We start from the raw sequence: 48,665 nt of genomic DNA on the forward strand, positions 1-48,665 counted from the left end.
TAATTATGATATCCATGCTGCTACAGCAGCCAAGATTTATAAAACTGATCTGAAAGAGGTAGGATCGGATATGCGCCGCAAAGCTAAAACTGCTAATTTCGGTATCATTTACGGTATATCCGTATTCGGTCTTGCCGAACGGATGAATGTAGACCGTAAAGAAGCCAAAGAACTAATTGACGGCTATTTTGAGACGTATCCGGGAGTGAAGGCTTATATGGATAAAAGCATACAAATAGCTCGCGAAAAAGGTTATGTGGAGACAATCTTCCATCGAAAACGCTTCTTGCCGGACATCAACTCGCGTAATGCAGTCGTTCGCGGATATGCAGAACGTAATGCCATTAATGCACCTATTCAGGGAAGTGCCGCCGATATTATAAAAGTAGCCATGGCACGTATTTACAAAAGATTCCGGGCAGAAGGAATTCAAGCCAAGATGATTCTTCAAGTGCATGACGAATTGAACTTCAGTGTTCCTATCAATGAAAAGGAACGGGTCGAAGAGATTGTTATCGAGGAAATGGAAAACGCTTATCGTATGCATGTTCCTTTAAAAGCTGATTGCGGGTGGGGTAAAAATTGGCTTGAAGCTCATTAAAACTCCTTACTGAAGGCATATTCGAGAGATAAAACAAAGCTTCAAAGGGGCAATAACATTATTTAACTCAGTATTCAGAAAGCAAGAGAAATGAATATTTATACAACTTTATGCTATATTCTATATCCGGCAACTTACTGCCGGATATTTTTTTACTACCAATTTTATCAAAAAGCAAGTTGCTTTAACCAAGCATTGATAACACTTTGATAACATTTCTCGCCGCAACCATTCCTATATCAAATTTATATATACCTTTGCAACAGAAAAACAGATACATTAGTAGACAAAAGAAAGAATTCAAGAAAGTATGCAACACTAATTATCTAAAATGGGACTACAATATATACTTTGTATGGTTCTATGTCTGAACAATAGTAAGATAAAGCAAAACAAATCTATATATAACAAAACTCTCTCATTCTAATATTCTAACAAATAGAGGACGCCGTTTCTGATGAAGAAATGGCGTTTTCATATTTCAGAGGAGTTAAGTACAAAGTAACTGGAAATGAAACGACTGATCTAATTGATTTATTTTATTCTGAATATCAACGATATTAATCATTTTTTTAATACCTTTGTACCCATATCATATTAAAAATGAGTAACTGACCTAATGAGTCCATTGAATTTTACCCACATTTTGACACAGGCAGTCGATGAGCTATCGGAAAGCGAATCTTACAAAGGACTGTTTCATCAACATAAAGATGGCGAACCACTGCCTTCTGCTAAAGTCTTGTATGAGATTATCGAGCTTTCACGCTCCATTCTTTTTCCCGGATATTACGGCAATTCTACAATCAACAGTCATACAATCAATTACCACATCGGTGTAAATATCGAAAAGCTATATGATTTGCTATCTGAGCAAATCCTGGCAGGGCTATGTTTTGGAACGGCAGAAGGTAAATGTAATACTTGTTCCGATTCAAAAAGAGAGGAAGCTTCCCGACTTGCCGCTAAGTTTATCAGTAAGTTGCCCTGTATGAGAAAAATATTGGCAACTGACGTAGAAGCCGCATACAATGGTGATCCTGCTGCCGAAAGTTATGGTGAAGTAATTTGTTGCTATCCTGCTATTAAAGCGATCAGTAATTACCGCATCGCACATGAATTATTAGAGTTAGGTGTTCCATTGATTCCCCGCATCATTACGGAAATGGCACATAGCGAAACAGGTATTGATATCCATCCGGGAGCTAAGATAGGTAGTTATTTCACGATTGACCATGGAACGGGTGTGGTAATTGGTGCTACAAGCATTATCGGAAATAACGTCAAGCTATATCAAGGTGTTACATTAGGAGCTAAAAGTTTCCCTTTGGATGCAGACGGAAAACCCATCAAAGGCATTCCCCGCCATCCGATATTGGAAGACAATGTTATTGTGTATTCCAACGCCACTATCTTAGGCAGAATCACCATAGGAAAAGACGCCACTGTAGGAGGTAATATCTGGGTAACAGAAAATGTACCTGCAGGTGCAAAAATAGTACAAACTAAAGCTAAGAAATAAATTCAAATTACAATATATGAGCGAACAATTCGAAATTATTGCCAAGACTTTCCAAGGATTGGAAGAGATACTTGCAGAAGAACTGACAACATTAGGAGCCAACGACATTCAGATAGGACGCCGCATGGTTTCATTTACAGGAGATAAGCGTATGATGTACAAAGCAAATTTCTGCCTTCGTACTGCCATTCGCATCCTGAAACCAATTAAACATTTTACCGCCAAAGATGCCGATGAGGTTTACAGTCAGATTCAAGAAATTCCTTGGGAAGAGTATCTGGACACTGACAAAACATTTGCTATAGATGCGGTAGTATTTAGTGAAGAGTTCCGCCATTCGAAGTTCGTTTCATACAAAGTAAAAGATGCCATCGTAGATTATTTTCGTGATAAAACCGGGAAACGTCCGTCAGTACGCATAAATAATCCGGATATTTTATTGAATATACATATTGCACAGACTACTTGTACGTTGTCATTAGACTCTTCAGGTGAGTCTCTTCATCGTCGTGGATATCGCCAGGAAGCGGTAGAAGCTCCATTGAATGAAGTATTGGCAGCAGGCATGATCCTGATGACCGGATGGCGTGGAGAATGTGACTTGATCGATCCGATGTGTGGTTCGGGTACAATTCCTATCGAAGCAGCGCTCATTGCTCGAAACATTGCCCCAGGAGTCTTCCGCAAAGGATTTGCATTCGAGAAGTGGGTGGATTTTGATGCGGATATGTTCGACGAGATCTATAATGATGATAGTCAAGAACGTGAATTTGAACATAAGATTTATGGTTATGACAATAACCCGAAAGCTAATGAGATTGCAACTCACAATATAAAAGCTGCCGGTGTATTCAAAGACGTAGTATTGAAACTGCAACCATTCCAGCAATTCGAGCAACCGAAAGAGAAATCAATTATCATAACGAACCCTCCTTATGGTGAACGTATCTCTACGAATGACTTGCTCGGATTGTATCAGATGATTGGTGAACGTCTGAAACATGCTTTCGTTGGAAATGAGGCGTGGGTACTCTCCTACCGCGAAGAATGCTTCGACCAGATAGGTTTGAAAGCAAGTGAAAAGGTTCCATTGTTCAATGGTCCACTGGAGTGTGAGTTCCGGAAATATGAAATCTTTGATGGAAAATACAAAGAATTCAAGAGTCAGGAAACAGAAGAAGGTGGAGAAGATAAAAACGAGGGAGAAGAAGGTTTTACTCCAAAAATCAAAGAGAGAAAAGATTTCAGACCTCGCAGAGAAGGGGAATTTAAGCCACGTAGAGACGAAGAATCCAGACCGAGACGAGAAGGTGAGTTCAAGCCACGTAAAGATGGAGAATATAAACCAAGACGGGATGGTGAGTTCAAGCCACGCAGAAATGGTGAATCCAGACCAAGACGAGAAGGAGAGTTTAAACCGCGCAGAGATGGCGAATCCAGAGAGGAAGGAAGAGATAGAAAGCCACGCGGAGAATTCCATGAAAGAAGAGATTCGAAAGCACCGAGAGAGTTCAGAGGTAACCGGGAGCCTAGAATTCCTAAAAAGGATGAAGAATAGTTAGAATAAATAATTAATGACAGGTTCAATCATTAATCCTCATTAACTAATTGATATACAGCTTAGGTCACAAATTGTAACCGAAAGCTTAAATAACAAAAATATCAACATCATGCGTGCCTTCGTCTAATCGAATATTTAGAAGAAGATGTATCGTCTGACAGAGAGAGCTACGAAAAGCAATTTGATGAATTATTCTCGGCTTTCGCTAAATTAAGTGCGGCCGTTCAGATAAAAACGACCACTCTTGGAGGAGTAACGATAGATAGATTTAAAATAAATAATAAAGAAGAAAACAATGAATAAAATTGGAAAAAGAACCATCTTATTATTGATGGCACTGCCAATGGTAATCAATGTTATGGCACAAGAAATGAAAAAGCTGACACTGGAAGACTTAATTCCGGGTGGCGAAACATACCGATATGCAGAAAACCTCTACGCGCTACAATGGTGGGGGGATGAATGCATTAAACCGGGTATTGATACAATTTATACAATTCAACCCCAAACGGGTAAAGAAACAATGCTTGTTACTCGGGAGCAGATCAACAAAGTGCTAGAAGCTAACAATTTAGGAAAGCTATCTCATTTATATTCTGTTAGCTTCCCCTGGGCGGACAAGTCACAATTACTGCTGACTCTACCGGGTAAATATGTTGTATATGACTTTAAAACAGATCAACTAGTCAATTCACTCAAACTGAAAGAGAAAGCAAATAATCAAGATTATTGTGCAGCTAGTGGAAAAGTGGCATACACCATAGGAAACAACCTGTATGTAAACGATCAGGCAGTGACCGATGAACCTGAAGGAATCGTTTGCGGACAATCGGTGCACCGCAATGAATTCGGTATCGAGAAAGGTACATTCTGGAGTCCGAAAGGAAACCTACTTGCTTTCTACCACATGGATGAAAGCATGGTCACACAATATCCGCTTGTAGACATTACGGCACGTGTGGGAGAAGTAAACAATATCCGTTATCCAATGGCGGGAATGACTAGTCATAAGGTAAAAGTAGGTATTTACAACCCGGAAACAGGAAAAAGTATCTATCTGAATGCAGGTGATCCTACCGATCGCTATTTCACTAATATTAGTTGGGCACCGGATGAAAAAAGCCTCTATCTTATTGAATTGAATCGTGACCAGAACCATGCCAAACTTTGCCAATACAATGTAGAAACGGGAGACTTGGTAAAGATTCTGTTCGAAGAAAGTCACCCCAAATATGTAGAGCCACAACATCCGATTACTTTCCTGCCTTGGGACGATAGTAAATTCATTTATCAAAGTCAGAAAGATGGTTTCAATCACCTCTATTTGTATAATACGGAAGGTAAGCTACTGAAACAACTAACAAAGGGAAACTGGCTAGTAAGTGAGTTGCTGGGCTTTAATACAAAAAAGAAAGAAGTTATCTTCACAGCCATAGAAGGTCTGAAAAGCGGACATTTTGCTGTTAATGTCAGCAACGGAAAGATGAATCAGCCATTCGATACTTGCAAAGAAAGTCTGCATAACGGGATACTCAATGCTTCGGGCACCTATCTCATAGACTTTTCTTCTGCTAAAAATGAAGCCCGTACTATCGATTTGATAGATACTAAAAACTTCAAAGGTATCAATCTACTTCAATCTAAAAACCCGTATGAAGGTTATCAAATGCCTACTCTCGAAACCGGAACGATCAAAGCAGCTGACGGTACCACTGATCTATACTATCGATTGATGAAACCGGCAGACTTCGATCCGAACAAGAAATATCCTGTCATTGTCTATGTCTATGGTGGTCCTCACGCACAATGTGTCACAGGCGGATGGCTGAACGGTGCACGTGGATGGGATATTTATATGGCAAACAAAGGCTACATCATGTTTACTATCGACAACCGGGGTAGTTCTAACCGAGGTTTAGAGTTTGAGAATGCTACTTTCCGCCATTTGGGTATCGAAGAAGGTAAGGATCAGGTAAAAGGAATCGAATATCTGAAGTCTCTCCCTTATGTAGATGGTAACCGTATCGGTGTACATGGATGGAGCTTCGGAGGACACATGACCACTGCTCTCCTACTCCGTTACCCGGAGATATTCAAAGTAGGTGTAGCCGGAGGTCCCGTTATTGATTGGGGATATTACGAAATAATGTACGGCGAACGCTATATGGACACACCTCAAAGTAATCCGGAAGGATATAAGGAATGCGACCTTAAAAACCTTGCAGGACAACTGAAAGGACGTCTTCTAATCATTCATGACGACCATGACGATACCTGTGTGCCACAGCATACGCTTTCGTTTATGAAAGCCTGTGTAGATGCCCGCACTTATCCCGACCTGTTCATTTACCCCTGCCATAAGCACAATGTCTCAGGTCGTGACCGCGTACACTTGCACGAGAAAATTACCCGATATTTTGAAGAACATTTATAATACCTACTGATTATGAAGATATTATTATTAGGCTCGGGCGGCCGCGAACATGCACTTGCATGGAAAATTGCCCAAAGTCCGAAAGTAGAAAAATTGTATATTGCACCGGGAAATGCAGGAACCACTGCCGTAGGCGAAAACGTAAACATCAAAGCTACTGATTTTGATGCAATCGGCGCTTTTGCTGTAAAAGAGAATATCAATATGGTTGTTGTAGGTCCGGAAGATCCGTTGGTACAAGGTATCTATGACTATTTTCAGAATCATCCCGAATTGAAACATATTGCCGTTATCGGTCCTTCTGCCAAAGGAGCACAGTTGGAAGGAAGCAAAGAATTTGCCAAAGGTTTCATGATGCGTCATCATATCCCGACAGCACGCTACAAAAGCATTACAGCCGATAACCTTGAGGAAGGACTGTCCTTCCTCGAAACGCTGGAAGCTCCTTACGTACTGAAAGCAGACGGTCTTTGTGCCGGAAAAGGTGTTTTGATCCTACCTACGTTGGATGAAGCCAAGAAAGAATTGAAAGAAATGCTTGGTGGAATGTTTGGTTCTGCATCAGCAACTGTCGTTATCGAAGAGTTCCTGAGTGGTATCGAATGTTCCGTATTCGTACTTACAGACGGAGAGAACTACAAAGTACTTCCCGTTGCCAAAGACTACAAACGTATCGGAGAAGGTGACAAAGGCCTCAATACCGGTGGTATGGGTAGCGTAACTCCTGTCCCGTTTGCAGACGAAGAGTTTATGGAGAAAGTACGTACACGCATCATCGAACCTACCATCAACGGGTTGAAAGAAGAAAATATCACGTACAAAGGTTTCATCTTCCTCGGACTGATCAGAGTGAAAGATGAACCGATGGTCATCGAATATAACGTTCGTATGGGCGATCCGGAAACAGAGAGTGTAATGCTTCGTATCCAGAGCGACTTCGTTGAATTGCTGGAAAGTACAGCCACAGGCAATCTTAACGAGAAGGAATTGGTAATGGACCCACGTTCCGCAGGTTGTGTAATCCTTGTTAGTGGCGGTTATCCCGAAGCTTACGAGAAAGGATTCCCTATCAGCGGGCTGGAACAAGCTGCCGCAACAGACAGTATCATTTTCCATGCCGGAACAACCGTGAAAGAGGGTCAGGTGGTAACAAATGGAGGACGTGTTATTGCAGTTTGCTCTTACGGTGCAACTAAAGAAGAAGCATTGGCTCAGAGCTATAAAGTGGCAGATATGATAGATTTCGACAAGAAATACTTCCGCCGCGACATTGGATTTGACCTGTAAAACAGGGGATAGTAAAACCGTTTGGTAAACATATATACTCACCATGGTGGGTATATATGTACGGTACGGTGGATCTATATACCCACTACGGTATACATATAGGGATAGTAAACGACTCAAAGACAGAGATGAAATACACAATAAATGTCTTGCTAAACTTTAATTAATGAGGAACAAAAGATTACAAAGCCAGATAACAGCAGGACGTTGGACATTACCAGCCGTCATCTTTATTTGCACTCTCTTCTGGGTGCTGACTTTCTTCTTATTGCCCGACCTCACTCCCGCATTAGGCAAAGAAGGAGGTTCTACTATCTGGCAGTCTACCCGTTCCCTATTACTCCCCTCATGGGCGGACCGTATTGTCAGCTATCTGGTATATGCAATTATCGGCTATTTCCTGATCGAAATAAACAACCGTTTCACCATCATACGTATGCGAGCTTCCGTACAGACAGCAATTTACTTTCTGCTAGTCACTGTCTGCCCGGAAATGCACCTGTTATATGCCGGAGACATTGCTGCCCTTGCTTTCTTGATTTCCCTCTATTTTTTATTCAACAGCTATCAACAATCGCAAGCATCAGGCAATCTGTTTTATTCCTTCTTCTTTATCGGAGCAGGAAGTATCTTTTTTCCTCAGCTCACTTTCTTGTCAGTGCTTTGGTTACTCGAAGCTTACCGTTTTCAATCGCTCAACCCACGTAGTTTCTGTGCAGCGATATTGGGATGGATGTTTCCCTACTGGATGTTATTCGGACACGCCTTCTTCTACGGTCAAATGGACTTGTTCTACCGGCCTTTCTACGATCTGATTACATTTGGGAATGTCTTCGATTTACAAGCTTTACAGCCTTGGGAATTCGCGACACTCGGCTTTCTGCTTGTGTTGTATATCGTCAGCACAGCTCACTGTATTGTTGCCGGTTTTGAAGACAAGATACGCACTCGCGCCTATTTGCAGTTTCTCATTGAGCTGACTGCTTTCCTCTTTTTGCTGATAGCTTTACAACCGATACAGTGCAGCGACCTGTTACCACTTCTAATGATAAGCAGCAGTATCCTGATCGGACACCTTTTTGCGCTGACCAACAGTAAAACATCCAATGTGTTTTTCATCATAACGATGGTCAGCCTCATCCTTTTATTCGGTTATAATATATGGACGCTTTTATAGATTCAACCATACAGCTTCTCATTGATTGGGGATTGCCGGGATTGTTCATTTCGGCTTTGTTAGCAGGTAGTATTATACCTTTCAGCTCCGAGCTTGTGCTAGTTACATTAGTAAAACTCGGACTAAATCCTACCGCGTGCATACTTGCCGCTACACTTGGTAATACAGTGGGTGGAATGACTTGTTATTACATGGGCCGTCTGGGTAAAATAAGCTGGATTGAGAAATACTTTAAAGTAAAGAAAGAGAAAATAGATAAGATGGTTACCTTCCTGCAAGGGAAAGGAGCATTGATGGCATTCTTTGCTTTCTTGCCAGCCATTGGCGAAGTAGTGGCCATTGCACTGGGATTTATGCGAAGCAATACATGGCTTACTCTCATCTCCATGTTTGTAGGCAAATTATTGCGCTACATTCTTCTGCTATATGTATTGGAAAATGCTTGGAATATAGTTGCAGGATAAAAGAAAAGAGACATAAAGATTAGAAATTAAAATAGGATGAAAAGAGTAATTGAAAAGACCGACGACGGAAGTGCAACTCTGTTTGTACCCGAATTGAATGAACATTATCATTCAATCAAAGGGGCACGTACAGAATCGCAACACATTTTCATCCACATGGGACTGGACGCATCTGATATGCTCTCACCCCGAATTCTGGAAATTGGCTTCGGCACAGGACTAAATGCCTGGCTTACACTTGAGGAAGCGGAAAGAAGCCACCGGAATATACACTATACAGGATTAGAACTCTATCCTCTGGAATGGCCGATAATAGAACAACTAGGCTATGTCAGGGATAGCGAGCAACTAACCATAAATAACCAACCGGTAACAGTCATCGAACTGTTTAAACAGCTTCACATTTCACCTTGGGAAGAAGAAGTCTGTCTCAGTCCACACTTCACCCTGCGGAAAGTACAGGCAGACTTTAACGAATGGATCTTCCGTTCTCTGCCAGACAGCCCTGATATCATCTATTTCGATGCATTTGCCCCCGAAAAACAGCCGGAAATGTGGTCGCAAGAACTATTCAACCGCCTGTATGTTTTATTAAGCAATGATGGGATTCTGACCACTTATTGTGCCAAAGGAGTGATCCGGAGGATGTTACAAACCGCAGGATTTGTAGTCGAACGTTTACCGGGTCCTCCGGGAGGTAAACGGGAAATATTACGAGCCCGCAAACAAGTATAACAATCAAAGATATTAATAAAACCAGTCATGAAAAAACAACTAAAAAATAAATGTACTTTCTTGTTGCTCAGCACCTGCCTTTTACTGGCAGCTTGCACAAGAAGTTCATCCAAGTCAAACGATAAAGAAGGCGAAAAACCCGTTATTACGGTTACCCTGGAACCGCAACGTTACTTCACCGAAGCAATTGCCGGCGACAAGTTTAAGGTAGTCAGCATGGTTCCCAAAGGTTCCAGCCCGGAGACTTATGATCCTGTTCCGCAGCAGCTTGTATCTCTGGGAGATAGTAAGGCATATTTCCGAATCGGCTATATCGGATTTGAGCAAACATGGATGGATCGTTTAATGAATAATACTCCGCATATACAGATGTTCGATACTTCAAAAGGGGTAGATCTTATCCTAAGTAATGAAGATCCGGGACATGGACATACGTCTCATGATGGTCATATTCACTCTATAGAGCCTCATATATGGAATTCTGCAACCAATGCTTTGATCATTGCCGGAAACACCTATAAAGCGCTCTGTACACTCGACAAAGCCAATCAAGCCTATTACTTCGCACGTTACGACTCTCTCTGCCAACGTATACAATATACTGATAGTATCATTTGTGAGCAGTTGTCAAAGCCTGAAGCGGCTAAAGCATTTATGATTTATCACCCGGCTCTCTCCTACTTTGCCCGCGACTACGGATTACATCAGATTTCTATCGAAGAAGGAGGAAAAGAACCCTCTCCTGCTCATTTGAAAGAGTTGATAGACTTATGCAAAGAAGAAAACGTACAAGTTATCTTCGTACAACCGGAGTTTGACAAGAGAAATGCGGAGACAATAGCGCAGCAAACGGGAACACGCGTAGTCCCCATCAATCCGCTAAGCTATGATTGGGAAGCGGAAATGCTAAATGTAGCAAATGCGCTTATGCCTGTTGAGAAACCCTGATAAACGGACAATCTGCACCCAAAAATTCTTTGAAGATTTCATTGGCTTGGGTGCGTAGCTGTCTGACTAACATCATGTTGATTTTATCATTTAATTGTTTACCTTTGCTCCAATAATATCAAGCTACAAGTAGGAAGTAACTATGGCTACAACTCCAATCATCGAAATAAAGAATCTTTCTGCCGGATACGACGGCCGTACCGTTCTTCATGATGTAAACCTCAATGTCTACGAACGGGATTTCTTAGGTATTATCGGTCCCAACGGAGGAGGTAAAACGACATTGATCAAATGTATTCTAGGTCTGTTGAAACCTACCGGAGGGGAAATAATTTTTCATATCGGACAAAGTGCTAACCATTCTCAACTTCCAACTTCCAGCTCACAAATTTCTCTCGGCTATCTTCCACAGTACAACACTATCGACCGGAAGTTTCCTATTTCAGTGGAAGAAGTAATTTTGTCAGGTTTAAGCATCCAGAAATCGCTAACCTCACGCTTCACCCCGGAACAAAAAGAGAAAGGAAAACAAATCATTGCCCGTATGGGACTGGAAGGTCTCGAACATCGCGCTATCGGGCAATTAAGCGGTGGACAACTACAACGTGCCTTATTGGGGCGTGCCATTATCTCCGATCCTTCCGCCTTGATCCTTGACGAGCCAAGCACCTATATCGACAAACGTTTCGAAGCACGTCTGTACGAATTATTGGCTGAAATCAATAAAGAGTGTGCCATTATTCTCGTCAGCCATGATATCGGTACGGTACTTCAACAAGTGAAATCCATTGCTTGTGTCAATGAGACTCTGGACTATCATCCGGATACAGAAGTCACCACAGAATGGTTGGAAAAGAATTTTGATTGTCCGATTGAATTACTTGGACATGGAACGCTTCCACACCGCATTCTTGGAGAACATTGCCACCATCATCATTAAGGATACTCCTTGATAAAAAGTACAAAATCATAATTCTCATTTTATCAACCTCTAACCACAATATTTCAGCCATTAATCTGCAACTTATCAGGTATTAATACCCAATTTCCCACCTATTAATACTTGTCACTTCAGCCATTAATACCTGTCACGTAGACTATTAATAGCCCACAAACTAGGAAATCATCCCTCTGATACTTAATAAATCTTACTTTCTTCTACTTTATGCCCGTAAATCATTATCTTTGCGGCCGTCTAATCTGTTTTTAACGAATAAACTACGATAAGTGCTAATGAAACAGTACAGAACCGTAAACAACCTGATGGGTTGGCTTACATTCATCATTGCAGCAACGGTCTATTGCCTTACAATAGAGCCGACTGCTAGTTTCTGGGATTGTCCCGAGTTTATAACCACCGGCTACAAACTGGAAGTCGGTCACCCACCCGGCGCACCTTTCTTTATGCTGATGGCAAATTTGTTTACTCAATTTGCTTCCGACGTAACAACTGTTGCTAAAATGGTAAACTATATGAGTGCCCTGATGAGCGGTGCCTGTATTCTGTTCCTCTTCTGGAGTATTACCCATTTAGTTCGCAAGTTAGTCATCACCGACGAAAATAACATTACCAAAGGGCAACTCATAACAATTATGGGTAGTGGACTGGTAGGCGCTCTGGTCTATACATTCAGCGATACCTTCTGGTTTTCAGCAGTAGAAGGCGAAGTATATGCTTTCTCTTCCCTGTTCACTGCCGTCGTATTCTGGCTGATTTTGAAGTGGGAAGACGTAGCCGACCAGCCTCACAGTGACCGTTGGCTTATCCTGATTGCTTATTTGACGGGATTGAGTATCGGCGTTCACTTGTTGAACTTACTTTGTCTACCGGCTATCGTATTGGTATATTACTACAAGAAAACACCAAATGCCACTGCAAAAGGTTCGCTGCTTGCCCTCATCGGATCGGGCGTACTGGTAGCAGCCGTACTATATGGTATCGTTCCGGGTATCGTGAAAGTAGGTGGTTGGTTTGAACTCATGTTTGTCAATGGAATAGGAATGCCGTTCAACACAGGCGTAGTGGTTTATATTATCATTCTGGCAGCTTCCCTTATCTGGGGCATATACGAAAGCTATACGGAAAAAAGTAGACTACGTATGGCTATCTCCTTTATCCTCACTATTGCCCTATTGGGTATTCCGTTCTACGGACATGGAGCCAGCAGTATCCTGATTGGTATTTTAGTGATCGCCGTATTGGCTATCTACCTTGCTCCACAAGTGCAGGAAAAGATAAAAGAGAAATGGCGTATTTCCGCACGCACCATGAATACAACTTTGTTGTGTACCATGATGATCGTGATCGGATATTCGTCTTATGCACTGATCGTAATCCGCTCTACAGCCAATACTCCGATGGATCAGAACTCCCCGGAAGACATCTTCACATTAGGTGAATACCTGGGTCGTGAGCAATACGGAACACGTCCGCTCTTCTACGGTCCTGCTTACTCATCAAAAGTAGCACTCGACACAAAAGATGGCTATTGCATACCTCGCCAATCAAAAACCGGAGTAAAATATATCCGTAAGGAAAAGACTTCTCCGGACGAAAAAGACTCTTATATCCAACTTCCCGGACGCATCGAATACGAATATGCACAGAACATGCTATTCCCCCGTATGTACAGTGCCTCACATGCCGGACTCTACAAACAATGGGTAGATGTGAAAGGTTATGATGTTCCTTACGACCAATGCGGTGAAATGGTGATGGTAAACATGCCGACGCAATGGGAAAACATCAAATATTTCTTCTCTTACCAATTGAACTTCATGTACTGGCGTTACTTCATGTGGAACTTCGCCGGACGTCAAAACGATATTCAAGGTAGTGGAGAAATCGAACATGGCAATTGGATCACAGGTATCCCATTCATAGATAACCTATTAGTAGGCAACCAGGAATTACTACCACAAGATCTAAAAGACAATAAGGGACGCAATGTCTTTTACTGTCTACCATTGATACTTGGTCTGATCGGCCTGTTCTGGCAAGCTTATCACAGCCAACGCGGTATTCAACAATTCTGGGTTGTTTTCTTCCTATTCTTTATGACAGGTATTGCCATTGTGCTCTATCTCAACCAAACACCTGCACAGCCTCGTGAACGTGACTACGCATATGCAGGTTCCTTCTATGCCTTTGCCATCTGGATAGGTATGGGAGTAGCGGGTATCATCCACTTGTTACGGGAATACTGCAAGATGAAAGAACTTCCGGCGGCTGCATTAGCTTCCGTACTTTGCTTACTGGTTCCTATTCAAATGGCAGGACAAACCTGGGATGACCACGACCGTAGCGGACGCTTCGTTGCGCGTGATTTTGGTCAGAATTACCTGATGACCCTTCAGGAAGAAGGCAATCCGATCATCTATACGAATGGTGATAACGATACCTTCCCTCTGTGGTACAATCAGGAAACAGAAGGATTCCGCACCGATGCGCGTACCTGTAATTTGAGCTATTTGCAGACCGATTGGTACATCGACCAAATGAAACGTCCGGCCTACGATTCACCTTCACTCCCTATCACATGGGATCGTGTGGAATACGTAGAAGGTCAGAATGAATATATCCCTATCCACCCGGAGGTAAGATCGCTTATCGACAACTATTTCAAACAAGCAAATGAATTAGCTGCCCAAGGAGATACTACCGTACTGTCACTTGTTCGTTCCATCTTTGGTGAAAATCCTTATGAACTGAAGGAAATCATTAACCGTTGGATACTCGGCAAGAATGATCAGCTTAAAGAACTGCTCAAAAAGACAGGACAGGACATCAAATTACCGCTTATTCCTACAGACAGTATTGTCATGAAGATCGATGAAGAGGCTGTCCGCCGCTCCGGAATGAAGATACCGGAAGCTTTGGGTGACTCTATTCCTGAATACATGACTATCTTACTGAAAGATGCAAACGGTAGTCCAAAACGTGCACTCTACAAGAGTGAACTGATGATGCTCGAAATGCTTGCCAACGCTAACTGGGAACGTCCTATCTATATGGCAATCACCGTAGGTAGCGAAAACAACCTGGGTATGACCAATCATTTCATACAAGAAGGTCTTGCCTACCGTTTCACTCCGTTTGATACTGATAAGCTGGATAGCAAAATCGACAGTGAAAAGATGTACGACAACCTGATGAACAAATTCAAATTCGGAGGTATCGACAAACCGGGTATTTATATTGATGAAAATGTGATGCGTATGTGTGATACTCACCGTCGTATCTTCACTCAGCTTGTCGGCCAACTCATCAAGGAAGGTAAGAAAGACAAAGCTCTTGCCGCACTTGACTACGCTGAAAAGATGATACCTGCTTACAACGTACCTTACGACTGGAGAAACGGTGCTTTCCAAATGGCAGAATCATACTATCAACTGGGGCAGACTGAAAAAGCAGATAAGATAATCGATGCACTTGCCAACAAGTCGCTCGAATATATGATTTGGTATCTCAGTCTCAATGACAACCAGCTCGCTATCTCAGGCGAAAACTTCATGTACAATGCAAGCTTGCTTGACGCTGAAGTCCGCCTGATGGAAAAATACAAATCAGAAAAACTCGCAAAACATTATTCCGCACAACTCGAACAATTATACAACGAGTACGTGACGATAATGAAAGGAAAACAATAATAAATTAAGTATGAGAATAAAGAATGAAGAATTGGTTGCGCCCCTTATGTCGCACTGAATTCTTCATTCTTCATTCCGCATTCTTTATTCAATTAGTTTATGTTTATAGAACAACCGCCTTGGCTTTTCCGAGCGTTGTACCCACAAGCCATCTTCCGTATGGACCCGAACGAACGGGCAGTTTATCTGACTTTCGATGACGGACCTATCCCGGAAGTAACTCCATGGGTGTTAGAGTTGCTGGAAAAGCATGATATTAAAGCCACTTTCTTCATGGTAGGTGATAATATCCGCAAACACCCGGATGTATACCGGATGGTGGTAGAACACGGACATCGCATTGGTAACCACACTTTCAACCACATCCGAGGATTCGAATATTCCAATCCGGAATATCTGGCAAACACCAAAAAGGTAGACGAAATGATTCATTCCGAACTGTTCCGCCCACCACATGGACACATGGGATTCCGGCAGTACTACACATTGCGACATTATTACCGGATTATTATGTGGGACCTTGTAACACGCGATTACAGTAAGCGGATGCGTCCCGAACAAGTCCTGAATAATGTGAAACGCTATGTAAGAAATGGCTCTATCATTACCTTCCACGACTCTCTGAAGTCCTGGAATAACGGAAATCTTCAATATGCACTTCCCCGGGCCATCGAGTTTCTGAAAGCAGAAGGATACGAGTTTAAAGTATTATAACCTGCAAGATACTAAACCCGTGGTTACCACAAGAAATTTATAACGAGACAAGTATTTTTATATGAATAAACTTCTCTCTTCCGAACAAATAAAAGCCGAAGCCACCCGCCTCGGCTTTTCCGCTTGTGGACTGGCACCTGCCGAAGCTGTCAATGAAACTGTTGCAACTTCTTTCCGCCAATGGTTGGCTGACGGCTGCCAGGCAGAAATGGCTTATATGCAAAATTATGAAGATAAACGCCTCGATCCTCGTTTACTCGTCGAAGGAGCACGCACAGTCATCAGCGTCGCATTAAACTACTATCCGGATACTAAACTTCCGATAGAGGAGTATCAGATTGCTTGGTATGCCTACGGAAAGGATTATCACGATGTGATGAAGAAAAAACTCAATGCTCTACTGGAATTTATCATACTTCCATCAACTAGTGCAGAAACAATCGCCCCAGCTACTTCTCCCCTAACGGTTAGCGGTCGCGTCTTTTGCGACACAGCACCTATACTCGAACGGTATTGGGCATGGCGTGCCGGACTCGGATGGATAGGAAAAAACACACAACTGATCATTCCTCATGCTGGTTCCTGTTTCTTTTTAGGGGAAGTGATTATCAATATAGCAGCCGATAATTATGATATTCCACAAAAAAGTCGGTGTGGTTCATGTACGCGTTGCATTGACACTTGTCCAACAAAAGCTTTAGAAGCCCCTTTCCGGCTTAATTCCAAGAGATGTCTTTCTTATCTTACCATTGAATATCGTGGGGACCTTTCGCCCAATATGGGGCAAAAAATGAATAAAAAGATATATGGATGTGATGAATGCCAGCACGCTTGTCCATGGAACCGCTATTCCACTCCTTGCAAGACAGAAGAATTTCACCCCTCTCCTTCTCTGCTGCAAATGAAAAAAAGTGATTGGCAAAGTCTAACAGAAGAACAATATAAAACCCTCTTCAAAGGGAGTGCCGTGAAAAGGGTTAAATATTCGGGATTAATGCGAAATATCCGTATCGTAAAAGAATCGCCGGAATCTAAATAATCAATTCATTAATAGGATACAATAAGTGGAGCATGCAGTTTCTGCACATATTGAGCCATATACTCATTCCAAGCATCAACTGTCTTAATAGCTGCCTTATCCCATGCAGAACCCCAATAATAAGTATATTCAGCACCTGGCTGGTAGTCACTGACCGCCAATAAATGACCATCTGCTCCGGCACGCTCTTCTTTCTTCTCCTTCTCTGAGAAAAGTACGGCCTTGGCTTCATTAATTTGAGCAGGAAAAGCAGCGCCGATAAATATCTTACCATTACCGGCCTTCGGGTTTCCAGTCGGATCTACATAAGTCATATATCCGTTAGCAACATCGGTCTTTATGGTCCCATCCGGCTCATGAAGAACAATTCCGGTAACTACGGGTACTGATTCTTTCAGATTCGTATAAGAAACCACTGTTCTATTCAAATAAGAATGGGCATCCAACGTAATCACACGAGTCTCCACAACATTAGAATCACCACGTACCACTAACGGATTATATTCCAATTTCACAGTAAAACGTAACGGACCATTATCCAGTATCTCCTGTGTACGATAGCAATAAGGATATATAATGGTATCCCCCACCATCAAAGCAGATGTACCGCCTCCCAGTGTAGGACCTACATTATAACAATCCATTCCATTGCCATGATCGATATGATAGGAAATAGCACGCTCCAGTTCTCCGGCAGCTTTAGGATCGGTCTTCTTCAATTCTGCTATTTTTGCCCGTTTTTCCTTGCTTACTTCATTGGCATAACGAGCTTCTACAACAGGCTCTGTTGTATTATACTTAGTAAACACATCATAACCGAACCCACGTTCGCCACGCTTCTGCAAGGCCGGACCATATGCACGAAAAGCAACCAAATCATTCTCCCAAGCTACATCATCCAAACGCTCCGGATAGTATCTGCCACATGCTATCACATTATAAGGCTCCGGCATACCTTCCTGAACAGTGTAAGTTACTGTACCATTGGCTTTCACCGTTGCCGGGAAAATAACTTTCTGATCATAGGTTATCTGGTAAGGAACTTGCCGACCATCCATGTCCAGAATCACAATCTGTGCTGTATCTGCCAATTTCAGTTTAGCAACTACATCACTCATTGCCACCTCAACCATCTCACCCGTACGCTCTAGTCCCAAAGGATTAGACACTGTCACCGTCATTGTTTGTTTGCTATCTGCACAAGAAGAAACACAACTCATTATGATAACAGCTGTTAGAATTAATATCTTGCTCACTTCCATTGAATGATAAATAATGAAGTTTGGACTAAAAATTAAGAAATTGATAATGGATATTCATGACCACACAGCCACTATTACCCATTATCAATGATCCATTAAAAAACTATTTTGGTTGTTTACCGATGTATGCAAGGATACCTCCGTCTACGTAGAGTATATGTCCATTGACCGCATTAGAAGCTTCTGAGGCCAGGAAAACAGCAGGACCTGTAAGTTCCTGAGGATCTAACCAGCGACCGGCAGGAGTCTTGGCACAAATAAATGAATCGAATGGGTGACGACTTCCATCCGGTTGTTTTTCACGCAAAGGAGCAGTCTGCGGCGTAGCAATATAACCCGGACCGATACCATTACACTGGATGTTGTATTCACCATACTCAGAACAGATATTACGAGTCAGCATTTTCAAACCACCTTTGGCAGCAGCATAAGCTGATACAGTTTCACGACCTAGCTCTGACATCATAGAACAGATGTTGATAATCTTGCCATGCCCCTTTTTCATCATTGCCGGCAAAACAGCCTTAGACATGATAAAAGGAGCGTTCAAATCAATATCGATTACACGACGAAAATCAGCAGCTTCCATTTCATGCATAGGGACACGCCGGATGATACCTGCATTATTTACAAGAATATCAATGCTACCTACTTCTTTTTCGATGGAAGCAACCATCGCCTGAACAGCCGGTTCGTCTGTTACATCGCATACATAGCCATGAGCTTTAATTCCCTTTTCGGCATAAGCAGCCATTCCTTTATCTACTAATTCCTGGTTGATATCATTGAAACAGACAGTAGCGCCTTGTTCTGCGTAAGCAGAAGCAATAGCAAAACCAATACCATAAGAAGCGCCTGTTACGAGAGCTACTTTACCTTCCAGAGAAAAATTCAAAAACTGATTCATAATCTTTTGTTATTAAATTAAGAGAATTATTTTAATTGTTATTTCAAGTCTGTAATCAATGAGAAGTCCTGATCGCCATAATCAAGATTCTCTCCACCCATTCCCCAAATAAAGGTATAATTGTGGGTAGCAGCAGCCGAGTGAATAGACCATTCAGGAGAAAGAACTGCCTGATCACCCTTCATCCATACGTGACGCGTCTCGTCTACTTCACCCATAAAATGACAGATGGCATGGTCTTCGGGAATCTCAAAGTAGAAATAAACTTCCATCCGACGACTATGCACATGAGCCGGCATCGTATTCCAAACACTTCCCGGAGCCAGTTCTGTCATCCCCATCTGCAACTGGCAGGTAGGAAGTACCTGATTCACCAACATTTTATTGATATTACGGTGATTGGAGCCTTCCAATGAACCCATTTCGGCTACTACTGCATCCACCTTTGTCACTTTACGATCCGGATAATTCCGGTGTGCTGTCAAAGAGTTGAAATAGAACTTAGCAGGACGGGAAGCATCCTTACTCTCAAAAGTCACCACGCGGTCTCCTGAGCCCAGATAAAGGGCTTCTTTATAATCAAGTTCAAAAACTGCATCACCAGCCTTTACCACACCCGGTCCGCCAACATTGTAAATACCCATTTCACGACGAGTCAGGAAGAATGGGGCTTTTAGTGGATCAATCGCTTCAAGAGTCAGTACCTCTCCTACCGGCAACGCACCTCCCACTACCATACGGTCATACATGGAATACACCATATTCACTTCATTGGGGGCAAATATCTTTTCGATTAAGAAATCGCGGCGGATTCTTTGAGTATCATAACTTTTTGCATCCTCCGGATGCGCAGCATAGCGAATTTCATAGTTCGTTTTCATATCCTATTATTTTAATTATTGAATAACTTCTCTATTCTAGACGCACTCCGTTTGCGTACACGATGCAAAAATAGCAAAAGAAAATGGCTTTGCATTACAATTTTGTTTTAATTATCCATCAAAATGTTCAGAACTGATGTGATATATATCTTTTTAACGAACTATAATATGATTGGGAAACACAACTAACGGGATTCCAATCTTTTATTAAGCTCATCCAAATCATAATAAAAAACATCATCCGTCTTTGGCCCAATAATATAAATTCTATTCCTGACAGTATCTACACACATCTTATCGACATCATGATCGGTAGTGATCTTGCTCACTAACTTCCCTTTCCAATCAAAGATATAAATAGTATTAATATACGGAATTTCTCTCGCGCCCCAAGGCAACTTTCCCCAATATAAGGCATATATAAATTTATCATCTGCAGCTAAACGCACAAAATGGTTCTTAATTTCTTTTTTTCCTTTGAAAACAGAAAAATCTTCCCCATTCTCTAAACGATATCCTGTTATCTTGCCGGTCTCCACATCGACAATATTAAGTTGAGGAAGATGAACCATGGCTTGTGCTATTTTCGTTCCATCAGGTTTAAAAGCATCACTAGAATTAAAAAAGGCTTCTGGTATAATAGATGATTCACCATTTTTAATCGACTGTTTATAAATTGAATAAGTTCTTAAACACTGATTGGTATCAATAGACCTTTTCTGATAAAATGGTAATGTTGCGTCATTCTTATTTATAGGAAAGGCAGCAACCTTTGCCAATAATTCATTTCTACTTTTAAGAAACAAACCATTGTAACATGCATTATTATTTTCCGTTTTCCAAGTATAAGGAATAGTTTCAATAATTGTTTTACCTTCTCTTATCGATTGACTTACATTCCAAATTAAAATCTTTTCCTTATGCGCCTCAAACAAAAGGGCTTTCAATTCATTCTTTTCTTTAAATAATTGATAAATCAAACTTAAAGAATAAAATTCATCGGGACCTCCTCCTTTATTGCAAAAAGCACCTATTTCCTGCCCTGTATTTATATTAATACTTCGTTAAATTTATAACTAATCCGTTGATAACAAATAAGTTAATTGATAAAGTTTAGCAAAATAAATAGGTCAAGTGGCTGATTTTCATTACCTTTAATGGTATCCTACCACACATTAAGGCAATGAACAAAACAGCACTTAACCAATATGAGGAAATCGTAACCGATGCTTTGAAAAGTTGTTCAGCGAAGTTACGCAAAAGTTTTAAAACAGCATTCATCCAACTCATAATTTTGTATATGGTACTACCAAGAAAGATAAATTTCACACAAATGGGGCGTTACTCAGATAGCTCGGAACAACGCTTCCGGCAGTTGTTTGAACGTGGGTTTGACTGGATGCAGTTCAATCTCTTCCTTATGCGGGAGCGGTTTGGTGAAAGTACTAGAAAAGCCATTGACATAGACGCAAGCTACATTTCAAAGTCGGGAAAGAAGACTCCTTATATCGGCAAGTTCTGGTCGGGATGCGCTTCTGCAATGAAACGAGGATTGGAAATTCTCGGCATCGGCATTATCGACATTGATAGTCGGGACTGTATGATGCTACGTGCGGAACAGACACCGAACAAGGCGTATCTGGAAAAGCAAGGCGAAGATTATAACCTTGTGGACTGGTATCTTGACGTGCTCCGCAAATACAAGGACAAGTTGCTTGGCATAACACGTTATATCGTTGCGGATGCTTGGTTCTCAAAGGCAAAGTTCGTCAATGAAGCCTGTCTGATGGGATTTCATGTCATCAGCCGCCTGCGTGATGATGCCGCCTTGTGGTATTCACATAACGGTGTCCGCACAGGCAAACGGGGACGACCGCGTATCAAAGGCGAGAAGATTGATTTTGAGAAACTCGACCTTCAGCATTGCGAGATTCTCGACATTGAAGGAGGAAGGGCTTACTCAGTCAAGACCTATTCAAAGGCTATGAAACGCAACATCAAAGTCGTGGTTCATTATCCGGAATCAGGAGGACATAAAATCTATTTCTCCACCGATCTTGACATGTCGGCCAAAGACATCATCGAATACTACCGTACACGATTCCAGATTGAGTTTTGCTTTCGGGATTCCAAGCAGTTTACCGGACTCAATGATTGTCAGACAAGAGACTTGAAGAAACTCGACTTCGCTTTCAATGCTTCACCGGCCTCGGTAAACATCGCAAAGGTAATGCGGCAACGATACTATCCGGCGCTTTCCAGCGGATTGCTAAAGGAATATCTGAGTAATATTTATATGCTCAAAAGATTTTTTAGCAAGTCCGGTCTGAAACCGAACAGAACTTTTAATACTAAACTTATCAAAGAACTCTTTGGCATAGTGGCAGAAGCAGCTTAGACGATATGTTGATTTTTTAACGGACTATTATAGAATGAAGATAGTCAAAATTAACCGTATCTTTGCCTTGAACTGTAAAAGCTAAATGGGATGGAAATTGTATTGCCTTCCCGTTCCATTCTTTTACTAAATTGGAGAGCTGATTCTTCTTTGAGTCATGACAAGATATTGCCAAGCATAAAAATAGAATTAAAGTAAACGCACTTTTCATTTTTGTTGTTTTATCATTGTATTAGATTCATTGGTCACCTTCTTATTACATAATCTAAACTAATAAAGGAGATTTTATTGATTTGTCTTTCAAAGTAATTATCAAATTAGTAATACTCCTTTTTCATAAGAATAAATAAAGTGTTTTTCAGTATGACAAACTCAATTGAACAGAACAAAAATAACAAATACATTGTATTTTAGCAAGAGAGAGGGCTGACCATTTCGGACCAACTCCTCTTTTTGTACTAAAGTCTTGATGAAAAACGGTCTTTTTGGGAGAATATTTCTTTTAATAAATTACATAAACGACCTTTTTTATCACGCTAATGCACGAAAACAGTATAACCGAAGTAACTACAGACAGGATGGGGTAACACATTTCCTGCTAAAATTATGGACGCAAAATGGAAAATATATCGATTAAATTATTACCTGTTTCAATTTGTGGTTGGTTTTAAAGTTATATAGTCCGCAAGCTATCAAAACAAACATATCCGGGTTATTCACCCCATTTTAAGTTATATCGTATCGAAGAAGCTAATCCCAAATCCATCGTCATCTTGAAGAGAATAACCCTTTGACAGTTTCGCCAAATGTTGTACAAGAACAATCTGGAACATGTACTAGTATTAAACAACTGAAGTACTACAATTGACCAACTCAAATACTAGAATTAGCCGAAAGATGTATTAGAGTCAGGTAACTCAAGTACTAGTTTATTCTTCTATAATCTATAAGAAGATTGTTTTCAATCTATTCGATCTTTTTTTCAAACATTACGGTGTTTGATAACAATCTATTCAATGTTTTTTGGGAAGAACGGCTTATTTTGAATAAATGAAAAGACTTTGCTTCATTGTCATATTTTTATATATTCCGCTAATATACAATTGATTGCATTGCGCCATCTTTTTTTACATGAAATGTCACAATCATTCACGACTCTTTTAAGACATTTTCCGAATAACCGTATCCTGTATTTTGATCTGTCTATTTACTTTCTATATTATTGTGTCTAGAAATCATAATAAAAAGATGACGCAATGCAATCATTTGTATATTAGCGATATATACAAAAATATGACGATGAACATAAATGCTTTCACATTGATAATGCGCGTTGTTTTTGACTTATTTCGACCTAACAATTTGTTTATCATACATTTTCCTTACAACAAGACACTCCTCCTCTATATCAATTTACATATAGTTTATCTTCTTATCTGCTTCCCATTGGATATGAACCAAAGATACCATTTATATGCAAATTGGCGAAAACGGCACATATATGCACTGCTGGCCAATAATCATTTTCAAAGATTTACTGAACAGTTTTTTTGAAAAGATGTATACCTCTCAATTCACAGGTTCTTATTCCAAACAATCATTTTCTTCGAATCTTAAAGGTAGCAAGATTCCCTTTATGATCTGTTGGCCAAGTACAAGAAGGTGTTAAAAATTTATCTTTAGAATCGTTTTCTGTTATTTTTCCACGAATAACAGTTTCCGAAGGACCTACCAACAAGCAGTCTTTCATCGAAAGCTTTGAGTTCATCGGATAATAATAGATAAAGTCAATACGATCTCGCTCGTCAGCGTCGGGAGCCCAAGCCAGTATTTCTAATTTAGCCTCTTCAGCCACTTTATTTCCGGCAGGAAAAGTAAATCCGGGATATTGAACAGGATTCGGATATTTCTCTCGATAGGTATCTTTGAAGCCTGCCTCATGAAGCATCATAGAACAGTCCCAATGGATAATTGCCCCGTTATGATCCCACAAATCCTTCGTATCTGCTTGCCAATCCAAATGAGAAGGTTCATTAAAATCTCCACCCATGATTACCGGACGCCCTTGCTTAATATCAGACTGAACCTCTTGAACAAAAGAGCGGATTGTCTCGTCTCTATAAGCCATTCGATTTGCTTTTAGAACTTCATTCTCGTCTGTAATCGGTTTATCCATCTTCTTCCAAGTATTGCCATCATAACCACGCGGCATATAACATTCATAATGCAAATAATCTAAATGACAAGAGTAGAAAGAGACCGGTTGTCCGTCTATCGTAGTTACCATTTTCAGCATAGCACGAACTTCATCACCGGGCACAATACAACATCTTATCAGACTATCCGGTTTGAACTTACTCAGTACACCGACTACCATACCTAAGGTCTCTCCGTAGTAATGCTTCCCTCGGGCTTCCAGATCCTTTAATACACGAGGCATAAACTTATTCCCATTAAAGTCTCTGATTTCGCACAAGAAAACAACATCTGCATCCACCTGATACAATACATCAACAATTCCCTGATAGCCGTTAGGTACCTTAGAACCCTCATGCCACAGGTTCAACTGCAAAACAGTAAATGTCTTTGTTGTCTTCGCAATGCAAGCACCAGCCAAACCCAACAAACAAAACAATAATAACAAACTCTTTTTCATATTGTGCCTTTTTTATATTCTTTCTCCAATTCCCGAAAATGAAAAAGCCCCGAAAGTATTACCTTCCAGGGCTTTTCTTTAATTAGCAGTTGTCCTACCAAGATTCGAACTTAGACAAACAGAACCAAAAACTGTTGTGCTACCATTACACCATAGGACAAACTCGAGTGCTTTCTGTTAAAAAGCGGTGCAAAGATAGGGTTATCCAACTAAATCTCCAAATATTTCGATATTTTTTTTATCAGAAACCCTCTTTTTCTTATTTTGCGATCAGCAAGTAATAGTTCTTTTTGCCACGTTGAACAAGCAAATATTTCTCATCCAGCAGGTCAGCAACTGTAATTGTCTGATCAAAAGCCGTCAGCTTCTCTTTGTTCAACGAAACACCTCCACCTTGAACCAACTTACGCATTTCTCCTTTTGAAGCAAATACAGCCGCATTATCCACAAACAGATCGACAGCCTTCACTCCCTCTGCCAACGCATCACGAGAAATTTCGAACTGAGGGACTCCTTCGAACACTGCCAGCAAAGTATCTTCATCCAGTTTGCGTAAAGCTTCAGAGGTAGCATTACCAAACAAGATATTAGATGCATCGACTGCTGCATTATAATCATCTTCAGAATGAACCATGATCGTTACTTCTTTTGCCAAACGTTTCTGAAGTACACGTAGATGCGGATTCTCACGATGTTCAGCAATCAACGCATCAATCTCCTCCTTACCGATAGAAGTAAAGATCTTAATATAACGTTCTGCATCAGAATCGCTTACGTTCAACCAGAACTGATAGAACTTATAAGGTGAAGTATAACGGGCATCCAACCAGATATTACCGGATTCCGTTTTACCGAACTTACCGCCATCCGCCTTTGTAATTAACGGACAAGTCAAGGCAAATACCTCTCCTCCATTAGTACGACGAATCAATTCAGCCCCGGTAGTAATATTACCCCATTGGTCAGATCCACCCATCTGAAGCTTACAACCTTTTGTTTCATACAAATGAAGAAAGTCATAACCTTGTAACAGCTGATAAGTAAATTCTGTAAATGACAAACCATCGCGTGCCTCACCATTCAGACGTCTTTTCACTGAATCTTTCGCCATCATGTAGTTCACAGTGATATGTTTACCTACCTCGCGGGCAAAGTCTAAGAAAGTAAAGTTCTTCATCCACTCATAGTTGTTCACCAACTCGGCACGATTCGGAGCATCCGATTCAAAATCAAGAAATTTAGCCAGTTGCTGTTTGATGCATTCCTGGTTATGATACAGCGTTGCCTCATCTAGCAAGTTACGCTCCGCCGATTTACCGGAAGGGTCACCAATCATACCTGTAGCACCGCCCACGAGCGCCAATGGCTTGTGACCGCAACGTTGAAGATGACGAAGCATCATCACACCGCAAAGGTGTCCGATATGCAACGAATCAGCAGTCGGGTCGATTCCCAAATAAGCCGTAACTTGCTCTTTGTTCAACAACTCTTCTGTTCCCGGCATCATGTCATTCAACATACCGCGCCATCTTAATTCTTCTACAAAATTCATCGTATTACTCTTTTTATTAGGTTTTATTGTTTTTCTTTTCCACTTTCGGCAAAAGTACGACTCTTTCTCCGAAGATACAACTCTTACGCCTTAAAAAAGACGTTTTGTACATTTTCCTGAATCGTTTCCCGTAGCATCTCTACTTCCACTCCACGTACTTTGGCTGCCCGTTGAAGAAGCTCTTCAATATCAAGCTGACTATTATCTGTTTCCAGAAACAAACGTTCAGGCGGTACTGCCAACATTGCCTCATCCGGATAATACTCTCCGAAGGACAGATAAAAACCTAGCTTCAATAACTGCTTTGCCTGCTCCGGCTTTCCTCGGAAACCATGCCAGATCCAAGGCTGTTTGGCACGAAATTCCTTTTTTACAGCCAGCAGTTCTTCCATTGCTTTCACACAATGAATAATTATTGGCAACTTGAACGTTTCGGAAGCGTCTACATGTGCCTTGAATATAGGAAGCTGTAAATCCATCGGGGCCTGAGCCAGTTTGTCCAGTCCCGTCTCACCGATAGCAATCATTTGCTTGGAAGATTGCAATTCGCTCATACGCTCCCACTGTTTTTCCAGATTATTCTGACTTAATTCCCATGGATGAATTCCCATTGAATAAAAGCATTCTTTTTTCAACGCTTCTTTGTTAATGAAAACCGGTCCATCCAACAAACCTCCTTCCGAAGGCTTTGCCGAGATCAATTGCTGTAAAGCAAGCTTTCTATTTATATCAGCTTCCTGATTAGGTGCCAGCGGCATATGTATTGGAGAAATCCACAACAGAGGATAGTTATAAATAGAACGTTCATCGCTCTTCAAATTATGTGTGTGAATGTCCAGAATCTTTTTTGTATTTTCTTTTGCAACCTTTCTCATATTCTAAATCTTTATCGAATCATTCAAGGTACCGGATCATAGCCGGATCCACCCCAGGGATGACATCTCAGGATCCGACGGATAGCCAGAAAGAGTCCTTTAACAGGGCCATGTTTCTTTATTGCTTCGACAGCATAAGCCGAACAGGTAGGAGTAAACCGGCAGGAAGGAGGAGTCAGAGGTGAAATACAAACCCGGTAAAAGTAGATGGGAAGTAACAATAAAAATGAAAATACTTTTTTAAGAACCATTCTTATATTTCTCCAGATGACTGATATCCAGCGAACATAAGCTTTCATAATGATAGCTTTTCAGAAATGCGCAAAAGCGCAATTCTTATTTTTTCTTCCAATTCGGAAGTAGCAACAAATTCGTCCGAAAGATAAATAAAAGCAATGGCAAGATGTTGATTACAGCATTGTAGCTGATCTAGCAACAGATGTTTGTTTTTGCGGTAAGCTTCACGAATCTGACGTTTCACCCGATTGCGTTTTACCGCCCGTTTGAATCGCCGTTTCGAGACGCTGATAAGAATAGCAACCGAAGCTTCTCCTTTTTCGACAGGCATATATACAATGCGTAACGGAAAGATGGAAAAGGATTTGGAAACACCTCCTTCAAACATCTTTCCGACCAGAATTTTACTATTCAGCCTTTCGGCTTTACGCAAAGTATATAAACTCACTATGAATTATTTATTGTTTTCCTTGATAAACATATCAAGTGCAGCAGTCATCGACGGAGCTTTCACTGTAGGAGCTTCAAGATCCAGACGAAGTCCGGCATCGCGTACTGCTTGTGCCGTAGTCGAACCAAAAGTACCGATTTTGATCTCTTTTTGGTCAAAATCCGGAAAGTTCTTCTTCAAAGAAGTTACTCCGGCAGGACTAAAGAACACTAACATATCATAATCAAAATCCTCCTCGGCTGTAAAGTCATTGCTGACTGTACGATACATCACAGCTTCAGCATGTTGGATATTATGCTTGTCGAGTAAATTCTTCACATCATCATTGTGAACGTCAGACATAGGCACGAGATATTTCTCAGTCTTATGCTTCAGAATAGCAGGAATAAGGTCTTCAATCTTTCCGGTAGTACCAAAGAAGATTTTACGCTTACGATACTGAACATATTTCTGGATATACAGTGCAACCGCTTCGGTTACACAGAAATATTTCATTGTTTCCGGGATTGTGACACGAAGTTCTGTACACAAATGGAAGAAATGATCAATTGCATGACGGGAAGAAAATATTACGGCAGTATAGTCAAGAATCGAAATCTTCTGTTGCCGGAATTCCTTCGCCGAAAGGCTTTCCACCTTGATAAAAGGCCGGAAATCTATTTTTACGCCATACTTTTCAGCAATGTCGTAATAGGGAGATTTCTCTGACGCAGGCTTAGGCTGCGATACCAGTACTTTTTTAATTTTCAACGTCCTAAAATTTTATTAGCAATATATTGTTTATTTGAACTAGTACTTGATAGAGTAACAGACAAGGTACTATTTCAAGAGCGCAAAAGTACAAAATTAATAGGAAAAGAGTATTTAATTGGTGAAAAAAAAGCTTTATCCACTTATAAAACATCAATATTTTAGTAAAAATTAGAATCGTCAGCCCAAATCTAATCAGATTCGTTAGATTTAAATCGAAATAAACGAGAAATAGAACAAAAGGGAAAAGTGCAAATCCAGCATAATATATGAGTGTAGAATAAGATTCAAGCCATATATTTGTCCTGTTTTTATCAAAGAAAACCCACCCCAGAAACATATAAATGATCCATTTCAGGAAAAAGTAAACTAAGCAAGAACCGACATAACCTCCTAAAAGAAGCAGGGGAGGAATCCGCTCCATCAACATCGGTTGTTTATCATGAAAATAATTGAAGAATACAATACCCGAAAGCACACAGGTCTGGACAGTAAGTACAATCAGGTAACGCACATCGGCAGCTGTGGAACTATCAAAAATACTGGTTCGTTCGCGGTGCAATATGAAGTCTTTCACTTGCTGTGTGAGGAATTTCTTTCCTCTTGCCAATGCAATGGAAGAAAGAAAGAAACATACCAGCAATGTCAAAGAGATCACATCATCTGTACGCGGAGAGTAGGAAAGGGGTTCTCCTTCAAAACCGGGGGCATATTCTTGTACGGAATGATATTCCGTCAGTTGAACACTATCTGCCGACACAAATTGCCCTTGATAGAAAAGAGGCAATGTATCCGCAGGAACCACAGATGTGGTATCTCTCAGCAACATTGTTGCCGTCGAGTCCGTTTGCAACGAATCATTCGGCGACTGTGCAAGAGTACTTGTGGGATGTATGAGTGCTCCGGGTCTCATATCGCAGCAAATTTACGAATAGAGATATCCCAGACAGGAGTGGTATAAAGCAATTCGACAGCTTCCTCAGACGTGTTGGCTACCTTCCAGATATCACCATGCTGACGACGCATGAAATTTTCATCAATCGCCCTACCAAGCATATTGAGTAAAGGATCATAGAAGCCATTGACGTTCAGAATCACCACCGGATTGAGGTATAAGCCAAGCTGTTTCCAGGTAATTATTTCAAGCAACTCTTCCAGCGTTCCACAACCTCCGGGCAAGGCAATGACCGCATCGCTCAGGTCTGCCATCTTCTGCTTACGTTCATGCATGGAAGCTACTTCGATCAATTCCGTCAGCCCCATATGTTGCCAGTTCTGCTCTACCATAAAATGAGGAATGACACCTGTCACTTCTCCGCCATTACTGAGCACTGCATCGGCTACAGAACGCATCAGACCGATACTTCCCGCACCATTGACCAAACGGATATGATGTTCGGCAAGCAAACGTCCAAGTTGTTCGGCAGCTTCGAAATATACAGGATCTATCTTTGTACTGGAAGCGCTGTATACGCATACGGAATGTATCTGATTCATCACTATTTACGGGTTTACGGTTGTGGGTGCAAAATTAGGAAAAAATAATAAAGGTCGCCCTCTCGTGACTGCAAAAATCATACGCAGACCGAAAACGGGCGACCTTTCTATAAGGTTAATTCCGGCTTACAGACCGAAAGCTGCTTTTATCTTATCTACATAGTCAAGTTTCTCCCATGTAAACAGTTCCACTTCTACTGTCTTATTACCTTCGTAACGAGAGTGGAAAGTCTTCGACACTACCTGAGGCTCACGTCCCATATGGCCATAAGCAGCTGTTTCCTGATAAATCGGATTACGAAGTTTCAGACGTTCTTCAATCGCTTTCGGGCGAAGATCGAACAGTTGGTCGATAACGCGAGCTATTTCACCGTCGCTCATGCTTACATGAGAACGTCCGTAAGTATTTACATAGATATTGATCGGGCGAGCAACTCCAATGGCATAAGAAACCTGTACCAACATTTCGTCAGCTACACCTGCTGCAACCATATTCTTTGCAATATGCCGGGCTGCATAAGCTGCGCTGCGGTCTACCTTACTAGGATCTTTTCCGGAGAAAGCTCCACCACCATGAGCACCTTTGCCACCATAAGTATCTACAATAATCTTACGTCCTGTCAAACCGGTATCTCCATGCGGGCCGCCGATCACAAACTTACCGGTCGGATTTACATGATAGACTATACGGTCATTGAACAGTGCCAATACTTTATCATGATGAATAGAAGCAATGACACGCGGCATAAGTATCTCGATCACGTCCTTACGAATAATTTCCAGCATTTCTTCGTCAGCTTTCAGTTGAGCAGCGTCAGAATTATCAGCAGGCTGGATAAAGTCATCGTGTTGCGTAGAAACCACAATCGTATCAATACGGACAGGAGTTCCGTTATCATCATACTCAATCGTAACCTGGCTTTTAGCGTCGGGACGAAGGTAAGTCATCACCTTGCCTTCACGACGGATATCAGCCAGCACTTGTAAAATACGGTGTGCCAAATCAAGTGAAAGCGGCATATAGTTTTCCGTTTCATTGGTTGCATAGCCAAACATCATTCCCTGATCGCCTGCACCCTGTTCCATCGGGTCCTGACGTTCTACACCACGGTTGATATCGGGACTCTGTTCATGAATGGCAGAAAGCACACCGCAAGAGTTACTTTCGAACATATACTCTCCTTTGGTATAACCGATTTTCTTAATTACTTCACGTGCGATGAGTTGAAGATCAACGTACGCTTTTGTTTTCACCTCACCCGCTAGTACCACTTGTCCGGTAGTTACCAGTGTTTCGCAAGCTACTTTCGAACTGGGGTCGTAAGCCAACAGTTTGTCAAGTACGGCATCCGATATTTGATCGGCTACCTTGTCGGGGTGTCCTTCTGACACCGATTCGGATGTAAATAAATATCCCATCTTCTTATAAATTAAGAATTAAAACTAGAAAATGATCAATGAATGAGTAGGAGAGGTGAGTGCTGCAAGAACCAGCCGGAAGGGCATCAACAAGTTATGTTTTAGCATTTTTTTCCGTGGTTGCAAGCTACTCAAATCTGTCCACACTTTCATTTCGGACACAAAGATAAGTATTATTCGAATATTCTTTTTATCTTTGGGCAATGTTTAACATATAAATATTCGTTTTATAGAACGTAAGTATGTTAGGTACTCTTTCAAAATTAAATCGTTCAATGGTCATTAATAAGAAATTAAAAACAATATTTGTTCTGGCACTCTATGTGGGGTTTACCATTGCAATCTATGCAATTGTCTGTCATTTTATGGATATCGAATTTGAAGATATTCACTTGCTATATGCAACCTTGATTGGATGTATAGCATATCTGCCACGCTTCATTGCAGAGAAGATGAGAAAATAATCAATTGATAATCAATATATAAGAAGCCAATTAGTGGGTATATAGATACAGCAGGGTGTTTATATATGCCCAGCACAATGAATATATAGATACCACGAAAGCTTTATAAATCACTTAAAATCTTCTTCATTGTCTTTCCCAAAACTGGATGTATCAGGTCAGGTGCAATTTCTGCTAAAGGGCGCATCACAAAATCACGCTTCGCCATTAAAGGGTGAGGGAGATTCAACTCAGCACCTGAAGGAGACTCAACGGATAGAACCAGATCATCATAAAGCAATAAGTCTATGTCAATCACCCGGTCACTATAAGTTCCATTAACCGATTTATGGATACGTCCTAAATCACATTCTATCCCTTGCGTTTTGTGTAATACCTCCAAGGGGGATAACTCTGTATCCACACACAAGGCAGCATTCAAAAAACTATTATCAGAAGTAAACCCCCAAGGGGCAGTTACATAAAAAGCAGACAGGGAAATCACTTTCCCTATCTGCTCTTCTATTTTTTGTACGGCAATCAAGAGATTCTGTTCCTTATCGCCCAGGTTTGTACCGAGTCCCAAATATACTTTTGACATCGTAAACTACTTCTTTCCGGCAAAAAATGTTTTAATAACATACTCTTTATCCATAGGAACAAAGAATTCTACTTTGCCACACTGAGGACAAACATACAAATTAAACGCTTCACGATTCTGAAATAGTTCAAAGAAGTTTCCAAAGAAACCGGTATTCATACCCTCATGAAACTCATATTTCCCGGAATATTCCATTTTGACATGACAACGTAAACAATCTATTGACCTTTCTTCATGATCGACAGACTGTCCTTCACCGGAAATTTCTGCTATACCCAATACCCGACCGTCTGGAAAGCTATAGTTACAGTTCCAGCAGATATCGAAGTTATCTTCTACTTCTTCATGACATTCCGGACATATCTTCATAAGGCTCCGTTTATTTATCCAGAATCAACATTGCATCTCCATAAGTACCGAAACGGTAACCTTCTTTCAATGCTACATGATAGGCATCCATCACCTGATCATAACCACCGAAAGCAGCCACAATCATCAGTAAAGTAGAAAGAGGCATATGGAAATTAGAAATCATCGAATTAGCTACCGTAAAGTCATACGGTGGGAAAATAAATTTATTCGTCCAACCTTCAAACTCTTTCAAGTGTCCGTCTGTGCTCACTGCACTTTCTATGGCACGCATTACTGTAGTACCTACCGCACATACACTCTTACCGTTATCTTTAGCACTATTCACCATATTCACCGCTTTTTCATCAACAAGCATCTGTTCGGAATCCATCTTATGCTTTGTCAAATCTTCCACATCAATATCACGGAAGTTACCTAGTCCGGCATGTAATGTGATATAAGCAAAATCAATGCCTTTAATCTCCAAACGCTTCAGCAACTCACGACTAAAGTGTAAGCTGGCAGTCGGAGCGGTAACCGCACCTTCGTTTTTAGCAAAGATAGACTGAAAACGTTCCGCATCTTCCGGCTCTACAGGACGGTTGATGATAGAATGGGGCAGGGGAGTTTCACCCAACGCATACAATGCCTTCTTGAATTCATCATGAGGCCCGTCATAAAGGAAACGAAGCGTACGGCCGCGTGAAGTCGTATTATCAATTACTTCGGCAACCATAGAATCATCCTCGCCAAAGTACAACTTATTACCGATACGAATCTTACGGGCAGGATCTACTAGTACATCCCACAAGCGAAGCTCTTCATTCAACTCACGTAACAAGAATACCTCGATACGAGCACCCGTCTTCTCCTTGTTACCATACAAACGGGCAGGAAATACCTTTGTATCGTTGAATATAAATACGTCCTTATCATCAAAGTAGTTCAGCACATCCTTGAACATCTTGTGTTCAATTTCACCAGTACGACGGTGCAACACCATCAAGCGCGACTCATCTCTATACTTCGTAGGATGCAAAGCGATTTTATCCTCGGGTAACTTAAATTTGAATTGTGATAGTTTCATATCTATTCTTTATTACGTTAATTATTATCTTCTTCATTTTCTATTTCCTGCTGGTCGATCCACTCCTTAAAATGTTCCGGGTCCAGACAATCTTCCAACCGGACATCGCCGACACGAGTACGAATCAATCCTGTCAGATGGGCTCCGCTCTGGAGCGCTTCGCCAATATCACGTGCCAAAGCACGAATATAGGTTCCTTTACTGCATACAACACGAATCCGGATCATCGGTTCAGGAGTATCCAACCGGCACTCCAGCAACTCTATTTCGTCAATCACCAATTGCTTCGGTTTCAGCTCTACATCTTCGCCTTTACGTGCTAATTCGTAAGCCCGTTTACCCTCTACCATACAGGCAGAAAAGGCTGGGGGAACTTGCTCGATAGCACCGATAAAGTGCGTCAATACTTCTTCTACCTTCTCCCTTGTGATATGTTCTGTAGGGTAAGTAACGTCTATCTCATGTTCCAAGTCATAGGATGGAGTAGTAGCGCCTAACCGAAGTGTGGCAACATACTCTTTCGTATGATATTGAAACTCTTCAATCCGTTTTGTAGCCTTCCCGGTACAGATAATCATCACTCCCGTTGCGAGAGGATCAAGTGTTCCGGCATGACCGACTTTTAGTTTTTTCACTCCTATGCGGCGGCAAATATGGTAACGGACATGACCGACTACCTTAAATGAAGTCCAGCCGAGAGGTTTATTGAAAAATAGTACTTCTCCTTTTTTAAAATTCATCAGCTCAGTATAATCGTCACCAATCCTGCAATTGCGCAATAAATAGCAAAATAGATCAGCTTTCCTTTCTTCACAATATTAATCATCCATTTACATGCCAGACAGCCGGCAACAAAAGCAGCTAAAAAGCCTGCTACCAGTGATAACGTAGGAATATCTCCCATCACTGATTCTCCCTTTGCCATCTTAATGCCATCAAGCACTGCTTCTCCCAAAATAGGGGGAATTACCATCAGAAAAGAGAACTGCGCCAACTTCGCCTTATTATCACCCAATAAAAGTCCGGTAGCAATAGTAGATCCCGAACGTGACAATCCCGGCATAACTGCACAGGCCTGTGCCAGACCGATAATAAACGCATCTTTCATCGAGATCTTATCTTTCTGACGTGGTTTATAATAGTAAGAGAACGTTAATAGAGCGGCTGTCAGCAACAACATACAACCCACAATCAACAATCCCGAACCAAATATCTCTTCTACATAATCTTTAAAGAACACGCCTACAATTCCTATTGGAATCATTGAGATTATTATATTAATCACATAGCGGGTTTCTTCATTCATCTGAAACTTAAACAGTCCGCGGAAAATCCAATCGATCTCTTTCCACAATATAACCAGCGTACTACATACCGTAGCCACATGAACAACAATTGTAAACGCCAAATTATCCTCCCCTTCTATTCCAAACAGTGCCGATCCGATAGCCAAATGTCCGCTACTACTTACAGGCAAATATTCAGTCAATCCCTGAACCAATCCAAGAATCAATGCTTCTAACCAACTCATTGTACTTCTTTATTAATATCAGTCGTGTTGTTATAATCAGTTTGATTCGTTTTCGGTTTGCGCAGTACAGCGTAAATCATCCATAAAAAACCAAACAAGCAAACTGCAGGTGCCACTTTGATTCTACGTACACTAAAAATATCCGGCTCAAAAGCCGTTTCGGACGACGAAGGTCCTGTCATCAATAGAAATCCGATAATAACAACCGCCATCCCTATTGCCAGTAAGATAAAGTTTACCTTATCAAAAGCAAATTTCTGCTTGTCAGCCATAGTTTTATTTAATTATAAATTAAAAATCCAAGAATCAACCATTATAAATCCCCCTTAACATTACATCTATATTAAATATAGTATAACGTATTTGCTTTCATCCTCAAGTATTTATTGATAGAAATGTAAGCACACAGCCAAGTAATCACTATTCCAAACACCAGCACACTTCCGCATACAATCAACATCACCTCGGGAGTAATGATCTGAATCAACTCCTGCTCATACGTCACCGCCCAATAAGCAGTACCCATCAATATTGTATCGGCTATCACCGCTGCAAACACTCCACTCCACACATTTTTCCGAAGGAACGGACGCCGGATAAATCCCCAACTGGCTCCCACCAACTTCATCGTATGAATCAGGAAACGCTTGGAATAAATTGCAAGCCTGATCGTATTGTTTATCAATGCAAAAGAAATAAATGTCAGTACCACCGCCAACGCCAACAGCACAAGGCTGATATTCCGAATATTCTCATTAACAGCGTCAATCAGTTCTTTCCGGTACAACACATCCTGTATGTTAGAATTCTTTTTGATTATCTTTTCAATCTTCGCAATGCTATCCGAGTTTGCATAATCAGAGTGAAGTTTTATTTCGAGAGAAGCCGTAAAAGGATTATAGCCAAGGAACTCTTCCGGATCAGTTCCCATGGCTTCAGTCTGTTCTTTCAAAGCCTGTTTCTTTGATATATATTCGGATTCCTTCACAAAAGCTTCTTTATTCAACTTCTTCTGAAGTTTCAGGATATCTACTTCCTTCATATCATCGCTGATCAGAACAGAAAAACTGATATTTTCGCGTACATATACAGAAAGATTATGCGCTGCCAGCACAAAAAACACAACCAGTCCCAGCAACAACAATACTAGTGTCGTACTGATACTCGACGTGATAAACTGCATGTCGAAAAGTGAGGTCGATTTATGTCTGTTCTTATTTCCCATGCGTTATCTTTTTTTCCGGAATACATAAATCATAGAGCTACTTCGTTCTTTACGCCCCATTGCACTGAGCCAAGCCATGCTTCCCACATACATACCTTTCAGGAAGCTGAGCGAACTGCCACGATGTTTCTCACTCAGCATGGATACATAAAATCCATCAAACGGCATCGGATGGCGGGCTGCCATAATAAAACCATGACGGGAAGCCAACTTCTGTATAGTAGCAGGAGTAAAGTGCCAAAGATGACGGGGAACATCATACGCCGCCCAATATTCTTTATAATGCTCCGCATCATAAGAAGAGCAATTAGGTACTGCCACAATCAACAAACCTTTTTCAGTCAGCAGTTCACGAAGCAACTCCCATGTTTCATTGAGTGACTCCAAATGTTCCATCACATGCCAGAGTGTAATTACATCGAAGCTACCCGGTTCAAACTCTTTCAAAGCCGATTCCGGTTTTACTTCCAAGTCGAAATGTTCTAATGCAAAAGCACGTGCCTGCGGACTCTTTTCTACCGCTTCCACTTGCCATCCACGACGCAACATGGTATCTGCAAAATAACCGGTCCCCGTTCCGATATCGAGCAGACGCCCCGTTTTACGATGTGCCTCCTTTACTACCAGACGCGCTTTACGGCCCAGCATATAAGAACGTACATAGTGATAAACGGAATTCATTGCGCCTTTGCGCGTATCAGTATGAGAGATGTAATCGGGAGTTTCATAATACTTGCCAATTTCTGCTTCTACCGGAACACCTTGCGTGAATGTAAATCCGCAATCTTCACACGAATACAGTTCAAACTGTTCGCCCGAAGCATAAAAATCCGTGCACGTCATAACACCTTTCAAGTGTGTACCACCACACAACGGACAAGCATTTATAGTGAGTTTCTCCATTAATTCTGCACAAAATTAAGTGTTGCCCTCCAATCAAAAGACAACACTATACCCTAATTTGGTGCAAAGAAACAAATAAAAAGTGACGTAATAACCTTTCTTTAAGGACTTTTAATAGAAAGAAGGAGGGAAAAGTCTATAACACTTCTTCTCCCTTTAGCGTTGCTGAACTCGCTTCCATAATACGCACATTCACAAAATCACCGACTCGATGTGTTCCTCTGTCAAACACAACCACCCGGTTCTGCTCTGTACGACCAAAAAGCTGATCTCTCGAACGCTTGGATACCCCCTCTACCAATACCTCATAGGTCTTGCCGACACACCGCTGGTTAGCCTCTGCCGACAGACGATTTTGCAAAGCAATGATTTCGTTCAAACGACGAACTTTCACATCTTCCGGCACATTATCCTCAAGATGTTTGGAAGCATACGTACCCGGACGTTCGGAATATTTAAACATAAAAGCAGCATCGTATCCACATTCTTCCATCAGGGAAAGAGACAATTGATGATCTTCTTCTGTTTCTGAATGAAAACCGGAGAAAATATCAGTCGTCAATCCACATTCGGGAATGATACGTTTGATAGCAGCTACCCGTTCCAAATACCATTCACGAGTATATTTACGGTTCATCAGTTTTAAGATACGAGAACTTCCGCTCTGTACCGGCAAATGGATATGTTTGCAAACATTTGGCATTTGAGCGATAACTTCCAACGTTTCATCACTCATATCTTTCGGATGAGAAGTTGTGAAACGAACACGTATTCCCGGTGCGGTTTCGGCTACGGTACGGAGCAACATCGGGAATGTTACCACTTCCCCTGAAGGTTTCTCAAAACAGTAGGAGTTTACGTTTTGTCCCAGCAAAGTAACTTCTTTATAACCTTTCGATACCAGATCGGCTACTTCATTCAAGATACTTTCCACATCACGACTACGTTCCCGCCCGCGCGTATAAGGCACAATACAATACGTACAGAAATTATTGCACCCGCGCATGATAGAAACAAATCCCGAAATATGATTTCCACAAATCCGGGAAGGAATCACATCGCGGTAAGTTTCGGTAGTCGAAAGTTCCACATTAATTGCTTTCTCGCCGGCTTCTACAGCTGCAATCAAATCAGGAAGTGTCAGATAAGCGTCCGGACCTACTACCAGGTCTACATGATGATTCGTTATCAAATCATCCTTTACACGTTCTGCCATACAACCTAATACTCCCACAATCAGGTGTTTCTTCTTTTTCTTCAGTGAGTGGAAAAACTCTAAGCGGTTAAGAATCTTCTGCTCCGCATTGTCACGGATAGAGCAAGTGTTCATAAACACTGCATCAGCTTCCTCAAGCGTATCGGCCACCGAATAACCCGCCATTTTCATTACGGAGGCTATCACTTCACTGTCGGCTACATTCATCTGGCAGCCATAAGTTTCGATGAACAACTTCTTGTTGTCATCAGCAGTTGCGGATTTAAAGTCCGCTTCCGTCAGTTCATTCATACGTTATTCTTGTTAAATTCGTCTGCAAAGATACGGCTTCGCTTTCAATTCATCGTAAAAATGAACTGAAATTCAAGGTAGACAGGTTAAAATTCATCGAAAAGCGGAGCAAGAAAACACAATTTGTTTTTCTTAGAAAGAGAGGATCACTCATATTTTTTCATTTATTTTGTAACAAACCCTTTCCTTATCTCGTCTCCCTATTGAAAGTCCCTCAAAAAGCGCGCAAACGAAGGGCTATCGAAAAAATGAAATATTAACATAAAATACTGAGTACAATGAAAAAAATACTTGTGATAGCTATAATCGCTCTTATTGCCCAATTGAGTTACGGACAACAGAAGGTGGACCAGTTATTCAATAACTTCCGGACAGAGAGTGACATTACTTCTGTCAATATGGATACCATAGCAACGAAGCTTGCTTTATTCAAAAAGTCAATGGGAGTGGAAGGCATAGAAATTCTAAGATTCAATGACTGTGAACAGAATGTGAAGGAACGTCTGGACACCGCAATCAAGAACCTGAAAGATCCGGCATACGAAACAATGATCAAGTCCAACAAGAATAACAGTCATACAAGAATCTTAGTCAAAATAGAGGAGAACAAGATTCGGGAACTAGTGATTCTCACAACCGGAGATGATTATGCACTCATTCGCCTCAAAGGAAATATGGATCCTCGACATATGGGAAAGTTTATCAATGACCATAAAGACAATGGACGTTGAGATATTCAAAAAACGGTTTCTCCCGTTTCACCCTAAACTCTATCGGATTGCTTACGCTTTAGTAGAGAACCAGGCAGATGCAGAAGATATCCTTCAAGAAGCATACTGCAAGTTGTGGAACAAACGGGAGGAACTGGAAGGTATCTTGAACCCGGAAGCATTTTCGGTAACACTGGTCAAGAATCTCTGCCTGGATTTTCTTCGCTCACCAAGAGCACGACACGATGAAGGGGAGGAATCATTAGAAAGGATTGTGATTGCAACCGATTCGTCACCGGAGAAAGAGCAAGAGGAAAAAGATGATATCCGGTATGTGCAAAAGTTAATCGAACTGCTGCCTAATAATCAGCGACAAGTACTTCGTCTATACAGCATGGAAGACTATTCCTACGAGGAAATTGAGCAACTAACAGGACTAAGTACCGCGAACATACGAACCTTGCTCTTTCGGGCAAGGAAATTTATTCGAGAGAAATTTGATAAATCAAACAGTTATGGATGAGAAGAAAATAGAAGAATTAATAAACAAAGCATTACGGGAGAAATCATCTCTACCGGATGGGCTATCGGAAAGGCTGGAACAGAAGATTGATCTTCTGGCGAAGGAAGAAATGCAAGTCGGCAAGGCAAGTAATGCCGGTAAGCGATTCTCACCTAAACGACGATTATGCTATTGGGCAGGAGGAATAGCTGCCACCCTACTCGGTGCCGTACTATTTGTCTTTTCTGAAACAAATAGTACTGAAACATCTCTGACCGATACATATACTGACCCGCAAGAAGCAGCAATCGTTGCTCAAAATGCATTGGCTATGATGTCGGCAAACTTGAACAAGGGACTTACCAAAGTCAATAAAACCAGTGAAGAAATTTATAAGGTGAATAAAATATTAAATAAACAATTAAACAATGAATAATATGACCAAGAGATATTTATATACCCTAGTATTGCTGTTTTGCGCAAATCTTTGTTTTGCCCAACATACGTTGTTCGACAAATATGCCGACAAAGATAATGTGACCTCTATCTTCATCACGAAAAAAATGTTCCAGATGATGCCTTCTGTTAGTACTCCGGGATTGAACTTAGAGAATATGAAAGGCAAAATAGAATCCCTCCATATCCTCACCTCTGAAGACAAAAGGATAAAGGAAAGTATGAAGAAAGATTTTACTGCCCTGATGAAGAAGGATTATGAAGAACTGATGCGGATAAAAGACGAAAATGCAAAAGTAAATTTCTATATCAAACAGAAAGGGAATCTTATCAGCGAAATGGTTATGATAGCAGATTCGACAGAGGATGATTTTACGGTCATGCGCCTATTGGGCAGTTTCACACTTAAAGAGATGCAGGAAATTACGAAGACAATCCCCAAAAAGTAGAGATTTTAGAAGCTAATTGTACGAATCAGTAAAATCCAATATCTAAAATGATGATTATACCTTTAAGGATATAGTATATAAGTATCGTACAAAGAATTATTAGTCTCTTCTACTTTATTTGCCCCCAATAAGGCAAAAAATTGTATATTAAGGGATAGAATTGTAATTAATGTTAATAGAATAAACATTTCCCAGCTTATTTCTTGGTAATTTTAATTTTATTTTTCACTTTTGTGCAATGAAAGAAACATTAGATTTTTTCATAGTTAAGGTTTAGGTTAAAAAAATTAAGGGGAGCTGTGAAGCTGCCCTTTTTTCATACCAAAAAGTTAGCCTGAATCAGATATTATATTTACCTTTGGCGGACAACTATTTAGAAATGCAACATTATGGAAGATATTTTTAAGTTTCTCTTGCTAGCAGGTGTTATTATTGTAGGAATAGTCAAATCGTTGAAAAAAACAGTTGATAATACAGAAAATAAACGTTCTGTCCCTCCTACACAACCGACTGCCGAAACAGTTCCGGATGCTGTTCCCTTGCCTGAGGCGTGGGGCAACATATTCACACCGAAAGATATCTTCCAACCGGCAACAACTCCGAAGGAATCTACTTCTCCTTCACAAAAACCAAAGAACCAGAAAAAGCATATCGCACAGTTTGGCTCCGAAAATAACGTTGCACAACAGAATACCGAATCTCAATCGAGTCACCCGCATATTTCTTCATCTACCGTTTCTCAGGAACTCTCAGAAAGCGAAGAGGACTTTACTATCCACTCCGTAGAAGAAGCACGTCGTGCTATCATCTGGGGAGAAATCATGCAACGTAAGTATTAATGAGAAAGTAAGAACCCATAAAAGAAAATTGTAATCTAACACGAATTTATACTATTTATGTCATTCAATCGTATTTCAGCAGCAGAAGCTGCGAGCCTGATCAAACATGGCTACAACATCGGTTTGAGCGGATTTACTCCCGCAGGAACCGCTAAGGCTGTTACAGCCGAACTTGCAAAAATTGCGGAAGCAGAACATGCAAAAGGAAATCCTTTTCAAGTAGGTATCTTCACAGGAGCCTCTACTGGAGAATCATGTGACGGAGTGATGGCACGCGCCAAAGCAATTCGTTACCGGGCTCCTTACACGACGAATTCCGACTTCCGCAAAGCTGTAAACAACGGAGAGATTGCTTACAACGATATCCATTTATCGCAAATGGCACAAGAGGTTCGCTATGGTTTCATGGGTAAAGTAAACGTTGCCATCATCGAAGCTTGCGAGCTGACTCCAGATGGTAAGATTTACCTGACCGCTGCCGGTGGGATTGCTCCTACTATTTGTCGTTTGGCAGACCAGATTATCGTTGAGTTGAACAACGCACATAGCAAAACAGGTATGGGGTTGCACGACGTATACGAACCGTTGGACCCGCCTTACCGTCGCGAAATTCCTATCTACAAGCCAAGTGACCGTATCGGATTACCTTATATTCAGGTAGACCCGAAAAAGATTATCGGTGTGGTAGAAACAAATAAGCCGGACGAAGCACGTTCTTTTGCGGATGCTGATCCTTTGACTGATAAGATTGGTGAGAATGTTGCCGACTTCCTTGCTGCTGACATGAAGCGTGGCATTATACCATCTACTTTTCTGCCTTTGCAATCAGGAGTAGGAAATATCGCTAATGCTGTACTTGGTGCATTGGGACGTGACAAAACAATTCCTCCGTTCGAAATGTACACTGAAGTGATCCAGAACTCTGTAATCGGTTTGATTCGCGAAGGACGTATCAAGTTTGGTAGTGCTTGTTCTTTAACTGTTACCAATGACTGCCTGGAAGGTGTTTACAATGATATGGATTTCTTCCGCGACAAATTGGTTCTCCGTCCTTCGGAAATTTCCAATAGTCCAGAAGTGGTTCGCCGTCTCGGTATTGTTTCTATCAATACTGCTATTGAAGTAGACCTTTACGGTAATGTAAACTCTACTCATATCGGAGGAACAAAGATGATGAACGGTATTGGTGGTTCGGGAGACTTTACGCGTAATGCTTATATTTCCATCTTCACCTGTCCGTCAGTTGCGAAGGAAGGAAAGATTAGTGCAATTGTTCCGATGGTTTCTCACTTGGATCATAGCGAGCACTCTGTAAATATCGTTATCACCGAACAAGGTGTTGCCGACCTGCGCGGAAAGAGCCCGAAAGAACGTGCACAAGCTATCATCGAAAACTGTGCTCATCCTGACTACAAACAATTGCTTTGGGATTACCTCAAACTGGCAGGAAGCAAAGCGCAGACTCCACACGCTATTCAAGCAGCATTGGGTATGCATGCCGAACTTGCTAAGAGTGGTGATATGAAAAATACAGATTGGGCAGCTTATAGCAAATAACTATAAAGTATAATCAACATACAGGATTACCGGAAGGTGACTAGGAGCGAAGAAACTGCCTCTTAGCACCTTCTTTTTTATACCCAAATAGATTAAATACAAAAACGTAAATATATATAGACAAATAATTGTACTTTTCACATTTGGGATCCATCACATGCCACCTCCCTATCACCGCATCATAATGTCTCGCCCCATAATCATACCAGCTCAATCCATTCCTCGTATCCAACTCCTTACCATTATACTTAAAAGGCTGAACACTATTGGTTGATGTAAAAGTACCACCAAAAGGATAATACGCATTCGTCTCCTCAACATTGCCATCCTTATCTGCTACAACTCTTACATTACCCTGATGATCCTTCAAATAGAAATGAACCTTCCTATCCGGGAAACTGACATAACCCGCATCATTGAGCAACATCTTCAACACCCCGTTCTCATAGATCGCATTACCACAATAATCCGTTGTTAAGGTAGTAGCCCCCGTCTTATGTACCGTACGAAGCTTCGTTCCGTCAGCTGCATACTCATACTGCACGCTGTTACCATCCGCAAAGATTACCTGATCAGGCAAATTTAAAAAATTATACCCAATACTACTAATATTCTTGTTTAAATCTTTGGTCAGATTACCATTTTTATCATAAGCATACTCCACCGTTTGATTGGAATTGTCTTTGAATTCAGTTCCATTACCATAAACCGAACTTGTGGCAACGTCCTTTACCGCCTGCAACTGGTTACCGTTATACGTCAAAGTCAGATTATCAATCAGCCCGTAGCTACTTGCAGCCGTCTGCCCGTAACGTTTCAGGCCTAAGATATTTCCCATCTTGTCATAAGCGGTAATCTGCTCATTGAATCGATTCGTATTAGAGGCAAGCGTAGCGCCTTCCCCGTAGAGGGCATCCTTCAATCTGGAAAGCTCGTCATACGTGAAACGATACCCCCTTTGGATCGTTTCCGTTCCTGCCTTCCACAACATACTGCTGATGTTGCCATTATAGCAAGGGGTATTCCCCGTTATTGCCTCCTGATAATTCAGCGTTTGACTGAACAGCGTCCCTGTAATACTCTTCGTCCAAGAACGAATGTTATAAGCATACTCCGTTTTCAGCCTAGCATTCCCGTTTCGCCCGTCCGACTTCAAACGTCCCACTTCATCGTAGGTGTTATCCACCAGAGTCACTGCCGCGGCATTATCCAACTGATAGGTGGTCTTTAACAGACGTTCCGCCGGGTCATAGGTATGGGTATATACTTCTGTCCGGGTGTCCGACCCGACAGTATGTACTTTCCTGACTTGCGTAGGATTTCCCGGGAAGTCGTAGGCAGTAAATATCTTATCCTCTCCTCCCAGAGAATTGTTTCCCCGCTGCTGGATCATACGTCCCCTCTCATCGTAATACATCACCGAGTACAGGTATCCTGATACCGTCCCATTGCCGGATATCTTAGCCGTCAGTGTGCCTGTAAGCAAGCCTTTGACTCCCACTGTCCTGAGTTGGTCATACCCTGCTACTTTTTCGTAAGCAGTGGAAGCGCCCGAAGGAATTCCATTCGATCCTATAAAGTTATACCGGTCATAATAATTTACGCTCAATATAACAGGGGTGGTCAAGGCGACTTTTGAGGGAAGCGTATATCCTTTCAGCTCATTAGTCTGATTCGTGCCTGTTAACCGGGTAGCTTTCACCACTACGTTCTTTAACGGATCATTTGCATGATTCAGCGTATTCTTGCAGGTTCCCGTCAAGACGATCCTTCCAAAAACATCGGGTATGCTGAAGGACCATTCCCCTTTGGAACGTTGCATTCCGTCCTGTACGAAGATAGGACGGTCGGCTGAATCATACACTGTATAGACGGGATCGCAACCGGGAAGTTTCTTGTAGATGCAACGGTTCCGTCCGTCATATTTGTAGAGGTAAGCATATTTTTGGATGGCTGCCGCAGTCTCGGTCCAGGAAGCGGGGGTAGTGGCCGAGGTCAGCAAGTCCGAAGCTGCCGGAGGTAATACCATCCGTAGATTCCCGTAGTTGTCATAAACGTAATAGGTATCGAGCATCACCTCCCCGTCCATTACGCGTGAAAGGAGTACCCGGTCCGTAGCCCGGTCCTTGAATTCCAGGGTGATGTGTCCGTCCTCGTCAGTAGTCTGCGTACAGTCGAGAGTACCTGTCGCATAGTCCTGACGGTAGGTGAGGCTGTCCGCTGAAAGGGAATAGATACGCGCGCTCAATTTAGGATAGAAGGTCAGGTAATGCGCCAGTCCTTGTCGGTTCTGGTTGGTAAGGAAAGAGGTCTGCACCGGATGTTCCTCCCAGTCCTTTCCTGGACCGAACTGTTGTCTGATCCGGTTCAGAGAGGAGTTCTCGTGGACGGGATAGCTCCAGGGGGCAGTGTCTTTGCCGTAGTAAGCGGCCGCCCGGGCTATGTCCCCCACCACGTAAGGTTCCATGTATTTGCCGCCGGAGGTATTCGCGCCTACAGGCAGGTAACGGAAAGATTCCCGGTTAAGCCCGTCATAGCTTTGCAGGTTTACCAGGTCTTCTCCGTTAGGGGAGAGGCCATGCAGGATGTTCAGGTTAGGATTACCGAAGCGGTCGTAGTATTGGATTTCACGCCGCATCTGGTTCTCACTCAGTCCGGCAAGTCCGGAAGTCTTTATCCGCGGAGTCACAGTGATGATGTGAGGCTGTCCGGCACTGGTGTGCATGTACAGGGTGTCCCGGGATTGGGCGGAAGCACCGACGGGATATAGGGACAGGACCAGGAACGAAAGGAGGGTTCCCAATGTCCGCAGATTTCTGATAGTTCGTATCGCTTTCATAATTATTCGTTATTTATGCTATTGTTGAATTATTCGTTATTTATGCTATTGTTGATTCTATTTTTGATTCTTGTTTTACTCTTGTATTACTCTTGTTCACAAGCTTACTTTATCAGCTATGCCGAAAAGCCGTAGTCGCATTTGGTGAATCCGCCACAGGCATATACGGCCTTCAGCATACCTGATTCCCGTTATTTCTCCCCCAGGTGGTAGAGATACTGTTGCAGCAGTACCTTGTTCGCGGCCGAGTCCAGGTAATAGCTCCTTGTCAGCCGGTTGAAACCGTCGTACTCATGCCGGGTGGTGATTCCATTGGGATCGGTGACAGCTATCACCCCCTGCAACGGTTCGTATTCGCAGGTGTACACATTCGCTTCCGGTAAAGAAGTACGCAAAAGCTGCAGGGCCTGTAGCATGGCCGGGCCAGGCATCATGTCTCCTGCCCAACCGTCTGCCTCACCGGCGTCCACTCCCATGGCGGCCAGTACCTCCGATCGTGTGGCATTCTCTATCATAGCAACCGGGAAGCGGCCCCGGTATCCCCAGAGATACGTAATGGGAGTTCCGTCCTTGCTGTGTACCTCTGCCACATTGTTATATAAGTCGTAAGCCGTATAAACCACCTCATCACGAAATTCTGTTTCCCGGTCCGTCGCGGAAAACACTCTCTCGGGAAGGCTTGTACCTTCCTTGAAGAGGATACGGTTCTCTTTCCGGCTGCCCCCTTCCGTATGACGGTGCATCGAAAGTATTCCCGGAAATTGCCCGTCCAGATAATCGTACTCGTCAATAGTGAGACCTTCGTCACTGCGGACAGTGGTTATCTTACGGGGGGCCAGAGAAGTTCCCGACAGATGGGAAAACTTATACTCGAATGTCTTATTTTCCTTGTAAGACTCAAACTCATAAGGGGGCTGGTCATGAGGTACCTGCTCACGAGTTTCTATGGTATATTCTTTTGTGAGGAATGTATACGACCCGGGATCCAGATAGAAGGTAGTCTGGGCTAGCCCACCGTCTTCCGATGGATAGAACCTGCCGGTATTGAATACATTATCCCAGGAATAATCTCCCGGATTATTTTCGCAGACTTCCCGGCTGACAGAGATATGTCGTACCGGGATGTCGATGCTGACCACGCCTCCCGTACTGACATGTTCGTACTCATACTCCGTAGTGGATAAAAAAAAGCCATTATCCTTGTAACGGTCCACTCGCTTCAGTTTTCCTGCCAGCCATTGGTCGTCGGACATATTGATGTATTCATCCGGATGCTTTCCCGGATTGTTGGGAAGGGGGCATACGAGGCCTTTCAATTCTTTGTAAGAGTGACTTAACAGGTAATCATTCACTTGTTTCTCTTTTTTGACATAATTCAACTCAGGATCATATTGGTCCCATTCCAGTACGTTGTTGTACTCATGGCAAGGCACATGGTAGACATACTCTGTCACAAGGGCGGAACCGCCGCCTTCCACCTCTCCCTTACGTTACTGTAGAGAACAGGGCTTCCGTTGTGGAATGTGATCTCACTGACGGGATTGTTATGGATAACCGTCATACTCTGGAGATTGCCAGGTGAGAAAGTACAAGAACGCTGGTCTGGTAATCCCGTTCGGTGACGATATGGGGAATGGCACCGCCGCCC

The 48,665-nt window shown here is 41.8% G+C and carries 46 protein-coding genes, 1 tRNA gene and 1 pseudogene (1 of these 48 running past the window's edge); 22 read left to right on the plus strand and 26 right to left on the minus strand.

The genetic code is table 11. The features are described from left to right. From polA to queG, 14 genes and pseudogenes are all read left to right on the plus strand, one after another. A protein-coding gene (gene polA, locus EJF25_RS13640; protein ID WP_125041614.1) for a DNA polymerase I crosses the window boundary here: on the plus strand, window positions 1-601 show its final stretch. It extends 2,240 nt beyond the left edge of the window; only the last 601 of its 2,841 coding nucleotides appear in the window; the start codon falls outside the window, past its left edge; its stop codon occupies window positions 599-601. Window positions 602-1,220: 619 nt separating this feature from the next. Next, on the plus strand, window positions 1,221-2,123 hold the full coding sequence (locus EJF25_RS13645) for a serine O-acetyltransferase (RefSeq protein ID WP_125041615.1): 903 nt from the start codon (window positions 1,221-1,223) through the stop codon (window positions 2,121-2,123). A gap of 16 nt (window positions 2,124-2,139) precedes the next feature. Beyond that, window positions 2,140-3,681, plus strand: a complete 1,542-nt coding sequence (locus tag EJF25_RS13650) for a THUMP domain-containing protein (RefSeq protein ID WP_125041616.1) — start codon at window positions 2,140-2,142, stop codon at window positions 3,679-3,681. Window positions 3,682-3,810: 129 nt separating this feature from the next. After that, window positions 3,811-3,987: pseudogene (locus tag EJF25_RS25735) on the plus strand (ORF6N domain-containing protein); the annotation flags it as partial. After that, entirely contained in the window at window positions 3,980-6,118 is a 2,139-nt protein-coding gene (locus EJF25_RS13660; protein ID WP_125041617.1) for a S9 family peptidase, read from the plus strand. The pseudogene EJF25_RS25735 and the gene EJF25_RS13660, both read left to right, overlap by 8 nt. A 12-nt stretch (window positions 6,119-6,130) precedes the next feature. After that, complete coding sequence (purD, locus tag EJF25_RS13665; protein ID WP_125041618.1) at window positions 6,131-7,405, plus strand: phosphoribosylamine--glycine ligase; 1,275 nt, start codon at window positions 6,131-6,133, stop codon at window positions 7,403-7,405. Between the two features lie 166 nt (window positions 7,406-7,571). After that, complete coding sequence (locus EJF25_RS13670; protein WP_125041619.1) at window positions 7,572-8,582, plus strand: hypothetical protein; 1,011 nt, start codon at window positions 7,572-7,574, stop codon at window positions 8,580-8,582. Continuing rightward, window positions 8,567-9,046 carry a YqaA family protein gene (locus EJF25_RS13675; RefSeq protein ID WP_125041620.1) on the plus strand — a complete coding sequence of 160 codons (480 nt, stop codon included), beginning with the start codon at window positions 8,567-8,569 and terminating at the stop codon, window positions 9,044-9,046. Before EJF25_RS13670 ends, EJF25_RS13675 begins: the two co-directional genes overlap by 16 nt. A gap of 36 nt (window positions 9,047-9,082) precedes the next feature. After that, the gene (mnmC2, locus tag EJF25_RS13680; RefSeq protein WP_125041621.1) at window positions 9,083-9,781 is read left to right on the plus strand and encodes a tRNA (5-methylaminomethyl-2-thiouridine)(34)-methyltransferase MnmC2; all 699 of its coding nucleotides are present in this window, start codon (window positions 9,083-9,085) and stop codon (window positions 9,779-9,781) included. A 27-nt stretch (window positions 9,782-9,808) separates the two neighbouring features. Further along, on the plus strand, window positions 9,809-10,729 hold the full coding sequence (locus tag EJF25_RS13685) for a metal ABC transporter solute-binding protein, Zn/Mn family (RefSeq protein WP_125041622.1): 921 nt from the start codon (window positions 9,809-9,811) through the stop codon (window positions 10,727-10,729). A 142-nt stretch (window positions 10,730-10,871) separates the two neighbouring features. After that, a complete protein-coding gene (locus tag EJF25_RS13690) occupies window positions 10,872-11,669 on the plus strand; it encodes a metal ABC transporter ATP-binding protein (RefSeq protein ID WP_125041623.1) in 798 nt (265 codons plus the stop codon). Window positions 11,670-11,962: 293 nt separating this feature from the next. Next, window positions 11,963-15,379: a protein O-mannosyl-transferase family gene (locus EJF25_RS13695; RefSeq protein ID WP_125041624.1), complete on the plus strand. Its 3,417-nt coding sequence runs from the start codon at window positions 11,963-11,965 to the stop codon at window positions 15,377-15,379. A 99-nt stretch (window positions 15,380-15,478) separates the two neighbouring features. Further along, window positions 15,479-16,093, plus strand: a complete 615-nt coding sequence (locus EJF25_RS13700) for a polysaccharide deacetylase family protein (protein ID WP_125041625.1) — start codon at window positions 15,479-15,481, stop codon at window positions 16,091-16,093. A 61-nt stretch (window positions 16,094-16,154) separates the two neighbouring features. Continuing rightward, window positions 16,155-17,132, plus strand: coding sequence for a tRNA epoxyqueuosine(34) reductase QueG (queG, locus tag EJF25_RS13705; protein WP_125041626.1), 978 nt, complete (start codon window positions 16,155-16,157; stop codon window positions 17,130-17,132). A gap of 8 nt (window positions 17,133-17,140) precedes the next feature. On the opposite strand, the gene EJF25_RS13710 is transcribed toward queG, so the two are convergent. The 4 genes from EJF25_RS13710 to EJF25_RS13725 all read right to left on the minus strand — a co-directional run bounded on the left by EJF25_RS13710 (window position 17,141) and on the right by EJF25_RS13725 (window position 21,129). Next, complete coding sequence (locus EJF25_RS13710; RefSeq protein ID WP_125041627.1) at window positions 17,141-18,388, minus strand: BT3233 family polysaccharide utilization protein; 1,248 nt, start codon at window positions 18,386-18,388, stop codon at window positions 17,141-17,143. A 109-nt stretch (window positions 18,389-18,497) separates the two neighbouring features. Next, entirely contained in the window at window positions 18,498-19,301 is an 804-nt protein-coding gene (locus EJF25_RS13715) for a gluconate 5-dehydrogenase (protein WP_125041628.1), read from the minus strand. Between the two features lie 38 nt (window positions 19,302-19,339). Beyond that, on the minus strand, window positions 19,340-20,182 hold the full coding sequence (kduI, locus tag EJF25_RS13720; RefSeq protein WP_125041629.1) for a 5-dehydro-4-deoxy-D-glucuronate isomerase: 843 nt from the start codon (window positions 20,180-20,182) through the stop codon (window positions 19,340-19,342). Between the two features lie 185 nt (window positions 20,183-20,367). Next, complete coding sequence (locus EJF25_RS13725; RefSeq protein ID WP_235016817.1) at window positions 20,368-21,129, minus strand: BF3164 family lipoprotein; 762 nt, start codon at window positions 21,127-21,129, stop codon at window positions 20,368-20,370. Between the two features lie 236 nt (window positions 21,130-21,365). On the opposite strand from EJF25_RS13725, the gene EJF25_RS13730 reads away from it, so the two are divergent. Then, window positions 21,366-22,580 (plus strand): transposase, encoded by a 1,215-nt coding sequence (locus tag EJF25_RS13730; protein ID WP_125041631.1) that lies wholly within the window; start codon window positions 21,366-21,368, stop codon window positions 22,578-22,580. Window positions 22,581-24,177: 1,597 nt separating this feature from the next. On the opposite strand, the gene EJF25_RS13735 is transcribed toward EJF25_RS13730, so the two are convergent. The 10 genes from EJF25_RS13735 to metK form a co-directional block, all read right to left on the minus strand. Then, window positions 24,178-25,236: an endonuclease/exonuclease/phosphatase family protein gene (locus EJF25_RS13735; protein ID WP_125041632.1), complete on the minus strand. Its 1,059-nt coding sequence runs from the start codon at window positions 25,234-25,236 to the stop codon at window positions 24,178-24,180. An 89-nt stretch (window positions 25,237-25,325) separates the two neighbouring features. Further along, a tRNA-Gln gene (locus EJF25_RS13740) sits at window positions 25,326-25,396 on the minus strand. A 99-nt stretch (window positions 25,397-25,495) separates the two neighbouring features. Further along, window positions 25,496-26,788 (minus strand): tyrosine--tRNA ligase, encoded by a 1,293-nt coding sequence (tyrS, locus tag EJF25_RS13745; RefSeq protein ID WP_125041633.1) that lies wholly within the window; start codon window positions 26,786-26,788, stop codon window positions 25,496-25,498. A gap of 83 nt (window positions 26,789-26,871) precedes the next feature. Beyond that, window positions 26,872-27,663: a TatD family hydrolase gene (locus EJF25_RS13750; RefSeq protein WP_125041634.1), complete on the minus strand. Its 792-nt coding sequence runs from the start codon at window positions 27,661-27,663 to the stop codon at window positions 26,872-26,874. A gap of 23 nt (window positions 27,664-27,686) precedes the next feature. Continuing rightward, complete coding sequence (gene yidD, locus EJF25_RS13755; protein ID WP_125041664.1) at window positions 27,687-27,914, minus strand: membrane protein insertion efficiency factor YidD; 228 nt, start codon at window positions 27,912-27,914, stop codon at window positions 27,687-27,689. A 44-nt stretch (window positions 27,915-27,958) separates the two neighbouring features. Further along, complete coding sequence (gene rnpA / locus EJF25_RS13760) at window positions 27,959-28,348, minus strand: ribonuclease P protein component (protein ID WP_125041635.1); 390 nt, start codon at window positions 28,346-28,348, stop codon at window positions 27,959-27,961. A gap of 6 nt (window positions 28,349-28,354) precedes the next feature. Continuing rightward, window positions 28,355-29,101 carry a uroporphyrinogen-III synthase gene (locus EJF25_RS13765; protein ID WP_125041636.1) on the minus strand — a complete coding sequence of 249 codons (747 nt, stop codon included), beginning with the start codon at window positions 29,099-29,101 and terminating at the stop codon, window positions 28,355-28,357. A 4-nt stretch (window positions 29,102-29,105) separates the two neighbouring features. Next, the gene (locus EJF25_RS13770; protein ID WP_370685722.1) at window positions 29,106-29,927 is read right to left on the minus strand and encodes a DUF4271 domain-containing protein; all 822 of its coding nucleotides are present in this window, start codon (window positions 29,925-29,927) and stop codon (window positions 29,106-29,108) included. An 83-nt stretch (window positions 29,928-30,010) separates the two neighbouring features. Next, on the minus strand, window positions 30,011-30,598 hold the full coding sequence (locus tag EJF25_RS13775) for an LOG family protein (protein WP_125041637.1): 588 nt from the start codon (window positions 30,596-30,598) through the stop codon (window positions 30,011-30,013). Window positions 30,599-30,724: 126 nt separating this feature from the next. Next, window positions 30,725-32,017 (minus strand): methionine adenosyltransferase, encoded by a 1,293-nt coding sequence (gene metK / locus EJF25_RS13780; RefSeq protein WP_125041638.1) that lies wholly within the window; start codon window positions 32,015-32,017, stop codon window positions 30,725-30,727. 275 nt (window positions 32,018-32,292) lie between these two features. Between metK and EJF25_RS13785 the strand changes: the two genes are divergently transcribed. Then, window positions 32,293-32,481 (plus strand): hypothetical protein, encoded by a 189-nt coding sequence (locus tag EJF25_RS13785; RefSeq protein WP_125041666.1) that lies wholly within the window; start codon window positions 32,293-32,295, stop codon window positions 32,479-32,481. Between the two features lie 103 nt (window positions 32,482-32,584). Here the strand turns inward: EJF25_RS13785 and folK are convergent, their stop codons facing one another. The 9 genes from folK to miaB all read right to left on the minus strand — a co-directional run bounded on the left by folK (window position 32,585) and on the right by miaB (window position 39,665). Further along, complete coding sequence (gene folK, locus EJF25_RS13790) at window positions 32,585-33,061, minus strand: 2-amino-4-hydroxy-6-hydroxymethyldihydropteridine diphosphokinase (protein WP_125041639.1); 477 nt, start codon at window positions 33,059-33,061, stop codon at window positions 32,585-32,587. Between the two features lie 6 nt (window positions 33,062-33,067). Then, window positions 33,068-33,430 (minus strand): hypothetical protein, encoded by a 363-nt coding sequence (locus tag EJF25_RS13795; protein WP_125041640.1) that lies wholly within the window; start codon window positions 33,428-33,430, stop codon window positions 33,068-33,070. Between the two features lie 10 nt (window positions 33,431-33,440). Next, window positions 33,441-34,499: a tRNA preQ1(34) S-adenosylmethionine ribosyltransferase-isomerase QueA gene (gene queA, locus EJF25_RS13800; protein WP_025075526.1), complete on the minus strand. Its 1,059-nt coding sequence runs from the start codon at window positions 34,497-34,499 to the stop codon at window positions 33,441-33,443. Between the two features lie 17 nt (window positions 34,500-34,516). Further along, window positions 34,517-35,239 carry a tRNA pseudouridine(55) synthase TruB gene (truB, locus tag EJF25_RS13805; RefSeq protein WP_125041641.1) on the minus strand — a complete coding sequence of 241 codons (723 nt, stop codon included), beginning with the start codon at window positions 35,237-35,239 and terminating at the stop codon, window positions 34,517-34,519. Continuing rightward, a complete protein-coding gene (locus tag EJF25_RS13810) occupies window positions 35,239-36,030 on the minus strand; it encodes an undecaprenyl-diphosphate phosphatase (protein WP_125041642.1) in 792 nt (263 codons plus the stop codon). The genes truB and EJF25_RS13810 overlap by 1 nt, the downstream gene beginning before the upstream one ends. Further along, complete coding sequence (locus EJF25_RS13815) at window positions 36,027-36,302, minus strand: DUF3098 domain-containing protein (RefSeq protein WP_025075523.1); 276 nt, start codon at window positions 36,300-36,302, stop codon at window positions 36,027-36,029. Before EJF25_RS13815 ends, EJF25_RS13810 begins: the two co-directional genes overlap by 4 nt. Window positions 36,303-36,373: 71 nt before the next feature. Next, window positions 36,374-37,255, minus strand: a complete 882-nt coding sequence (locus EJF25_RS13820) for a cell division protein FtsX (RefSeq protein WP_125041643.1) — start codon at window positions 37,253-37,255, stop codon at window positions 36,374-36,376. A 3-nt stretch (window positions 37,256-37,258) separates the two neighbouring features. After that, window positions 37,259-38,158, minus strand: coding sequence for a methyltransferase domain-containing protein (locus EJF25_RS13825; protein ID WP_125041644.1), 900 nt, complete (start codon window positions 38,156-38,158; stop codon window positions 37,259-37,261). A gap of 136 nt (window positions 38,159-38,294) precedes the next feature. Further along, a complete protein-coding gene (gene miaB, locus EJF25_RS13830; protein ID WP_125041645.1) occupies window positions 38,295-39,665 on the minus strand; it encodes a tRNA (N6-isopentenyl adenosine(37)-C2)-methylthiotransferase MiaB in 1,371 nt (456 codons plus the stop codon). Between the two features lie 278 nt (window positions 39,666-39,943). On the opposite strand from miaB, the gene EJF25_RS13835 reads away from it, so the two are divergent. From EJF25_RS13835 to EJF25_RS13860, 6 genes are all read left to right on the plus strand, one after another. Continuing rightward, window positions 39,944-40,396: a DUF4252 domain-containing protein gene (locus EJF25_RS13835; RefSeq protein ID WP_125041646.1), complete on the plus strand. Its 453-nt coding sequence runs from the start codon at window positions 39,944-39,946 to the stop codon at window positions 40,394-40,396. Beyond that, window positions 40,386-40,898, plus strand: coding sequence for a GFO_1088 family ECF-type sigma factor (locus EJF25_RS13840; protein WP_025075519.1), 513 nt, complete (start codon window positions 40,386-40,388; stop codon window positions 40,896-40,898). The genes EJF25_RS13835 and EJF25_RS13840 overlap by 11 nt, the downstream gene beginning before the upstream one ends. After that, entirely contained in the window at window positions 40,891-41,313 is a 423-nt protein-coding gene (locus tag EJF25_RS13845; protein WP_125041647.1) for a hypothetical protein, read from the plus strand. Before EJF25_RS13840 ends, EJF25_RS13845 begins: the two co-directional genes overlap by 8 nt. Before the next feature lies 1 nt (window position 41,314). Next, window positions 41,315-41,782, plus strand: a complete 468-nt coding sequence (locus EJF25_RS13850) for a DUF4252 domain-containing protein (RefSeq protein ID WP_125041648.1) — start codon at window positions 41,315-41,317, stop codon at window positions 41,780-41,782. A 389-nt stretch (window positions 41,783-42,171) separates the two neighbouring features. Next, a complete protein-coding gene (locus EJF25_RS13855) occupies window positions 42,172-42,621 on the plus strand; it encodes a ferrichrome ABC transporter substrate-binding protein (protein WP_125041649.1) in 450 nt (149 codons plus the stop codon). A 57-nt stretch (window positions 42,622-42,678) separates the two neighbouring features. Then, on the plus strand, window positions 42,679-44,178 hold the full coding sequence (locus EJF25_RS13860; RefSeq protein WP_125041650.1) for a butyryl-CoA:acetate CoA transferase: 1,500 nt from the start codon (window positions 42,679-42,681) through the stop codon (window positions 44,176-44,178). A 40-nt stretch (window positions 44,179-44,218) separates the two neighbouring features. On the opposite strand, the gene EJF25_RS13865 is transcribed toward EJF25_RS13860, so the two are convergent. From EJF25_RS13865 to EJF25_RS25740, 3 genes are all read right to left on the minus strand, one after another. After that, window positions 44,219-47,017, minus strand: a complete 2,799-nt coding sequence (locus EJF25_RS13865) for an RHS repeat domain-containing protein (RefSeq protein WP_125041651.1) — start codon at window positions 47,015-47,017, stop codon at window positions 44,219-44,221. Window positions 47,018-47,208: 191 nt separating this feature from the next. Beyond that, on the minus strand, window positions 47,209-48,495 hold the full coding sequence (locus tag EJF25_RS13870) for an RHS repeat domain-containing protein (protein WP_125041652.1): 1,287 nt from the start codon (window positions 48,493-48,495) through the stop codon (window positions 47,209-47,211). Next, a partial coding sequence (locus EJF25_RS25740; protein WP_235016818.1) for a hypothetical protein occupies window positions 48,468-48,665 on the minus strand: 198 nt, incomplete at its 5' end. The genes EJF25_RS13870 and EJF25_RS25740, both read right to left, overlap by 28 nt.

It is taken from the genome of Bacteroides faecalis (genome assembly GCF_003865075.1).
Taxonomy (GTDB): domain Bacteria; phylum Bacteroidota; class Bacteroidia; order Bacteroidales; family Bacteroidaceae; genus Bacteroides; species Bacteroides faecalis.

What these genes read in the sequence shown, in the direction of transcription:
- EJF25_RS13645 (WP_125041615.1), top strand. Translation starts at nt 1,221, where the DNA reads ATGAGTCCATTGAATTTTACCCACATTTTGACACAGGCAGTCGATGAG.
- EJF25_RS13650 (WP_125041616.1), top strand. Translation starts at nt 2,140, where the DNA reads ATGAGCGAACAATTCGAAATTATTGCCAAGACTTTCCAAGGATTGGAA.
- EJF25_RS13660 (WP_125041617.1), top strand. Translation starts at nt 3,980, where the DNA reads ATGAATAAAATTGGAAAAAGAACCATCTTATTATTGATGGCACTGCCA.
- purD (WP_125041618.1), top strand. Translation starts at nt 6,131, where the DNA reads ATGAAGATATTATTATTAGGCTCGGGCGGCCGCGAACATGCACTTGCA.
- EJF25_RS13670 (WP_125041619.1), top strand. Translation starts at nt 7,572, where the DNA reads ATGAGGAACAAAAGATTACAAAGCCAGATAACAGCAGGACGTTGGACA.
- EJF25_RS13675 (WP_125041620.1), top strand. Translation starts at nt 8,567, where the DNA reads ATGGACGCTTTTATAGATTCAACCATACAGCTTCTCATTGATTGGGGA.
- mnmC2 (WP_125041621.1), top strand. Translation starts at nt 9,083, where the DNA reads ATGAAAAGAGTAATTGAAAAGACCGACGACGGAAGTGCAACTCTGTTT.
- EJF25_RS13685 (WP_125041622.1), top strand. Translation starts at nt 9,809, where the DNA reads ATGAAAAAACAACTAAAAAATAAATGTACTTTCTTGTTGCTCAGCACC.
- EJF25_RS13690 (WP_125041623.1), top strand. Translation starts at nt 10,872, where the DNA reads ATGGCTACAACTCCAATCATCGAAATAAAGAATCTTTCTGCCGGATAC.
- EJF25_RS13695 (WP_125041624.1), top strand. Translation starts at nt 11,963, where the DNA reads ATGAAACAGTACAGAACCGTAAACAACCTGATGGGTTGGCTTACATTC.
- EJF25_RS13700 (WP_125041625.1), top strand. Translation starts at nt 15,479, where the DNA reads ATGTTTATAGAACAACCGCCTTGGCTTTTCCGAGCGTTGTACCCACAA.
- queG (WP_125041626.1), top strand. Translation starts at nt 16,155, where the DNA reads ATGAATAAACTTCTCTCTTCCGAACAAATAAAAGCCGAAGCCACCCGC.
- EJF25_RS13715 (WP_125041628.1), bottom strand. Translation starts at nt 19,301, where the DNA reads ATGAATCAGTTTTTGAATTTTTCTCTGGAAGGTAAAGTAGCTCTCGTA.
- kduI (WP_125041629.1), bottom strand. Translation starts at nt 20,182, where the DNA reads ATGAAAACGAACTATGAAATTCGCTATGCTGCGCATCCGGAGGATGCA.
- EJF25_RS13730 (WP_125041631.1), top strand. Translation starts at nt 21,366, where the DNA reads ATGAACAAAACAGCACTTAACCAATATGAGGAAATCGTAACCGATGCT.
- EJF25_RS13735 (WP_125041632.1), bottom strand. Translation starts at nt 25,236, where the DNA reads ATGAAAAAGAGTTTGTTATTATTGTTTTGTTTGTTGGGTTTGGCTGGT.
- tyrS (WP_125041633.1), bottom strand. Translation starts at nt 26,788, where the DNA reads ATGAATTTTGTAGAAGAATTAAGATGGCGCGGTATGTTGAATGACATG.
- EJF25_RS13750 (WP_125041634.1), bottom strand. Translation starts at nt 27,663, where the DNA reads ATGAGAAAGGTTGCAAAAGAAAATACAAAAAAGATTCTGGACATTCAC.
- yidD (WP_125041664.1), bottom strand. Translation starts at nt 27,914, where the DNA reads ATGGTTCTTAAAAAAGTATTTTCATTTTTATTGTTACTTCCCATCTAC.
- EJF25_RS13775 (WP_125041637.1), bottom strand. Translation starts at nt 30,598, where the DNA reads ATGAATCAGATACATTCCGTATGCGTATACAGCGCTTCCAGTACAAAG.
- metK (WP_125041638.1), bottom strand. Translation starts at nt 32,017, where the DNA reads ATGGGATATTTATTTACATCCGAATCGGTGTCAGAAGGACACCCCGAC.
- EJF25_RS13785 (WP_125041666.1), top strand. Translation starts at nt 32,293, where the DNA reads ATGGTCATTAATAAGAAATTAAAAACAATATTTGTTCTGGCACTCTAT.
- folK (WP_125041639.1), bottom strand. Translation starts at nt 33,061, where the DNA reads ATGTCAAAAGTATATTTGGGACTCGGTACAAACCTGGGCGATAAGGAA.
- EJF25_RS13795 (WP_125041640.1), bottom strand. Translation starts at nt 33,430, where the DNA reads ATGAAGATATGTCCGGAATGTCATGAAGAAGTAGAAGATAACTTCGAT.
- queA (WP_025075526.1), bottom strand. Translation starts at nt 34,499, where the DNA reads ATGAAACTATCACAATTCAAATTTAAGTTACCCGAGGATAAAATCGCT.
- truB (WP_125041641.1), bottom strand. Translation starts at nt 35,239, where the DNA reads ATGAATTTTAAAAAAGGAGAAGTACTATTTTTCAATAAACCTCTCGGC.
- EJF25_RS13810 (WP_125041642.1), bottom strand. Translation starts at nt 36,030, where the DNA reads ATGAGTTGGTTAGAAGCATTGATTCTTGGATTGGTTCAGGGATTGACT.
- EJF25_RS13815 (WP_025075523.1), bottom strand. Translation starts at nt 36,302, where the DNA reads ATGGCTGACAAGCAGAAATTTGCTTTTGATAAGGTAAACTTTATCTTA.
- EJF25_RS13820 (WP_125041643.1), bottom strand. Translation starts at nt 37,255, where the DNA reads ATGGGAAATAAGAACAGACATAAATCGACCTCACTTTTCGACATGCAG.
- EJF25_RS13825 (WP_125041644.1), bottom strand. Translation starts at nt 38,158, where the DNA reads ATGGAGAAACTCACTATAAATGCTTGTCCGTTGTGTGGTGGTACACAC.
- miaB (WP_125041645.1), bottom strand. Translation starts at nt 39,665, where the DNA reads ATGAATGAACTGACGGAAGCGGACTTTAAATCCGCAACTGCTGATGAC.
- EJF25_RS13835 (WP_125041646.1), top strand. Translation starts at nt 39,944, where the DNA reads ATGAAAAAAATACTTGTGATAGCTATAATCGCTCTTATTGCCCAATTG.
- EJF25_RS13840 (WP_025075519.1), top strand. Translation starts at nt 40,386, where the DNA reads ATGGACGTTGAGATATTCAAAAAACGGTTTCTCCCGTTTCACCCTAAA.
- EJF25_RS13845 (WP_125041647.1), top strand. Translation starts at nt 40,891, where the DNA reads ATGGATGAGAAGAAAATAGAAGAATTAATAAACAAAGCATTACGGGAG.
- EJF25_RS13850 (WP_125041648.1), top strand. Translation starts at nt 41,315, where the DNA reads ATGACCAAGAGATATTTATATACCCTAGTATTGCTGTTTTGCGCAAAT.
- EJF25_RS13855 (WP_125041649.1), top strand. Translation starts at nt 42,172, where the DNA reads ATGGAAGATATTTTTAAGTTTCTCTTGCTAGCAGGTGTTATTATTGTA.
- EJF25_RS13860 (WP_125041650.1), top strand. Translation starts at nt 42,679, where the DNA reads ATGTCATTCAATCGTATTTCAGCAGCAGAAGCTGCGAGCCTGATCAAA.
- EJF25_RS13865 (WP_125041651.1), bottom strand. Translation starts at nt 47,017, where the DNA reads ATGAAAGCGATACGAACTATCAGAAATCTGCGGACATTGGGAACCCTC.